52 protein-coding genes are annotated in these 48,385 nt (G+C 38.6%); 39 read left to right on the top strand and 13 right to left on the bottom strand.

Translation table 11 applies throughout. From position 1 onward, the window contains the following. Positions 1–10: 10 nt before the first annotated feature. Together AS180_RS10910 and AS180_RS10905 are read right to left on the bottom strand one after the other, a co-directional pair. Complete coding sequence (locus AS180_RS10910; RefSeq protein WP_062686809.1) at positions 11–457, bottom strand: hypothetical protein; 447 nt, start codon at positions 455–457, stop codon at positions 11–13. Positions 458–459: 2 nt separating this feature from the next. Continuing rightward, positions 460–660: a YlaI family protein gene (locus AS180_RS10905; protein ID WP_025909112.1), complete on the bottom strand. Its 201-nt coding sequence runs from the start codon at positions 658–660 to the stop codon at positions 460–462. A gap of 184 nt (positions 661–844) precedes the next feature. Here AS180_RS10905 and AS180_RS10900 point away from each other — a divergent pair, with 184 nt between their 5' ends. Further along, on the top strand, positions 845–1,300 hold the full coding sequence (locus AS180_RS10900) for a PNPOx family protein (RefSeq protein ID WP_025909111.1): 456 nt from the start codon (positions 845–847) through the stop codon (positions 1,298–1,300). Between the two features lie 23 nt (positions 1,301–1,323). Here the strand turns inward: AS180_RS10900 and AS180_RS10895 are convergent, their stop codons facing one another. Next, complete coding sequence (locus AS180_RS10895; RefSeq protein WP_025909110.1) at positions 1,324–1,923, bottom strand: YhcN/YlaJ family sporulation lipoprotein; 600 nt, start codon at positions 1,921–1,923, stop codon at positions 1,324–1,326. Positions 1,924–2,140: 217 nt separating this feature from the next. Here AS180_RS10895 and AS180_RS10890 point away from each other — a divergent pair, with 217 nt between their 5' ends. Beyond that, on the top strand, positions 2,141–3,469 hold the full coding sequence (locus AS180_RS10890; RefSeq protein WP_062686808.1) for a PhoH family protein: 1,329 nt from the start codon (positions 2,141–2,143) through the stop codon (positions 3,467–3,469). 47 nt (positions 3,470–3,516) lie between these two features. Here AS180_RS10890 and AS180_RS10885 read toward each other — a convergent pair whose 3' ends face one another. Continuing rightward, positions 3,517–4,014, bottom strand: a complete 498-nt coding sequence (locus tag AS180_RS10885) for a hypothetical protein (RefSeq protein WP_062686807.1) — start codon at positions 4,012–4,014, stop codon at positions 3,517–3,519. Between the two features lie 274 nt (positions 4,015–4,288). On the opposite strand from AS180_RS10885, the gene AS180_RS10880 reads away from it, so the two are divergent. The 3 genes from AS180_RS10880 (at position 4,289) to pyc (ending at position 9,479) form a co-directional block, all read left to right on the top strand. Further along, on the top strand, positions 4,289–4,555 hold the full coding sequence (locus tag AS180_RS10880; RefSeq protein WP_373688708.1) for an Fpa/YlaN family protein: 267 nt from the start codon (positions 4,289–4,291) through the stop codon (positions 4,553–4,555). Between the two features lie 148 nt (positions 4,556–4,703). Continuing rightward, the gene (locus AS180_RS10875; RefSeq protein ID WP_025909106.1) at positions 4,704–5,894 is read left to right on the top strand and encodes an FtsW/RodA/SpoVE family cell cycle protein; all 1,191 of its coding nucleotides are present in this window, start codon (positions 4,704–4,706) and stop codon (positions 5,892–5,894) included. Between the two features lie 135 nt (positions 5,895–6,029). Then, positions 6,030–9,479 (top strand): pyruvate carboxylase, encoded by a 3,450-nt coding sequence (gene pyc, locus AS180_RS10870; protein WP_374699992.1) that lies wholly within the window; start codon positions 6,030–6,032, stop codon positions 9,477–9,479. A gap of 33 nt (positions 9,480–9,512) precedes the next feature. On the opposite strand, the gene AS180_RS10865 is transcribed toward pyc, so the two are convergent. Next, the gene (locus AS180_RS10865) at positions 9,513–10,418 is read right to left on the bottom strand and encodes a COX15/CtaA family protein (RefSeq protein WP_025907324.1); all 906 of its coding nucleotides are present in this window, start codon (positions 10,416–10,418) and stop codon (positions 9,513–9,515) included. A gap of 691 nt (positions 10,419–11,109) precedes the next feature. On the opposite strand from AS180_RS10865, the gene coxB reads away from it, so the two are divergent. The 5 genes from coxB (at position 11,110) to ctaG (ending at position 16,026) form a co-directional block, all read left to right on the top strand. Then, the gene (coxB, locus tag AS180_RS10860; RefSeq protein WP_025907326.1) at positions 11,110–12,165 is read left to right on the top strand and encodes a cytochrome c oxidase subunit II; all 1,056 of its coding nucleotides are present in this window, start codon (positions 11,110–11,112) and stop codon (positions 12,163–12,165) included. Positions 12,166–12,199: 34 nt separating this feature from the next. Beyond that, entirely contained in the window at positions 12,200–14,062 is a 1,863-nt protein-coding gene (gene ctaD / locus AS180_RS10855; RefSeq protein WP_035319793.1) for a cytochrome c oxidase subunit I, read from the top strand. A gap of 2 nt (positions 14,063–14,064) precedes the next feature. Next, a complete protein-coding gene (locus AS180_RS10850) occupies positions 14,065–14,685 on the top strand; it encodes a cytochrome (ubi)quinol oxidase subunit III (RefSeq protein ID WP_025907328.1) in 621 nt (206 codons plus the stop codon). Between the two features lie 4 nt (positions 14,686–14,689). Further along, the gene (ctaF, locus tag AS180_RS10845) at positions 14,690–15,025 is read left to right on the top strand and encodes a cytochrome c oxidase subunit IVB (protein WP_025907330.1); all 336 of its coding nucleotides are present in this window, start codon (positions 14,690–14,692) and stop codon (positions 15,023–15,025) included. Positions 15,026–15,099: 74 nt separating this feature from the next. Next, complete coding sequence (gene ctaG / locus AS180_RS10840) at positions 15,100–16,026, top strand: cytochrome c oxidase assembly factor CtaG (protein WP_082636378.1); 927 nt, start codon at positions 15,100–15,102, stop codon at positions 16,024–16,026. A 35-nt stretch (positions 16,027–16,061) separates the two neighbouring features. Here ctaG and AS180_RS10835 read toward each other — a convergent pair whose 3' ends face one another. Then, positions 16,062–16,424: a YugN family protein gene (locus AS180_RS10835; RefSeq protein ID WP_025907334.1), complete on the bottom strand. Its 363-nt coding sequence runs from the start codon at positions 16,422–16,424 to the stop codon at positions 16,062–16,064. 172 nt (positions 16,425–16,596) lie between these two features. Between AS180_RS10835 and AS180_RS10830 the strand changes: the two genes are divergently transcribed. From AS180_RS10830 to AS180_RS10815, 4 genes are all read left to right on the top strand, one after another. Beyond that, positions 16,597–17,016, top strand: a complete 420-nt coding sequence (locus AS180_RS10830) for a CBS domain-containing protein (protein WP_062686806.1) — start codon at positions 16,597–16,599, stop codon at positions 17,014–17,016. 140 nt (positions 17,017–17,156) lie between these two features. Further along, a complete protein-coding gene (locus AS180_RS10825; RefSeq protein ID WP_226372956.1) occupies positions 17,157–18,182 on the top strand; it encodes a CAP domain-containing protein in 1,026 nt (341 codons plus the stop codon). 68 nt (positions 18,183–18,250) lie between these two features. Next, positions 18,251–19,018 (top strand): sporulation protein YpjB, encoded by a 768-nt coding sequence (locus AS180_RS10820; protein WP_025907340.1) that lies wholly within the window; start codon positions 18,251–18,253, stop codon positions 19,016–19,018. A gap of 62 nt (positions 19,019–19,080) precedes the next feature. Beyond that, the gene (locus tag AS180_RS10815) at positions 19,081–19,758 is read left to right on the top strand and encodes a zinc metallopeptidase (RefSeq protein ID WP_025907342.1); all 678 of its coding nucleotides are present in this window, start codon (positions 19,081–19,083) and stop codon (positions 19,756–19,758) included. Positions 19,759–20,054: 296 nt separating this feature from the next. On the opposite strand, the gene AS180_RS10810 is transcribed toward AS180_RS10815, so the two are convergent. Beyond that, entirely contained in the window at positions 20,055–20,924 is an 870-nt protein-coding gene (locus AS180_RS10810) for a YitT family protein (RefSeq protein WP_035319798.1), read from the bottom strand. A 304-nt stretch (positions 20,925–21,228) separates the two neighbouring features. Between AS180_RS10810 and AS180_RS10805 the strand changes: the two genes are divergently transcribed. From AS180_RS10805 to AS180_RS10720, 19 genes are all read left to right on the top strand, one after another. Beyond that, positions 21,229–21,558, top strand: coding sequence for a nucleotide pyrophosphohydrolase (locus AS180_RS10805; RefSeq protein WP_025907345.1), 330 nt, complete (start codon positions 21,229–21,231; stop codon positions 21,556–21,558). Between the two features lie 13 nt (positions 21,559–21,571). Beyond that, positions 21,572–22,372, top strand: coding sequence for a 4-hydroxy-tetrahydrodipicolinate reductase (gene dapB, locus AS180_RS10800; RefSeq protein WP_025907346.1), 801 nt, complete (start codon positions 21,572–21,574; stop codon positions 22,370–22,372). A gap of 12 nt (positions 22,373–22,384) precedes the next feature. Next, complete coding sequence (gene mgsA / locus AS180_RS10795; RefSeq protein ID WP_025907347.1) at positions 22,385–22,783, top strand: methylglyoxal synthase; 399 nt, start codon at positions 22,385–22,387, stop codon at positions 22,781–22,783. 11 nt (positions 22,784–22,794) lie between these two features. After that, positions 22,795–23,508, top strand: a complete 714-nt coding sequence (gene bshB1 / locus AS180_RS10790) for a bacillithiol biosynthesis deacetylase BshB1 (protein WP_025907348.1) — start codon at positions 22,795–22,797, stop codon at positions 23,506–23,508. Beyond that, entirely contained in the window at positions 23,505–24,632 is a 1,128-nt protein-coding gene (bshA, locus tag AS180_RS10785) for an N-acetyl-alpha-D-glucosaminyl L-malate synthase BshA (protein ID WP_061785565.1), read from the top strand. The genes bshB1 and bshA overlap by 4 nt, the downstream gene beginning before the upstream one ends. 15 nt (positions 24,633–24,647) lie before the next feature. Then, entirely contained in the window at positions 24,648–25,853 is a 1,206-nt protein-coding gene (locus AS180_RS10780; protein WP_025907352.1) for a CCA tRNA nucleotidyltransferase, read from the top strand. Beyond that, a complete protein-coding gene (locus AS180_RS10775; protein WP_025907354.1) occupies positions 25,823–26,809 on the top strand; it encodes a biotin--[acetyl-CoA-carboxylase] ligase in 987 nt (328 codons plus the stop codon). The genes AS180_RS10780 and AS180_RS10775 overlap by 31 nt, the downstream gene beginning before the upstream one ends. A gap of 270 nt (positions 26,810–27,079) precedes the next feature. Further along, positions 27,080–27,913 (top strand): 3-methyl-2-oxobutanoate hydroxymethyltransferase, encoded by an 834-nt coding sequence (gene panB / locus AS180_RS10770; RefSeq protein WP_025907356.1) that lies wholly within the window; start codon positions 27,080–27,082, stop codon positions 27,911–27,913. A gap of 1 nt (position 27,914) precedes the next feature. Further along, positions 27,915–28,760, top strand: coding sequence for a pantoate--beta-alanine ligase (gene panC, locus AS180_RS10765; protein ID WP_025907357.1), 846 nt, complete (start codon positions 27,915–27,917; stop codon positions 28,758–28,760). Positions 28,761–28,781: 21 nt separating this feature from the next. Further along, positions 28,782–29,165, top strand: coding sequence for an aspartate 1-decarboxylase (panD, locus tag AS180_RS10760; protein ID WP_025907359.1), 384 nt, complete (start codon positions 28,782–28,784; stop codon positions 29,163–29,165). A gap of 117 nt (positions 29,166–29,282) precedes the next feature. Beyond that, on the top strand, positions 29,283–32,084 hold the full coding sequence (gene dinG / locus AS180_RS10755) for an ATP-dependent DNA helicase DinG (protein ID WP_226372955.1): 2,802 nt from the start codon (positions 29,283–29,285) through the stop codon (positions 32,082–32,084). Between the two features lie 89 nt (positions 32,085–32,173). Beyond that, on the top strand, positions 32,174–32,983 hold the full coding sequence (locus AS180_RS10750) for a ComEC/Rec2 family competence protein (protein ID WP_025907363.1): 810 nt from the start codon (positions 32,174–32,176) through the stop codon (positions 32,981–32,983). 187 nt (positions 32,984–33,170) lie between these two features. Continuing rightward, positions 33,171–33,341, top strand: a complete 171-nt coding sequence (locus tag AS180_RS21670) for a YpmA family protein (protein ID WP_064484047.1) — start codon at positions 33,171–33,173, stop codon at positions 33,339–33,341. An 11-nt stretch (positions 33,342–33,352) separates the two neighbouring features. Next, complete coding sequence (locus tag AS180_RS10745) at positions 33,353–33,844, top strand: cell wall elongation regulator TseB-like domain-containing protein (RefSeq protein ID WP_025907365.1); 492 nt, start codon at positions 33,353–33,355, stop codon at positions 33,842–33,844. 128 nt (positions 33,845–33,972) lie between these two features. Then, entirely contained in the window at positions 33,973–35,157 is a 1,185-nt protein-coding gene (locus AS180_RS10740; protein ID WP_025907367.1) for a pyridoxal phosphate-dependent aminotransferase, read from the top strand. Positions 35,158–35,308: 151 nt separating this feature from the next. Further along, on the top strand, positions 35,309–36,601 hold the full coding sequence (asnS, locus tag AS180_RS10735) for an asparagine--tRNA ligase (protein ID WP_062686805.1): 1,293 nt from the start codon (positions 35,309–35,311) through the stop codon (positions 36,599–36,601). A gap of 213 nt (positions 36,602–36,814) precedes the next feature. Further along, on the top strand, positions 36,815–37,519 hold the full coding sequence (locus AS180_RS10730; protein ID WP_025907372.1) for a DnaD domain-containing protein: 705 nt from the start codon (positions 36,815–36,817) through the stop codon (positions 37,517–37,519). Between the two features lie 157 nt (positions 37,520–37,676). Then, complete coding sequence (nth, locus tag AS180_RS10725) at positions 37,677–38,345, top strand: endonuclease III (RefSeq protein WP_025907374.1); 669 nt, start codon at positions 37,677–37,679, stop codon at positions 38,343–38,345. Further along, positions 38,329–38,847: a YpoC family protein gene (locus AS180_RS10720; protein ID WP_025907376.1), complete on the top strand. Its 519-nt coding sequence runs from the start codon at positions 38,329–38,331 to the stop codon at positions 38,845–38,847. Before nth ends, AS180_RS10720 begins: the two co-directional genes overlap by 17 nt. A gap of 24 nt (positions 38,848–38,871) precedes the next feature. Here the strand turns inward: AS180_RS10720 and AS180_RS10715 are convergent, their stop codons facing one another. Together AS180_RS10715 and recU are read right to left on the bottom strand one after the other, a co-directional pair. Further along, complete coding sequence (locus tag AS180_RS10715; RefSeq protein WP_081801790.1) at positions 38,872–41,583, bottom strand: transglycosylase domain-containing protein; 2,712 nt, start codon at positions 41,581–41,583, stop codon at positions 38,872–38,874. Between the two features lie 63 nt (positions 41,584–41,646). Then, positions 41,647–42,249 (bottom strand): Holliday junction resolvase RecU, encoded by a 603-nt coding sequence (gene recU, locus AS180_RS10710; RefSeq protein ID WP_025907378.1) that lies wholly within the window; start codon positions 42,247–42,249, stop codon positions 41,647–41,649. Positions 42,250–42,364: 115 nt separating this feature from the next. Here recU and AS180_RS10705 point away from each other — a divergent pair, with 115 nt between their 5' ends. Further along, the gene (locus tag AS180_RS10705) at positions 42,365–43,318 is read left to right on the top strand and encodes a DUF2515 family protein (protein WP_035319803.1); all 954 of its coding nucleotides are present in this window, start codon (positions 42,365–42,367) and stop codon (positions 43,316–43,318) included. A 59-nt stretch (positions 43,319–43,377) separates the two neighbouring features. Here the strand turns inward: AS180_RS10705 and AS180_RS22530 are convergent, their stop codons facing one another. Next, a complete protein-coding gene (locus tag AS180_RS22530; RefSeq protein ID WP_156413473.1) occupies positions 43,378–43,521 on the bottom strand; it encodes a hypothetical protein in 144 nt (47 codons plus the stop codon). A 460-nt stretch (positions 43,522–43,981) separates the two neighbouring features. On the opposite strand from AS180_RS22530, the gene AS180_RS10700 reads away from it, so the two are divergent. After that, positions 43,982–44,227, top strand: coding sequence for a hypothetical protein (locus AS180_RS10700; RefSeq protein ID WP_025907382.1), 246 nt, complete (start codon positions 43,982–43,984; stop codon positions 44,225–44,227). 40 nt (positions 44,228–44,267) lie between these two features. Then, a complete protein-coding gene (locus AS180_RS10695) occupies positions 44,268–44,618 on the top strand; it encodes a YppE family protein (protein WP_025907384.1) in 351 nt (116 codons plus the stop codon). Positions 44,619–44,686: 68 nt separating this feature from the next. On the opposite strand, the gene AS180_RS23215 is transcribed toward AS180_RS10695, so the two are convergent. Both AS180_RS23215 and AS180_RS10690 read right to left on the bottom strand, forming a co-directional pair. Then, complete coding sequence (locus AS180_RS23215; RefSeq protein ID WP_167556155.1) at positions 44,687–44,860, bottom strand: hypothetical protein; 174 nt, start codon at positions 44,858–44,860, stop codon at positions 44,687–44,689. Between the two features lie 121 nt (positions 44,861–44,981). Continuing rightward, a complete protein-coding gene (locus AS180_RS10690) occupies positions 44,982–45,173 on the bottom strand; it encodes a YppF family protein (RefSeq protein ID WP_025907386.1) in 192 nt (63 codons plus the stop codon). Positions 45,174–45,412: 239 nt separating this feature from the next. Here AS180_RS10690 and AS180_RS10685 point away from each other — a divergent pair, with 239 nt between their 5' ends. After that, positions 45,413–45,823 (top strand): YppG family protein, encoded by a 411-nt coding sequence (locus AS180_RS10685; RefSeq protein ID WP_025907388.1) that lies wholly within the window; start codon positions 45,413–45,415, stop codon positions 45,821–45,823. A 74-nt stretch (positions 45,824–45,897) separates the two neighbouring features. Here the strand turns inward: AS180_RS10685 and AS180_RS24040 are convergent, their stop codons facing one another. After that, entirely contained in the window at positions 45,898–46,854 is a 957-nt protein-coding gene (locus AS180_RS24040) for a CotG/ExsB N-terminal domain-containing protein (protein ID WP_374699991.1), read from the bottom strand. Positions 46,855–46,909: 55 nt separating this feature from the next. On the opposite strand from AS180_RS24040, the gene AS180_RS10675 reads away from it, so the two are divergent. Then, positions 46,910–47,986 (top strand): CotH kinase family protein, encoded by a 1,077-nt coding sequence (locus AS180_RS10675; RefSeq protein WP_025907391.1) that lies wholly within the window; start codon positions 46,910–46,912, stop codon positions 47,984–47,986. A 215-nt stretch (positions 47,987–48,201) separates the two neighbouring features. Further along, the coding region (locus AS180_RS10670; RefSeq protein ID WP_139109188.1) for a DUF4372 domain-containing protein at positions 48,202–48,385 on the top strand (184 nt) is incomplete at its 3' end.

Here is a 48,385-nt window from a genome sequence, read left to right as displayed (position 1 = left end):
TTAGAAGCAATCATTTTGTTATGTCCCAAACTCTTTTATAAATGAAGCTACCTATCCATAAAGACAGGGCAAAAAGAATATGTCCCGCCGTCCAATAGAAGAAAGCCCCCATGTCATCGATACGCGGGGTAGCTTTAATGGCTAAAGCTGTAAGAGGGAAATATAAAGGAATGGTAGGTAAAGTTAAGAGAAAGGCTATAACAAGCATGCTACCTGACGATAAGTGACGAAATCGATTTTGTATCCACATAAAAACAATCCCTATAATGACTGCAATGACTAGGTGAAACACAAACTCCACCCATTCAGGCCATTTGATGTCTCCTATAATGGGAATGAAATCGACGTTTAATAAGAGTGTATAAACCTTTTTAGACATCAGCTGCTCCAGCCATTTTAAGACCAAACCTAGCACAGTGCCACTTATTACTCCTACAACCATTCCTTTATAAATCATGCTTACCAGTCCTCCTCCGTCTGCTTGGATTGATATAGCTTAAAGTTTCCGGTAGCAATTCGTTCTTTTGTACGCTCTTCAATACGTTCTGAGCATTCATTGCACATATATGTATGTATAGGACGATTACGAAGTCTTTTTGCTACAAGCGTTTCATCCTCAATTGATTCAATTTTATCACATAGGACACATTTTACTCTCATCTATCTCACCTCGTTTTCTCTATACAACATTCTAGCCCAAAGTGCATTGTTTATAAAGTTGTAAAATGTATTTAGTCGTTATTTAAACAATGTAAAAGTTTTGAAAACAAGGAAAAGTAAGCAGGTAAACAGATTCTTTGTCTAGAAAACAAGTAAGTATACATAAACGGGAGGAGGGATATAAATGGCAAATGAAGTTGAATCCAGTTTAGTCGAAGCACTGTACGAAGAGCTACAAGCAGAACGTTTTGTAACAATTTCAACCGTTGATTATGAAACAAAAGGACCAAATGTGAGTGCCATTTCATGGATTTATGCTCCAACCAATCAAATCATCCGTTTTGCTGTCGCAAGCAAATCCCGAATGGTTAAAGACATTTCGCAGTGTAAAGATGTTGTTGTGAATTTGATTGCAAATGAATCTTGCTATGCGATTAAAGGCAGTGCAATTGTTGTCAAAGAGAGAATGGAAAACGTTCCAATTAAGCTGACGCTGATTGAAGTAAGCATAAAAGAAGTAAGAGACGTTATGTTCTATGGATCTAAAATCTCTACCAATCCGACTTATGAAAAAACATATGATCCAGTAGCTGCTTCTAAATTAGATAAACAGGTAATGAGCGCATTAAAACAAGCTTAGCGTGAACTAAGCTTGTCTATTCTTTATTCGTTCTTTTGAAGGTGACCATTTGATTGTTTTTCTTGCTTGTCTCGTAATTGTTGCTGCTCCTCATTGTTTAACTTTTCATCATTTGTTTTGGTAGGTTCTGGGTTGCGGCGAATCTCTTCCGCTACTTCTGGCATGACGCGGTTTACGATGGCAGCAAGCTCATCTAAAAAGCCTGTAACTGGTCGACCACGTCTGATTTCTCTCGCAATTTCTTTTAAGCGCGTTACGGTATCAGGATCAGCAATGACAACGGAATTTGCTCCGTATGGGTCTGCTTTTAGGCTTTCTGCTACCGTATACTTAATCGAACTTACTTCGGAGCGATCAATTTCGTTATTTACATCAATACCAACGATTGCATATTTTCCTAACACAATAGCAGTAGCATCATTTACGTTTGGAGCGCTTGTTGCTAAGCTTACAAGATGCTGAGAAATTTGCCTAGCAGAGAGTTTTGTTTCAGTTTCAGGCGTTGAGTTTTTCACCTGAACGATGCGGTCTGTTTTTTGTCCTTCTTCAATCTGGGATTGATTATTGTTACAACCTGCTATTGTAAAACAAGCTAAGCTAGCAATAAGTAATCCTTTTTTCATTGGGGAGATACCTCCTTTGGTAATGGCTCATTTTTTGTAGCAATTTGTGTTTAGTTTTCAATAGTTCTTCTATCTTTATGCATATGTTCATATATTTAAAGCAAATGGTCCGTTCATTTACTCGAACTTCACGCGTGCGGTTTACATAAGATAAAAGTGAATGGATTCCTTGTTACACTCCTTAACTGGAAACCAAATGGAGTAGGAGGCTGAATTGTTGGGGAAAATCTACGTTTTAGATACAAATGTGTTATTGCAAGATCCGCATTCAATCTTTTCATTTGATGATAATGAAGTTGTAATACCAGCTGTAGTATTAGAAGAAGTAGATTCGAAAAAGAGAAATATGGATGAGGTTGGAAGGAATGCGAGACAAGTATCAAAGCTCATTGATAACTTGCGTCAACACGGTAAATTACATGAGAAAATCCCTTTGGAAAATGGTGGACATTTACGGATCGAGCTCAATCACCGTTCGTTTCATCAATTACAAGAGATTTTTGTAGAGAAAACGAATGATAATCGTATTTTAGCGGTCGCAAAAAATTTGTCGCTCGAAGAGGAAAACAAGGAAGACGGCCGTGAAGTCATTCTTGTTAGTAAAGATGTATTGGTACGCGTGAAGGCTGATGCTATCGGTTTGAAAGCAGAGGATTTTTTAAGCGATCGTGTTGTCGAATTTAACAGTATATATACGGGATTTGTGGAAGTATATATCCCAAGAGAAGTGTTAAATCATTTTTATGAAAACGGTGAAATTCTCACTTCTCAGATCGCAAATCATCCATTTTTCCCAAATCAATTTCTCGTTATGAAAGATGCATTTGGAGGTTCAGGTTCTGCTATTGGAATCGTCGATCAGACCGCTACAAAAGTAAAAAAGCTTCTCTTTGAATATGACCATATTTGGGGAATTAAGCCGCGAAATGTTCAACAAATTATGGCGCTCGAACTGCTCTTACGAGACGATGTCCAGCTTGTCACGCTCATCGGAAAAGCTGGAACGGGTAAAACCTTATTAGCTTTAGCATCGGGTTTAATGCAAACGGAAGACTTGGGCTGCTTTAAGAAGTTGTTGGTTGCACGTCCAATTGTACCGGTAGGAAAAGACTTAGGGTTTTTACCGGGTGAAAAGCAAGAAAAGCTTCGACCATGGATGCAGCCAATTTATGATAATTTAGAATATTTATTTAACACAAAAAAACCTGGGGAACTGGATGCTATCCTAGCAGGCCTTAGTTCAATTGAGGTAGAAGCCCTTACCTATATTAGGGGAAGAAGTATACCAGAACAATTTATCATCATTGACGAAGCACAAAACTTAACAAAGCATGAGGTTAAAACCATTTTAACGCGCGTTGGTGAAAAGAGTAAAATTGTGTTAATGGGTGACCCTGCTCAAATAGATCATCCATATCTTGATGAATACAATAATGGGTTAACATATGTAGTTGAAAAATTTAAAGAACAGAAAATATCAGGTCATGTAAGGCTTGTTAAAGGAGAGCGTTCAGGTCTCGCACAGCTAGCTGCTGATATTTTATAAGTGGAAAAAAATGAGCGCGCAGCTTTTCCTCTCTGCGCGCTCGTTCATTATGTAATAATAATTTCTTTTAAGTACGTAAGCGGCTTGTCACGGTTAGAGCCATCGCATTCATAAACGTGTACAGGTCCATCTTTAGTTAAAGGTTTTCCGTTTTTACTAAAGCCAAAAATAAGCGTTTTAGCCTCTTCTAATGAGTAGCTAACGGATTCATTAGCTGTTACAAGCGTAACTGCGGTTGCCTCTTCTAGAGGCTCAGCGTTCTTTAAAAAAGGAGCAAAGGAGATACCGAACGTACCGTTCAATAGCTTTTGTTTTTCGTATTTCTTTTCTGTTTTTAAAGTTGGTGGGAATACGGCACCTTCTTGGATTTCTCGATCCCAATGTTTTGAAACAGTCTTCGTATATTGTTCATTTTCATCTACGTTTTCGACCTCAGTATCAAAAAAAGTAGTTAAGTCTACTTTTCGATCATCAAAAATCCAAACTCCAGGATCTAACGTGAGGGGGTAACGCACTTTCCCATGTAGCGAAATAATTGAATTCATAAAAACGCCTCCTTGGTAAAAGTATAAGCGCTTTCTTGTAATTTGTCATCCATACTCAGGATTTTGGTAGAAGTACTAAAATAGAATGTGCTATAATAAATCTATATTAATAAAGCGAGAGTTGCGATGAATAGTACACGTAATTTGTAAGAGAATTCGTAGGTCTGATGACATGCATGTTAGTTCTTGCTTTTTTACGAGTAAAACCTTACTATTAAAAGATAGATTAGGTAATCGCTCGGAAACGGAGGGATTGAGTTTGACGCCTGAGACAATGATAGATCATCGTGAAAAAGCTTATGCATTGTTAAAAGCTGATGCAGATAAGATTTTGCAATTAATTCAAGTTCAAATGGATAACTTAACAATGCCACAATGTCCTCTTTACGAAGAGGTTTTAGATACACAAATGTTTGGTTTATCAAGAGAAATTGATTTTGCAGTTCGTTTAAATTTAATTGATGAGCATGTCGGAAAAACATTGCTAGATCGACTTGAGCGTGAACTTTCTGCACTGCATGAAGCATTTACAAAAAAATAACACACACGGTGAAACTCAAACTATTAGATGGATAGTTTGAGTTTTTTGTTACAGCTCGTTTACATTCTTACGTGAGAAAAGCGAAAGTAGATAATGTATAGTAAAATGAGTAAAGGCATCACTTATTAACGTTTAAAGGAAGAGGTTTATGCTAAAAAAAATCTTTAAGCACTATGATTATTCTATCATTATTACCATTGCGTTGCTTTGTACAATTGGCCTTGTAATGGTATATAGCTCCAGCATGATTACGAGTATTACGCGGTATGGGCAGGATAGCGATTTTTTCTATGGCAAACAAAAAGGTTGGCTTATCATTGCTGGATTCGTATTTTTAGCAACCATTTTATTCCCGTACAAGCTATATCAAAAGCTGTTACCTATAGCTGTACTTGGTACATTTGGTCTTTTAGGGCTTGTGTTTTTAATGGGGCATACGGCAGGAGGCGCTCAAAGTTGGCTAAAGTTAGCTGGAGCAAGCTTGCAGCCCGCTGAGTTTGCAAAGTTAACGGTTATTTTATATTTAGCCCTTGTGTTAGGAAAACGTCAAGAATACATAAATGATATTAAGCGTGCTTTTATTGGGCCAATTGGGTTAACAATGGGTATCTTTATATTCGTAGCGATTCAACCAGACCTTGGGACAGGCCTCATTATTTTAATGATAGCAGTTGCAATCATGCTATGTTCGGGAATATCTCGAAAAACATTTTTTAAGCTTATTTTATTAGGGCTTGTCATGCTGACCATTATGGGAACGATTGGTGTATTAACAGGGCAAGTGACTGAAAATCGTATCGGACGTTTTACAGGAGCATCGGATCCTTTTAAATACGCACAAGGTGAAGGATATCAGCTTGTAAACTCTTACTTAGCTATCGGTTCTGGAGGGTTAAAAGGGCTTGGACTTGGTGAAAGCGTGCAGAAGTATGGCTATCTTCCAGAGTCACATACCGACTTTATTATGGCGGTTATTGCAGAAGAACTTGGATTCTTTGGCGTATTTCTCGTTTTAGGTTTACTAGGCTTTTTAATCTATCGCATTCTGACACTTGCCAAACGCTCAAAGGACCCTTTTGCTAGCCTTATTTGCATAGGTGTAGCGACCATGCTTGGAATTCAAGCGTTTATTAATCTGGGTGGCTTAACCGGTCTTATTCCGATTACCGGCGTAACGCTTCCGTTTATTAGTTACGGTGGATCATCACTGCTAAGTTTAATGATTGCCATGGGGATTGTTGTTAATATTTCGTTCTTTGTGAACTATCAAGAAAAAAGTAGCAAAAAAGCGAATAACGTTGTTTCTTATCCGAATAATGCTAATCCTGACTTATCTTAACATTCGGGTATATATATCATCTCAAAAAAGCAAAAATGAACGGTTAATTTATAACTTTCCGTTCATTTTTGCTTTTCTTTTATCCAATTTTGCTATATATTGAAGTTTATATAAAGATTGAAGGGAGAATTCGATGTGAGTCTGGTAACTAAAAAAATAAAAAAAGTACTAGTTGCAAATCGTGGAGAAATCGCAATTCGAGTATTTCGAGCTTGTACGGAGCTAAATATTCGAACGGTGGCAATTTATTCAAAAGAAGATGCAGGTTCCTATCATCGATACAAAGCAGATGAAGCGTATTTGGTTGGTGTGGGCAAAAAACCAATCGATGCATATTTAGACATCGAAGATATTATTAAAACGGCAAAGCTACATGATGTTGACGCAATACACCCTGGCTATGGTTTTTTGTCAGAAAATATCCAATTTGCGAAACGTTGTGAAGAAGAGGGCATTATTTTTATTGGGCCAAAGTCTAAGCATTTAGATATGTTTGGAGATAAAGTAAAAGCTCGTCATCAAGCAATTCAAGCTAATATCCCTGTCATTCCAGGAACGGATGGACCAATTGATTCATTAGATGAAGCAAAAGAATTTGCTGCACAGCACGGGTACCCCCTCATGATTAAAGCGGCGTTAGGTGGAGGCGGTCGTGGCATGCGCGTCGTTCGCAATGAAGCAAGCCTAGCGGAATCGTATGAACGTGCTAAGTCTGAAGCAAAAGCAGCCTTTGGAAGCGACGAGGTATATGTCGAAAAGCTTGTTGAAAACCCAAAGCATATTGAAGTTCAAATTTTAGGGGATCACAGTGGAAATGTTGTTCATTTGTATGAGCGTGATTGTTCAGTACAGCGTCGTCACCAAAAGGTAGTAGAAGTTGCACCAAGCTTGTCGCTAAGCGAAGAGCTGCGTGATCAAATTTGTGATGCTGCGGTACAGCTGATGGATAATGTAAACTACATAAATGCGGGTACTGTAGAGTTCTTAGTATCAGGTAAAGAGTTTTACTTTATTGAAGTAAACCCTCGCGTACAGGTGGAGCACACAATTACAGAAATGATTACAGGTGTTGATATCGTTCAATCTCAAATTCTAATTGCGGATGGCTATGACCTTCATAGTAATGTTGTTGCAATACCGAAGCAAGAAGAGATTATCACGCATGGTTATGCTATTCAATCTCGTGTAACAACAGAAGATCCACTAAACAACTTTATGCCAGATACGGGTAAGATTATGGCGTACCGTTCAGGCGGTGGCTTTGGCGTGCGTCTTGACACGGGCAACAGCTTCCAAGGAGCAGTCATCACGCCTTACTATGATTCTCTTCTTGTAAAAGTAACAACGTGGGCCTTAACGTTTGATCAAGCGGCGTCCAAAATGGTTCGTAACTTAAAAGAATTTCGAATTCGTGGTATTAAAACAAACATTCCGTTCCTTGAGAACGTGGTAAAGCATGAAAAGTTCTTAACGGGAGCGTATGATACGTCCTTTATCGATACTACGCCAGAGCTATTTGTATTTCCTAAGCGTAAAGACCGTGGTACTAAAATGCTAACATACATTGGAAACGTAACGGTTAATGGTTTCCCTGGGGTAGCTGAAAAGAAAAAACCAATTTTCACAAAACCTCGCGTTCCTCAGCTAGATTTATCAACGCCAGTGCCAAATGGAACGAAGCAAATTTTAGATGAACAGGGTGCTGAAGGGCTTGTTAACTGGGTAAAAGAGCGTAAAGAAGTTCTTTTAACAGACACAACATTCCGAGATGGGCATCAGTCTTTACTAGCAACGCGTGTACGTACGAACGATTTAAAACAAATTGCTAATCCAACAGCAAGACTATTACCGGATTTGTTTTCTCTTGAAATGTGGGGAGGAGCGACGTTTGATGTAGCGTATCGCTTTTTGAAAGAAGATCCTTGGGATCGTTTGTTAACGCTACGCCAAGAGGCGCCAAATGTCTTATTCCAAATGCTTCTTCGTGCATCAAACGCCGTAGGGTATAAAAACTATCCGGATAACGTAATTAAAGAATTTGTTGAGAAATCAGCATATGCTGGAATTGACGTGTTCCGAATTTTTGATAGCTTAAACTGGGTTGAGGGTATGACGTTAGCCATTGATTCCGTACGACAAACAGGTAAGATTGCCGAAGCATCAATGTGCTATACGGGAGATATTTTAGATCCATCTCGCCGCAAATATGACTTAACGTACTACAAAAACCTTGCGAAAGAATTAGAGCAATCCGGGGCACATATTTTAGGAATCAAGGATATGGCAGGATTATTAAAGCCTCAAGCTGCTTATGACTTAGTGTCTGCATTAAAAGAAACGGTGGATATTCCAATTCATCTTCATACGCATGATACAAGCGGAAACGGTATTCTAACATATGCCAAAGCAATTGAAGCAGGCGTTGATATTGTGGACGTAGCAGTAAGCGCAATGGCAGGCTTAACGTCGCAACCAAGCGCCAATTCATTATATTATGCTTTAGAAGGGACCGAGCGTAAGCCGAAGCTGGACATTCAAAACCTTGAACAGCTATCTTACTATTGGGAAGATGTACGCAAGTACTACCAAGACTTTGAAAGTGGCATGAATGCTCCGCATACGGAAGTTTATGTTCATGAAATGCCGGGTGGTCAATATAGCAACCTTCAACAGCAGGCGAAAGCAGTTGGTCTTGGAAACCGCTGGGATGAAGTAAAAGACATGTATTCACGTGTGAATGAGTTATTTGGTGACATTGTCAAAGTAACGCCTTCTTCCAAAGTGGTAGGGGACATGGCGCTGTTTATGGTTCAAAACAATTTAACGGAAGAAACGCTATTTGAACGTGGTGAATCATTAGACTTCCCTGATTCAGTTATTGAACTATTTGAGGGCTATTTAGGTCAACCACACGGTGGATTCCCTGAAAAGCTTCAACGAATTATTTTAAAAGGTAAAAAGCCAATTACGGTGCGTCCGGGTGAGCTGTTAGAAGATGTTGATTTTAATGCTCTTAAGGAAAAGCTATTCCACGAGTTAGGACGTCAAGTTACAAGCTTTGATGCCTTGGCATATGCTTTATATCCAAAAGTATTTATGGATTATCACAAAGCGGTTGAGCAATATGGTGACATTTCGGTACTTGATACGGCTACTTTCTTATATGGAATGCGTCTTGGAGAAGAAGCTGAAATTGAGATTGAAAAAGGGAAGACGTTAATCGTTCGCCTTGTATCAATTGGAGAAGCACAAGCTGACGGTAATCGTACAATTTACTTTGAACTAAATGGTCAGCCTCGTGAAGTAGTCATTAAAGACGAAAGCGTGAAGACGACGGTTGTATCAAAGATGAAGGCAGATCTAACAAATCCAAATCAAATTGGAGCGTCTATGCCTGGAACGGTCATTCGCGTTATCGTTGAAAAAGGCGATAAAGTATCAAAAGGTGATCATCTCATGATTACAGAAGCAATGAAAATGGAAACAACGGTGCAGGCACCATTTGATGGTGTTGTGAAAAATATTCATGTAGGAAGCGGAGATGCTATTCAACCTGGAGACTTACTTGTTGAATTCGAAAGCTAAAAAAAGTACGAGCAGAATGTCTGCTCGTACTTTTTATTTTGTTCTTTTACTGCGAGTAGCAAGAAGTGTCAAGTAACTTAAGACCCCAAATAATAGAGAAATAATTAGTGCGTGGGCTAAAGCTAGTCCTAAGTTTAGGCGAGTAACAACAACTAACATACCTGAAATGGCCTGCATTGTTACTAACACTAAAGCAATTAGCCAACTATAATAAATATTCTTCTGGTCACGGTAGTGCTTAAACGCGTGAATAAACGCAATTAAAATCCAAACGAAAATTAAGGTTGCAGCAGTTCGGTGTCCCATTTGAATCCATTGGTTAATATCACCTGGTAACCAGCCAGCTGCATTGGAACAGAACGGAATATCGGGACAAGCTAAGCTTGCTTCTTTATGGCGTACTAGCGCTCCTGTATAGACGACAACGTACGTATAAAGAATAGATCCATAAATATGTTTTTTCATCGTTGAACCAATGACGACGCTATCAGCATCAAACTTCTTATCTACCTCAAAAATGATGAGAGTTAATAGGAGAACAGATGCAAATGAAATAAGTGAAATTCCAAAATGTAGTGCAAGTACGGCATCTGATTGTCCCCACATAACCGCAGCAGCACCGATTAACGCTTGTAGCACTAAGAAGAAAAACGAGATAAAAGCAAGTGGTCTTACTTCACGAATATGTCCTAGTGCAATCCAAGCCCACACACAGAGTAAAAGTACTAAGATGCCTGAAGCACCTGATACAAGTCTGTGACTAAGTTCAATGACGAGTTCAAATGTTATGTTGCTGGGAATCAATTCACCGTTACATAGAGGCCAAGAGTCGCCACAGCCATCTCCTGATCCAGTTTTGGTTACAAGTGCTCCCCCAAGTAAAATCAGGAGCATTGCTAACGTTACAATAACAGAAAGCCCTTTTAATCCACGTTTCAATGTATTCACCTTCCTAAAGTATGATAATTAGTCCGCTAAACGTTTCCTTTAGACAGGAAGACGAATGGAAGTACATGACTTACTAGTTTAAGGTTTCGTTGAAAAAGTTCGAATAAACTCCCATAAGCATGTATTCATTTGTTATAATGGTAGAAAGTGTAAGGTTGTATTGCTAGAAAGATAAGTTATTAAACTCATTCGACAAGATACAACACCTTATTCTACTTATAATAGTATACAATAATCAAGTATAAGATAGGGTTTTGTACAAGGTGACAAAAAAAATCCATATTTATTTCAAAAAAATTTCACATAAACTTTCCAAAATATGCTTTAATAAACAGGAGAAATATAGTAATTTACATCTTTACATGTTCATGCATCAGGCTGTAAGATTTCAGAAATCTAAAACAAATGTGAAATATTTGTGAATAGATGATTTTTGTGATGTCAAAACTGTAAACGGATTCTTCATACCACTGCTTCAACAACATATGCTTACCTAAAGAGGCCGCTAAGAAGTCATCTATTTTGCGTAACGAGCTCCTAGACACCGTAGTCCTACATAAAAATTTAAATACAGGGGATTTCTTCTAATCTAGAATTTATCATAGAAGGAAGAAAGTTTATTCATAGCAGCTTCTGTTATGAATAAGAAAATCACGTCCATGAAAGAGAGGTTGAAAAAGCTATGAGAAAATGGCGATTAAACTTTCGTGTTTTATCGTTGTTTAGTCTGGTAGCCGTGCTATTAGCTGGCTGCGGAGAGCCTTTTTTATCAACGCTTCGTCCTGCAGGTGAAGTGGCAGAAAAGCAGTATTCACTTATGCTGCTTAGTACAGCAATTATGGTTCTTGTAATTATTGTTGTTGCAATCATCTTTGTGTATGTAGTTGTGCGTTTTAAACGCCGCAAAGGTGAGGAAGATGTGATTCCAAAACAAGTAGAAGGAAACCACAAGTTAGAAATTCTTTGGACTGTTATTCCTATTATTCTACTTGTCATCCTAGCAGTTCCCACAGTAGCTGATACGTTTAAATTAGCTGATGTGAAAGGAATGGAAAAGGAAGACGCAATTGTCGTCAATGTAAGAGCTAACTTGTATTGGTGGGAGTTTGAATACCCAAACCAAAAAATCATTACATCCCAAGATCTTGTTGTACCAACAGATACAAAAGTGTATTTTAACGTGAAAGCCTCAGATGTCAAACACTCCTTTTGGATTCCTTCAGTGGGCGGAAAAGTAGATACGAATACAGAGAATGAGAACAAGTTTTGGCTTGTGTTTGATTCAGAAAAGGCTGAAAGCGCTAACGGTCTTTTTTATGGGAAGTGTGCAGAGCTATGTGGTCCATCTCACGCCTATATGGATTTCAAAGTTAAAGCCCTTCCAAGTGAAGAGTTTGATACATGGGTTAGCGATATTAAAGATGTAAAACCAGACGTATCGACAGCTTCAGCAAAAGCGGGAGAGGAAATCTTTACAGAAAGCTGTATTGGCTGTCACGCTGTTGAAGCGCAGGATGGTCGACCAGAACAAGCGCGTCAGGCTCCAAATCTAGCTGGATTTGCAGATCGTGAGCGTATTGCAGGTGTTTTAGAACATAATGAAGAAAATTTAAAACAATGGCTCAAAAACCCTGAAGAAATTAAGCCAGGAAACAAAATGAGTAATACATATCCTGACTTAACAGATGAACAAGTCGATCAGCTAACCGAGTATTTATTGGAGCTGAAAGAAAAATAAACGGTAATTAGCTTTCAAAAGGGGAGGTCTAGCTATGAGTACGCTCACTCAAAAAAGGGGTATAGGGGCGACAATATGGGACTACTTAACAACCGTTGACCATAAAAAAATCGCCATTTTGTATTTAATTGCGGGAGGTTTTTTCTTCATAGTTGGAGGAATCGAAGCACTTTTTATTCGAATTCAACTGGCTATTCCTGAAAATAACTTTGTCGCGATGGGAACATATAATGAAATCTTAACAATGCACGGCACAACGATGATTTTCTTAGCAGCTATGCCGCTGTTGTTTGCGCTAATGAACGCAGTTGTGCCACTTCAAATTGGCGCTCGTGACGTAGCGTTTCCATTTTTAAACGCACTTGGCTTTTGGCTATTTGCTTTTGGTGGATTGTTTCTAAACTTAAGCTGGTTTATAGGAGGTGGAGCACCTGATGCAGGCTGGACATCATACGCTTCACTATCACTAGCATCGCCTACACACGGAATTGATTTTTACGCATTAGGTCTGCAAATTTCCGGTGCTGGAACGCTGATTGCGGGTATTAACTTTCTTGTTACAATTATTAACATGAGAGCACCTGGTATGACTTACATGAGAATGCCCCTCTTTACGTGGACTACGTTTGTGGCATCAGCACTTATTTTATTTGCATTTCCTGCTTTAACTGTTGGATTATTTTTAATGATTTTTGATCGCTTGTTTGGTGGGAATTTCTTTGATCCAACGATGGGTGGAAACACAATTATTTGGGAACACTTATTTTGGATTTTCGGACATCCAGAAGTATACATACTAATCTTACCGGCCTTTGGAGTTTTTTCAGAAATTTTACCGACGTTTGCAAGAAAAAGACTGTTCGGATACTCTTCTATGGTATTTGCAACAGTGCTGATTGGGTTTTTAGGATTCATGGTTTGGGCTCACCATATGTTTACAACAGGCCTTGGACCAATCGCAAATGCAATTTTCGCAGTAGCGACGATGGCAATTGCTGTACCGACAGGAATTAAGATTTTTAACTGGTTGTTTACACTTTGGGGAGGAAGCATTGAATTTACATCACCAATGCTGTACTCTGTAGCGTTTATTCCATCGTTTGTTATCGGTGGTGTAACAGGTGTTATGCTTGCTGCGGCACCAGCAGACTATCAGTTCCATGATACGTATTTCGTTGTTGCTCACTTTCACTACGTTATTGTAGGTGGAGTTGTGTACGCTCTATTTGCAGGAGCCACGTTTTGGTGGCCGAAAATGTTTGGGCGTATGCTTAATGAAACGCTTAGCAAGATTACGTTTTGGCTGTTTTTTATCGGTTTCCACTTAACGTTCTTTATTCAACATTTCTTAGGTTTAATGGGTATGCCTCGTCGTGTAGCAACTTTTTTACCAGGACAGGGCTTGGATCTTGGAAATGCAATCAGCTCAGCTGGAGCCATTTTTATGGCCTTGGCAACCATTGTACTGATTATCAACGTCATCAAAACAAGCATCAATGGACCAAAAGCAGAAGGCGATGCGTGGGGAGAAGGTCGTACGCTGGAGTGGGCGATTTCATCACCGCCTCCAGAATATAACTTTAAACAAACGCCGCTTGTGCGTGGATTAGACACATTCTGGTTAGAAAAACGTGCCGGAAACAAAGAGGGCATTACGCCTGCTGAGCCGCTTGGTGATATTCATATGCCAAACTCATCAATCATTCCGTTTATTATTTCTCTTGGTCTGTTTGTTTCAGCATTTGGCTTTTTGTTCCGCAATGACCATGGCTGGGGAGATCTAGTTGGAATTATAGGATTAGTGATTACCTTTATCTCTATGTTCTTCCGTTCGTGGATTGATGATCATGGCTATCATATTCATAAAGAAGATTTGCTTGATGAGGAGGCGAAATAAAGATGGAAGCAGAACAAAAATTAACGCCTGAAACTTTTCCAGATTCGCCTGAGAAATCAACCCTTGAAGGGAAAAATAAGTTCATAGGATTTTGGCTTTTTCTTGGGGGAGAAACCGTACTTTTTGCTTCGTTGTTTGCAACGTATTTAGCGTTGAGAAATTCAACGCATACAGGCCCAAAAGCAGAAGAATTATTTGATATTACGCTTGTATTTATTGCCACAATGATTTTATTAACAAGTTCATTAACAAGCGTATATGCAATGTATCATATGAAGAACTTTAACTATAAGAAGATGCAGCTTTGGATGTGGATTACTTGGCTGTTAGGGTTCGCTTTCTTACTATTAGAGATTTATGAGTTTAAGCATTATGTTCATGAAGGCCATACGTTTACGAGCAGTGCGTTTGGATCTGCATTTTATGCCTTGGTAGGAACGCACGGAGCGCACGTAACGTTTGGATTATTGTGGATTGGCTCATTGCTTATCCGTAACTCAAAGCGTGGCTTAAGTCTATACAATGCGCCAAAATTTTATGTAGCAAGCTTATACTGGCATTTCATTGATGTTGTATGGGTGTTTATTTTTACAGTTGTATACTTAATGGGAATGGTGGGATGAAGAGATGACAACAAATCATTCTGACACAGGTAACCCAAAGGTAGACTTACAGTATCGTAAGAAGAAAAACGCTGAAGACATGCGAATGCAGTTAATCTCGTTTGCGTTAATGATTTTCCTTACGCTCATAGCTTTTTTTGCCGTATGGAGCGATAGCTTTAGCGGATGGTTTACCGTACCAGTTATTATTTTGTTAGCAGTTGTGCAAGTTATCTTTCAGCTTTATTACTTTATGCATATGAATCATAAAGGACATGAAGTGCCAACGATGTTTCTATATTCAGGAGTGCTTGTAGCACTTATAACGGTTTGGGCATTTGTTACAATTATTTGGTGGTAAGTAAAGAAGAGCTAGCGCTTGCTAGCTCTTTTCAAGCATGTACTATTCGCAATTGAGTAAAGGAGGGACGGATTGTGATTGATAATTTAAGAATGTTTGGATTCGAAGCGTTATGGAGTCCGTATTTTTTCTTCGTTATTTGTGCGGTGACAGTTGTTTATTTATTGTTCACAGGTCCGTATCGATATAAAATTGAAGGAAGTAAAGAAGTTGATCGTAAAACAAAAGCGTTTTTTGTATTTGGAATGGCGCTGCTATACATATGCAAAGGCGGTCCGCTAGATTTACTAGGGCACTTGATGTTTAGTGCACATATGGCCCAAATGGCGCTGGTTTATTTAGCTATTCCACCTTTACTTATTCTGGGAACACCGCCGTGGATGGCGCGATTACTGATTCATCAAAAAGGCATTAAGCCAGTGTTTCACTTTTTAACAAAGCCGCTCATTGCTTTACTTGTCTTTAACGGATTATTCTCTCTTTATCATATACCGCTTGTGTTTGACACTGTGAAGACAGATATGACGCTTCACGCAATTATTAGCATTTTGCTGTTTATAGCTTCTTTTTGCATGTGGTGGCCACTTTTAAACAAGCTGGAGGAGTACCAGACGTTAAACGGTGTGAAAAAAATTGGCTACATTTTTGCTGATGGGATGTTGTTAACGCCTGCTTGCGCGTTAATTATATTTGCTGATACGTCGCTATATGCCACGTATACTGATTCGCAGGCGTGGGTGAATGCTTTAGCCCTTTGCGTATCCCCGGATGTTATTCAAGCGATGGGCGCATTAGCCCCAGAAATGTTTAACGTATTGCCTCCGGTAGAAGACCAGCAGCTTGGGGGAGTCATCATGAAAATTATTCAAGAGATTGTATATGGGATTATTCTTGGCTACACCTTTTTCCGGTGGGCGAAGAAAGAGCGTGAAAAAGATAAGAAGCAGGAAATGGAACTTGATGCAGGTTATGATGCTTCATCTCCGATTTCTTCTCAATAAAAAGAGTGCTTACAGGATTGTAAGCACTCTTTTTATTAGGAAGCCTGAACGCTTTGGAGTTCGGAATGAATTTGGCTTAAAATTCGCTTGCATTGATCAACCAGTGTAGAAGGGAAATTTTCTTCTTCTCCATATTCTACGCCGTGCGGATAATAGTGTTTGCCAAGCAGAGGCGTCATAAATTGAATCAACGCATGCCTGCCGCCAATGTCCCCTTCAGCAGCATATCCTTGTACGCGTAAATAAAAGGTATGGTGCTGAATTTCAAACTTGCGATCATATGTTACCCGCTCGTAATCCCACTGTCCAGCTCGCACTAGTCCAAATCGGCTCATAATCTCATCGGCATGCTCTAAATCAACTCTTACATCAGTAAAATCCATATCTTCTAGTTTCATTACAGTTCCCCCTTTAAACCAAATATTTCTCCCATTTTCATCATAGTATGATTGGATAAAACTTGCAATGTTTATCCGGATTTTCAGTTGAAAAGACCAAGAAATTGTAAATAACGTGAAAGATTTTTTGAAAAACGGGCAAAATAACGTTGAATGTAAAGGAGGAGATTCTATGAAATGTGTTCGTGATGTAATGACAACAGACGTTGAAACGTGTACCACGTTAGATAATGTATACGAAGTTGCATTAAAGATGAAAGAATTAAACGTTGGTAGTATTCCAATTGTTGATCAAGACCGATTAATTGGATTAATAACTGATCGAGACTTAGTTATTCGAGGTATTGCTGAAAAGAAGCCCAATTCCAGTAAAGTAACCGACGTAATGAGTGATAAACTAGTAACGGTATCGGGCGAATCAACGGTAGAAGAAGCTGTGGAAATTATGGCCAATCATCAAATCAGAAGGCTTCCAGTTGTAGAAGGAAACAAGCTTATTGGCGTTGTCTCTTTAGGAGATTTATCTACGTATCGCTTTACAGATGAACAAGCTGGTCAAGCTCTTTCTCGTATTTCCAATCAACTTCATTAATCCAGGAAAAGCTGTCGCCACCAAAGGGTGTGATAGCTTTTTTATTGGCTATTTTCACGTCATTACATGTATAATAACTATACGAACTCTTGAAGATGTAAGGAGAGGAACTGACGCTGAAAAAAGTTATATTTGTTCTCGTGTTAATCGTTGCATTTGTATACGCTGATGAATATATCCCTTTATTGGAGCAGTATGTAAATGAATCAGCACAGGAAGAGGTTTCAAATAATGAGACTATAAATGACCGTGCGGTTGAAACGGCTGCACCAGAAATAGAAGGGGAAAACGTTATTGATTTGATTGGTCTACATCCTGAACAAGTCATGGGAATGTATGGAGAACCAACCCGTGTTGATCTTTCTGCTTACGGATATGATTGGTGGGTGTATAAAACCGATGATCATTCCTACATGCAGGTAGGGATAGATGGTGACCGAGTGGTGAGCGTGTATTCTATTGGTCAAAACGTAAATACCGCACCATTTGTGATTGGTCAATCTCGATCTGAAGTAGCCAAAGCTGTTAAAATTGAGCGAGAAGTTGAATTGAGAGAAGGGCTCGATTATTATCGTTTTCAACTCAATGACGAAGATTTAAAAATGCGCCCATTAGTAAAGTATGATGGTGTATATATCCAGCTTTATTTTGATCAATTTTTAAATACATTATCAAGTATCCGCGTCATGGATAGTGAAACTTTAATGAAGCAAAAGCCGTATGAAGTAATGTATAGAGGGAGTTTCCCTGAAGTACCATCACTTTCTCAAGAAGAGTGGAAAGAGATTGAAGATGGAGCTTCTCAACAAATTATCGACTTGACGAACGTTATTAGAAAGCGCCATGGAAAAGAGGCATTATCGTGGGATGAAGATACGGCGAAAGTAGCTTATTTACACAGCAAAGAAATGAGCGATTTAGAATATTTTGCTCATGAGTCTCCAGTTCAAGGAGATCTAGGAAATCGTCTGCAAAAAGGAGACGTCTTGTATCGAACAGCTGGTGAAAACATTGCATCTAACTATACGGATGGTCCTGCTGCGGTTGAAGGCTGGTTAAATAGTGAAGGTCACCGTAAGGCGATTTTAAATAATGATTTTACGCATCTTGGTGTTGGCGTGTATGAAAAGTTTTATACGCAAAACTTTATTACCCCTTTGAAGTAGGGATTTAATAGGTCTACTCTTGTCCTATTCCTCATAAGTTTCTAATAGAAGCTAGAGGAGGGACAAGAATGAACAAGAAAATATCTGTCATCGCCATGCTTATTTTTTTACTATTAACAACATCAGTTAATGCGGCTACACAGCAATCTTGGGATAAGTTAAATGAACTTGCTGATGAAACATTAGACCTTGCTCAGCAGGAAAAATATGATGAAGCGCGTGATTTAATGAAACAATTTTCACATGAAGTTTCAAGCGTAAATATACATGATTTAGATTTGTCCACTAAAGAGTATCAAGTGCTGGTAGTAACAGCTCAAAATGTTGAAAGAGCACTGGACGATGAAAATAGTGACCCTGTAAATACAGCATTACAGTTTCGGTTACTAGTTGATGCTTTATCAAGTGAATACCAACCTCTTTGGACAGAAATGGAAAAAGAAGTTATTACCACGTTTCAAGATATGAAAATGAGTATATCAAAAGGTGAAGATGGGCAGTATCAAGAAGAGCTTCAAAGTTTACTACAAGCCTATGAATTGATTTCTCCAAGTGTTCAAGTCGATGTTGATGATAAGGATATTGAACGTGTTGAACAGCATATTGAAGATTTAAAGCAAGATGATGCAATGGTGATGTCTTCACAAGAATTAGTAGCAGCAGAAGAAGATTTTCAGTCTCTGTTTGAACATTTAAAAGAAGATAAGGTAGATCCATCACTTATATGGGTCATGATTACGACAGGAAGTATTATTGTATTTACTTTATCGTATGTTGGTTTTCGTAAGTATCGAGCAGAGCGTGTTCGCAAGGCTGAGCCGGAGCGAAATGATTGACGGACATATTCGAATTGTCTAAAATGAAAATGTACCAACCATACAAGTAAAGGAGTGTGCATATGGGGTTTTTGGTTTATTTTCTCATCATTATTTTAGTGCCGATTTGGGCACAGTTTAAAGTGAAAAGTGCTTATAAAAAATATTCAAAAGTAAGCAGTTCTTCTGGAATGACAGGTGCTGAAGTGGCACGACGTATCTTGGACGAAAACGGCTTGTACAACGTTCAAGTTGAGCCAGTTCGCGGCGTGTTGTCTGACCACTACGATCCACGTTCAAAAGTAGTACGATTATCTGAAGATAACTACTTCGGAACATCTGTAGCAGGCGCAGCGGTAGCAGCCCATGAAGTAGGGCACGCAATTCAAGACGATGAAAACTATTCGTTCTTACGCATGCGTCATGCCTTAGTACCAGTAGCTAACATCGGATCAAACTTTTCATGGATTTTAATCATGATTGGTATCTTTGCTCAGATGAGCGGCCTATTGTTGCTAGGGATTGTGTTTATGGCAGCAGCAGTTTTATTCCAGGTCGTAACGCTTCCAGTTGAGTTTAACGCCTCAAATCGCGCGATGAACCTTCTCGTATCAAGCGGTGTAATTCGCAACGACGAAGAGCGTGAGACGCGAAAAGTACTAAACGCAGCAGCTTTAACATACGTTGCAGCAGCAGCGGTTGCAGTACTAGAGCTTGTGCGTTTAATCTTAATTTACACAGGAATGAACAACGAAGATTAATTGAAATGAGGCTGGGACATAAGTAATTCAGCCAATATTAAACCTGAACGGTTGAGAGTTCTTCACTTTTAATCGTTCAGGTTTTTTGTTGATTGTGAAAACAGGATGGAATGGAGCGTAGGACACTCGACTCCTGCGAGAAAGAGAGGAAGCTCAGGTTCCTCCCCGCGGAAAGCGAGTGGCCGTAGCGCAATGGAATAAACTTGTTCTGACAACGTAAAGAGGTGAGAAAAGCGAGTGTTCGTCTTTTTGGAAATTTGTTTTGTTATGTCCCACCCTCATTTTGTATGTACGATTTAACGTTCTAACGGCTTTTTATTTTCATCCAATGTAAAACCCTCACCTAGTACATCGTGAACGTCACTCACCGCTACAAACGCGTATGGGTCAACAGAAGTGATGACCTGTTTTAATCGAAAGACTTCATTTTTACTTACAACACAGTACAATACGTTAGTTTCTTGTTTAGAATAGGATCCTTGGCCTTTTAAAATAGTCACTCCACGATCCATTTCCTGCATGATTTTTGCTGAGATCTCTTCGTTACGAGCAGAGATAATGGTTGCTCCTTTTGCGGCGTAAGCTCCGTCTTGAATAAAATCAATGACTCTAGCAGCGACAAATACGGCTACGAGCGTATACATTGCCTCTGTATAGGTTAGGTAATAGATAAGAGAGGTAATAATAACAAGAAAATCGAATAAAAACATTGTTTTTCCCATGTTCCACCCAATATATTTCTGAACGAGACGAGCGATAATATCAACTCCACCCGTTGTCCCTCCGTATCTAAAAATAATTCCAAGCCCCACTCCAATAAATACACCTGCAAATAGAGCTGCAAGCGTCATATCATTTTTTAAAGGCATATCGACTGGAAAGCGCTGAAAAATCCATAAGAAAACAGAAAGGCTGATAACGCCTAGTATGGTGTAGTAAAATGAGGTTCGTCCTAACAGCTTCCATCCGACAAAGAATAGTGGAATATTAAGCACTAAGTTTGAATAGGAAGGGTCGATGTTAAATAAAAAGTATAAAAGCAGTGTAATACCAGTAAAACCGCCTTCTGCTAAGTTGTTTTGCATGTTAAAATTCACAAGTCCAAATCCAAAAATAGCCGAACCTAACAAAATAAAAAAGATATTCTTGAACTTTAGTCCTTTCACAATAGAAAACCTCCTTCTATAAACATGAATACATTCTTTCCTATCATACTAAATGGATAAGAGAAATGTCATCGTCCAAATGAACCGTCCAAAGCGCTTTGTTTGTATCATACACGTTTAAATATTGAATCATGCACGGCTAAAGAGAATAGCTTTATTCATTTATAATGTTTGTTAATCAAACTTTTCTATTAAGAAATTTAGGGAAGAGATGTTATAATATGAAGTTGAATGTACAAAAAAATAAAAGGTAAATACTTATTATGCAATGAGAGAGGCATAGAAGGTAAAGAGGTGAATACATATGGCAGATAAATCAATGAAGGTTATGCAGGCTGAAGTTGATCAATATATTGGACAGTTTAAAGAAGGCTACTTTAGCCCCTTGGCGATGTTGGCTCGTATGACTGAAGAAGTTGGAGAGTTATCTCGTGAAATTAATCATTATTACGGAGAAAAGCCTAAAAAGACAACAGAAGCAGAGCGGACAGTTGAAGAAGAAATGGGCGATATTTTATTTGTATTAATTTGCTTTGCCAATTCGTTAAATATTGATTTAGAAGAAGCACATAATCGCGTTATGCAGAAATTTAATACGCGGGATAAAGATCGTTGGACAAAAATTGATGAATAAGGAGAGAATTAACATGAAAAAAACTCGAATTATACTTGCAGGCCCTCGTGGGAGAATGGGAAAAGAAGCTGTGACCCTAATTCAAGAAACAGAAGCGTTTGAATTAGTAGCTGCTGTTGATCGTATTCATGAAGGGAAGTTAATTAGCGACTTAGAAGGAATGCCAAATGTTCAAGCTCCTATCTTTACAGATATTGAAAAATGCTTCCAAACTGTTGAAGCTGATGTATTAGTTGATTTAACAACGCCTGAAATTGGAAGAGTACATACGAAAAAAGCGTTAGAATACGGCATCCGTCCAGTAGTCGGAACGACAGGTTTTTCCGAAGCAGATTTAGCGGAATTAAAAGAATTAGCAGAAGAAAAAGGAATTGGCTGTATCATTGCTCCAAACTTTGCGATTGGTGCTATTTTAATGATGAAGTTCTCTCAAATGGCAGCTAAATATTTTGACGATGTTGAAATTATTGAGCTCCACCATGATCAAAAATTAGACGCACCTTCTGGAACAGGGTTAAAAACAGCAGAGCTCATTAGTGAAGTTCGTGAAACGAAAAAGCAAGGTCACTCAGAGGAAAAAGAAATTTTAGCAGGTGCAAGAGGAGCTACATATGACGGCATTCATCTTCATAGCGTACGCTTGCCAGGATTAATTGCTCACCAGGAAGTATTATTTGGTGGCTTTGGACAAGGATTAAAGATTCGTCATGATTCGTATAATCGTGCGTCCTTCATGTCTGGCGTGAAGCTCGCGGTTGAAGCGGTAATAAATATTGATACGCTTGTATATGGTTTGGAAAATATTATTGAGTAAGGAGAGTCATATATGAAAATAGCATTAATTGCACATGATAAAAAGAAAAATGACATGGTTCAATTTACAACTGCTTACCAACATATTCTAAAGAACCATGAGCTTTTTGCAACGGGTACAACGGGAATGCGAATCTCTGAAGCGACAGGATTATCGATTCATCGTTTTCAATCGGGTCCATTAGGTGGAGACCAAGAAATTGGTGCTCTTGTTGCACAGAATAAAATGGATATGATTATCTTCTTTCGTGATCCGCTTACAGCTCAACCTCATGAGCCAGACGTATCAGCACTTATGCGCCTATGTGATGTGTATGCTATTCCACTCGCAACCAATATGGGAACAGCTGAGGTTTTAATCCATGGTTTAGAGCGAGGAGATTTACAGTGGCGTTCAATTTTAAAACAATAGGGTGAAATAAAATGATTGAAAAAATAGATGTTCTTGCTTTTGGAGCTCATGCTGATGATGTTGAAATCGGCATGGGCGGCACTATCGCCAAGATGACTGAGCAAGGTTTAAAAGTTGTTATCTGTGATTTGACAGAAGCAGAACTATCGTCAAACGGAACGGTAGAGCTACGCAAACAAGAGGCTGAAAAGGCGGGACAACTTCTTGGTATATACAAGCGAGTTCAATTACAGATGCCGGATAGAGGACTTTTGTTACAGCGATCCTACATTAGAGAAATTGTATCGGTAATACGCAAATATCAGCCAAAACTTGTGTTTGCTCCTTATTTTGATGATCGTCATCCGGATCATGGAAACTGCGCGCGCCTAGTGGAAGAAGCCGTATTTTCAGCTGGAATTCGCAACTATACGGCAGAGCAAAACGTGGGGTCTCATCGACCGGATGGACTGTATTTTTATATGATTAATGGTTTTCATAAACCCGATTTTGCTGTTGATGTAACGAATACATTTGAAAAGAAAAAGCAAAGCTTACAAGCTTATGAAAGTCAGTTCATCAAACAAGCAGGAAGCGTGGAGACGCCGTTGGTCAACGGGTATATAGAAACAGTTGAAAGCCGAGAGCGCATGTTTGGAAAAGAAGTAGGCGTTCAGTATGCAGAAGGCTTTCTTTCTAAGAAGCCGCTGCTTATTTATGATGATTTAGTAGGTGGCGGTAGATGAAATTAAAAATTGGTATCACGTGTTATCCTTCAGTTGGTGGTTCTGGTGTCATCGCAACTGAATTAGGAAAGCTCCTTGCAGAAAAGGGACACGAAATTCACTTCATTTCCTCAAGTATGCCTTTTCGTTTAAATAAGGTATATCCAAATATTTATTTTCATGAAGTAGAAGTGAACCAGTATTCTGTATTTAAGTATCCACCTTACGATTTGGCACTAGCAAGTAAGATGGCAGAAGTTGCACAGCGTGAGAAATTAGATTTAATTCATGCTCATTATGCCATTCCGCATGCGGTGTGTGCGTTTCTAGCTAAGCAAATGGTGTCACCAAATCTAAAAATAGTAACGACGCTTCACGGGACGGATATTACGGTTCTTGGAGAAGACTCGTCTTTAACAGAACTAATCAAATTTGCAATTGAAAAATCGGATTGTGTAACTGCGGTATCTGATGCGTTAATTGAGCAAACGAATCAGCTCATTAATCCAGATAAAGATATTTGTACAGTTTATAATTTTATCGATGAGCGAGAGTACCATCGTAAAGATGTTGGTAATTTAAAGCAGGACTACGGTATTTCAGACGATGAAAAGGTCATTATTCACGTTTCAAATTTTCGTCAAGTTAAAAGAGTACAAGATGTTGTGCGTACGTTTAAACGAATCCATGAGCGCATTCCTTCTAAGCTTTTGCTCGTTGGGGACGGTCCGGATATGAGAAATGTAAGTCAGCTTGTAAAAGAATTGAACCTTGAGGATGCTGTACTGTTTTTAGGGAAGCAAGATAATGTAGCGGAGCTCTACTCCATTAGTGATTTAAAGCTTCTGTTTTCTGAAAAAGAAAGTTTTGGTCTCGTACTACTAGAAGCCATGGCTTGTGGCGTACCTTGTATTGGCACAAGAATCGGTGGTATTCCAGAGGTTATTGAAGATGGTGTAACAGGTTATATTTGTGAATTAGGGGACGTTGAAACAGCTGCGAGTAAAGCAGTGCAATTGTTAAGTGATCAACAGCTTCATCAACAAATAAGCAGAGGAGCTTTACAGGCAGTGAATCAAAAATTTCATTCAACGGAGATTGTAAACCAATATGAACAGCTTTATTACAATCTTTTACAACGTTAAGGAATGGAGGATATTATGAAAGAGCCTTTCATCCATCCATTATTTATTATTCACACACTACAACAAGCCGGACACGAAGCTTATTTTGTTGGTGGTGCTGTTCGAGATATGATCTTGCAGCGAAAAGTAGGTGATGTAGATATCGCGACATCTGCTCGTCCTGACGATGTTATGAGTCTATTTCCAAAAACAATTCATGTGGGGATTGAGCATGGGACCGTTGTGGTGCTTCATGAAGGAGAGCAATATGAAGTGACTACCTTTCGTTCAGAAGGGGAATATGCAGATTTTAGACGCCCGACATCTGTTCAGTTTATCTCATCACTGGTGGAAGATCTAAAACGTCGTGATTTTACCATCAACGCTATGGCTATGAATGAAAAAGGTGAAATTATTGATCCGTTTAATGGCAGAGAGGATCTACGTAACCAACTTATTCGTACGGTAGGGAATCCAGAAGAACGTTTTCATGAAGACGCGCTGCGAATGATGAGAGCTGTTCGTTTTGTGAGTCAACTAGCGTTTTCTATTTCAGATAAAACGAAGAGAGCTATTTCAGAGCATGGAAATCTATTGAAGCACGTATCAGTTGAACGAATTACCATTGAGTTTGAGAAGCTTCTTTTGGGTAAACGCCCCTCTTTAGCTCTTGCGCTCATAGCAGACACTAAATTATATGAGCATTTGCCGGGATTAGATATTGGTGAAGAAGCTTTTCGACGCTTGTGTAAATACGACTGGATGATGCTTGAAGATATATCGGAATGCTGGACGCTTCTTCTTTATTTACTAGGCGTTGATTTAGATCCATTTTTACGTAAATGGAAGCTTGCTAATCGACAAATAAAATCCGTGAAGCTTCAGCTTGGTGGACTTGAGGACGTATTAAAAAATGGTTGGTCAAAAGAAACGATGTATAAACTTGGAGAAGAGTCTTCTTTAAGAGTAAATCGAATTTTGCAATTAGTGAGAAGTACTAATTATCTGCATACAACCTTGCTTGTTTCTCGTTATCGAGAGCTTCCTATTCACTCTATGAAAGAGCTTGCCATCACGGGGCAAGATGTTATGACGTGGCTAAATCGTAAGGGCGGTCCATGGCTTTCAGCCTTGTTACAAACCATAGAAATGAAAGTATTAAATGGTGAAATAAAAAATAGCAAAGCGTCGATAAAGGAGTGGATTCAGTCTTGCAAACAGATATTAGAAGAACGTTATTAGAGATGTTTACAAACGCAGAGGGTGAATATGTATCTGGCCAGCGCATTAGCGACTTGCTAGGCTGTTCAAGAACGGCGGTGTGGAAACATATTGAAGACTTACGAAAAGAAGGTTATGAACTCGAAGCTGTTCGAAAGAAAGGCTATCGTATTGTCACTAAGCCTAATAAAGTAAGTACAAACGAGCTGCTTCTTGGCCTGCATACGAAAAAAATTGGTCAAAACCTTCACTATGAGGAAACCGTGGAGTCAACACAAAAAATTGCGCATCGTCTTGCTCAAGAAGGAGCTGTAGAAGGAACGGTGATTGTAGCGGAAGAGCAAACAGCTGGTCGAGGTCGCCTTGCTCGCAAATGGTACTCTCCTAAATATACGGGAGTATGGATGAGCATTATTTTACGACCTGCCATTCCACCACAGCATGCACCACAGCTGACCCTATTAGCCGCCGTAGCGATTGTACAAGCGATACAAGAAGTAACGAATGTGCTACCTGATATCAAATGGCCAAATGATATTTTAGTGAACAATAAAAAGCTAGTAGGAATTTTAACTGAAATGCAAGCTGATGTTGAGCAAGTTCACTCTGTTATTATTGGGGTAGGAATCAATGTCAATCAAAAGCTAGAACATTTTGATTCCGACATTCAACACTTGGCTACTTCTTTATCAATTGAAGAGCAAAAAGAAGTGAATCGCGCAGCCCTTATGCAAGCGATTTTCTTAAAGATGGAATCTTTGTATGAAGATTACTTGGAAAATGGTTTTGGATTAGTAAAGCATTTATGGGAATCTTATTCTATTAGCATTGGAAAGCGGATTATTGCACGCACTTTAAAAGCAACGATTGAAGGGCATGCAAAGGGGATTACAAACGATGGCGTCCTGCTGTTAGAGGACGATAATGGAACGGTTCATCACATTCATTCCGCTGATATTGAACTCTCTTCGAAATAAAACTAGAAAATGTAAGAATATTTCTTTATAATACGAGTATCAGGGTAGTATCGACAGAACTTCACCTGATACTCTTTTTATAATTTATCGTTTACGAACTGCCTTGATCTAAAAAAGACTAGGACAGAGGGATGACAATATATAAGGACAAGCGTGTGCGTTTAAGCACGCTGTTTAGCTATAGACTACTTTTGTCAAAAACCTTCTTCCGCTTTAGTGTAAGAAGGTTTTTTGCGTTGTCATCTCCTCTAGTATAGGAGGAGATTTATGTTGAAAACGAAGCTGGATTTTTTAAAAATGAAACAGCAACAAGAACCAATTGTGATGCTTACTGCTTACGACTACCCGTCTGCGAAATATGCGGAAGCATCAGAAGTGGACATGATTTTAGTAGGAGACTCATTAGGAATGGTTGTGTTAGGATACGACTCAACGATTCCAGTGACGGTCGATGATATGATTCATCATACAAAAGCGGTGAAAAGAGGCGCGCCTAATACATTTATCGTAACAGATATGCCTTTTATGTCTTATCATATTTCAAGAGAAGAAACGATGAAACAAGCTGCTCGAATTATGCAAGAAAGTGGGGCGCATGCTCTAAAGGTAGAAGGCGCAGACGACGTTATTTTTACAATTTCAGAATTAACCCAAGCAGGAATTCCGGTTATCGCTCATCTTGGCTTAACACCTCAGTCTGTTGGAGTTCTTGGGGGATATAAGGTACAAGGTAAAGAAGCGAGCGGAGCGAAAAAGTTGATTGAAGATGCCGTGAAATGTGAGCAAGCTGGTGCAATTGCAGTGGTTTTAGAGTGTGTACCTAAACAGGTGGCTAAAGATATTTCTACCAGACTAAGCGTTCCAACTATTGGAATTGGAGCAGGAAAGGAAACAGATGGTCAAGTGCTCGTCTATCACGATGTATTGACGTATGGGGTTGAGCGCTTTCCGAAATTTGTTAAGCCGTTTGGTAACATTGGAGACGTTGCAAAAAAAGGTCTGTCCCAGTATGTACATGATGTTAAAGCTCGTGAATTTCCGGAAGAGAGTCATACATTTACCATGAATGATGAACAGCTAACGGCTTTATATGGGGGTAAGTAAGATGAAAGTAATCTCTACTGCCAAAGACATGCAGGAGCTTTCAATCAAGCTTCAGCATCAAGGCAAAACAATTGGATTTGTACCGACGATGGGGTTTCTACATGAAGGTCACCTCGCATTACTTAAGCAGGCACGTGCTGAGAATGATATTGTGGTTTTAAGTATCTTTGTTAATCCAACTCAGTTTGGACCAAACGAAGATTTTGATACGTATCCACGAGATTTTGAACGTGATGAACGCTTGGCAAAAGCAGAGGCAGCTGACTATTTGTTCTATCCAAGCGTAGCTGAAATGTATCCTGGTCAAGCTTCTGTTTCCATATCGGTTATTGATCGTGTGGATGTACTTTGTGGAGCAAAGCGTCCAGGACATTTTGACGGTGTTGCAACAGTGCTGACAAAACTATTCCATCTCGTGCAGCCAAACCGAGCATACTTTGGGAAAAAGGATGCTCAGCAAGTAGCCGTGGTGCATGGATTGATTACTGATTTTAAGTTCCCAATTGAGCTCGTGGCAGTTGATACGGTGCGTGAAGAAGATGGCTTAGCAAAAAGTTCAAGAAACGTAAACTTGCTAGATTCTGAACGTAAAGAAGCGCCAGCCTTATATCAAAGCTTGCAAAAAGCCAAGCAGTTAATTGAAAGTGGCGAACGTGACGTTGAAATGGTTAAAACGGAAATTGAAAGAACGATTAAAAAGAATACAAGCGGTACAATAGATTACGTAGCAATTTATTCTTACCCAGAGCTAAAGCCTTTAGACAAGCTAGATGGGCAGTTTATTATTGCAATTGCTATACAATTCTCTAAAGCTCGATTAATTGATAATATTATTATGGAAATTTGACCATAGAAAGAGGGTTTCACGATGTTCCGAACAATGATGAATGCAAAAATTCATAGAGCACATGTAACAGAAGCAAATTTAAATTATGTAGGAAGTATTACGATTGACGAAGAGTTAATTGAGGCTGTAGGTATCCAGCCAAATGAAAAGGTGCAAATCGTAAACAATAATAATGGTGCTCGCTTAGAGACGTATGTTATACCGGGAGAGAGAGGCAGCGGGGTTGTTTGTTTAAATGGTGCGGCAGCACGCCTTGTACAGCCTGGAGACGTTGTTATTATTATCTCTTATGTACTAGTAGCTGAAGAAAAAGTAGCTGATCACCATCCAACAGTAGCCATTATGGATGAACACAACAAAATTAAACAATTGCTTAAACAAGAGCCAGCTGGTACAATTTTATAATATTATCCCCCTTAATCGAGGGGGATTTTTTTGAGCGAATATAAGCTCTACATAAGTAGTTTCGTATAGAAGCATGTATTTTCTTTTATACTATAAGAACAGGCAGGTGAGGTCATGATGATGAATAAACGCTTTGTTGTTGTTGATTTAGAGACGACAGGACATTCTCCAAAACAAGGAGATCAAATTATTCAATTTGCAGCCGTGGTTGTTGAAAACGGTCGCATAGTTGAGCGTTTCTCAACGTTTTTGAACCCCAATATACCAATTCCTCCTTTTATTTCACAACTGACAAATATTCATCAAAAAATGGTCGAAGATGCCCCGACGTTTGAGGATATTTCCGAGAAAATTATTGAACTGTTAGAAGATGCTTATTTTGTAGCACATAACGTTGCTTTTGACCTTAATTTCTTACAGGAATCATTAGCTCAAAGCGGGTATGATAAGCTGTATCCATCCACGGTGGATACGGTCGAATTAGCGCGTATGCTTCTCCCTACAGTAGAGGGGTATAAGCTCAATCAGCTGGCTGAATATTTAAATTTAAATCATGATCAGCCTCATCAAGCTGACAGTGATGCTGAAGTGACGGCGAAGATCTTACTTCTATTAATGGAAAAATTAAATAGTCTTCCTCTTGCAACATTAAAGCAGCTATACACACTGTCTTTGCATTTGAAAAGTGAGATTGGTGAGTTGATTCAAGGTATAATGAATGAAAAGCAAGATGATTATCATGAAGGTTATGATTTTGTTCATGGCTTAGCGCTTAGAAAGCAAAGGCCTGTTGTGAAGCCATCGGAAGTTCTTGTTACATACGAGGAGTTTCAAGAACAAAGGGAAACTTTAGCATCAGTGTTTAGCTCATTTGAAAAGAGAACGGGTCAAGAAAAAATGATGAATGCAGTCCATGAGAGCTTAATGGATAACGAACACGCGCTTATTGAAGCGGGAACTGGTATTGGAAAAACGATTGCTTATCTAATTCCGTCTGCTTTTTATGCTCAACAGCATAAAAAGCCAGTAGTTGTTTCAACGCATACTGTAACGTTACAACAACAGCTAATGGAAAGAGATATACCAATGTTAAAAAAGCTTATGCCATTTGAGCTAAGCGCAGCAGTTTTAAAGGGGCGTGAACATTATCTTAGCATTCGGAAATTTAATCAGTTTTTAAAAGAGCGCAACCATAACTATGATGTTATTCTAACGAAAGCAAAGCTATTGATTTGGTTGACGGAGACGGACACAGGCGATGTTGATGAAATCAACTTACCGTCAGGTGGAAAACTATTTTGGGAACAGCTGAATGAAAGCAATCCTTCCCACTTAGACTTTAAGCATCCGTGGAACCAACATTCTTTTTATAATCGTGCACAGGAGCGTGCAGCACAAGCTCAGATTATCATTACAAATCACCGTCTTCTTTTGTTAGACGTTGTAAGTAAGCGGAACTTACTTCCAAGCTATGAACAGGTTGTAATTGATGAAGCGCATCATTTCGACACGATTGCAAGCGAAGAGCTTGGAGGGAGGTTAGATTACTTTTCCATTCATGCCTTGTTGAGCAGGATTGGCTTGTTAGACGATAAAGGTTTGTTAAACAAAGTACATAAGCTTTGTCAAAAACATGATATAAGGCTAAATACGAAAAAACTAGAAGAAATGCTAGAAAAGCTTCGCATTGAGTGTGATGACTTATTTCGTCTTGTCCATGCGTATGTAATGAAAAAAAATAAGCAAACGGATAGTGAAATTGGGCGAGTGAGCTATCGCTATAATGTTCAAGAAGAGAATACTCTTCATTGGCATACCATCCAGGAACAGGCATCTCGAGTGAGATTTTTAATGAACGATATTCTATCTCTTTTACATGCTGATTTTCAGGTGATGGATTCCTATCAGGAGCAGCTTACAAAAAGGGAACAGTCCCATATTCATGAGTTAACAAGCGCAATTGAACAATTTCATCATCTGTCGAGTGAGTTTGCGGACTTTTTCTTCCAGCCGCATCTTGAAGAGGTAACGTGGATTGAAATAGAGCCAAAAGGAGCGGCAAACGCTACTTTTTTATATCGTCAACCGCTCTCGGTAGCGGACACGTTAGCAGATACGTTTTTTGCGAAAAAGCAAAGCGTTATACTAACTTCTGCTACGCTAACGGTCAATCATTCTTTTTCATATATTATTGAACAGCTTGGTTTATATGATTTTCAACCACTTCAAATGACGATACCGTCTCCATTTGACTATCGAAGCCAGGCAAAAGTATATATCCCAAAAGATATGCCAGCTGTAAATGATGTAACGCTTGAAGAATATAGTGCGATTATGGCAGAAAGTATTTTAGATATCGCATCTATTACTAAAGGGCGCATGCTTGTACTATTTACCTCTTATGAAATGTTAAAAATGACGTATCAGTATATGAAAGAACTAAATGATTTAGAGGAATTTGTCATCCTTGGTCAAGGAGTCACAACCCGTAATCGAAATCGATTATTAAAAGACTTTGCGCAGTTTTCACAATCGATTTTATTAGGAACGAACAGCTTGTGGGAAGGCATTGATCTTCCTGGTGAATTAGTATCTAGTCTCATCATTGTTCGCTTACCTTTTGCGTCACCACGACATCCATTTCTAAAAGCAAAATTTGAGCAACTCCGAAAAGAAGGGAAAAATCCATTTATGGACTATTCACTACCTCAGGCTGTCATTCGTTTCAAGCAAGGATTCGGAAGACTAATTCGAACCAAGCAAGATAAAGGATCTATCTTTATTTTAGATAATCGTATGATTACAACGATGTATGGCTCTCATTTTCTTCATTCTTTGCCGGATGTAGATATCGTAAGTGAGTCATTTTCGGTAGCACTTCATGATTTTGAAGCATGGTGGACGTCAAAAAAGCTTTAGCATACTCAGTGCTAAAGCTTTTTTTGCATAGCTCTTCTTGTAGATGTACACGCTAAGAGTGGAAAACACAGGAAGTGAGGGTGTTTAATATGATTAAACGAAATATGTTAATATGGGCGGTATGCTTATGCTTTTTTAGCAACGGTTCTACCGTGCAAGGGGCTAGTCAAGTGGACTTTAGCCTTAAAGAAGATGAAGCAGCAATTTCTTTTTTTCCTTTATTCGATGGAGAAGCTACGCTTTTGCAAGACGGAACGGATCGAGTTATTCTCATTAATACAGGTAGTAAAAAATCGCGAAAAGAGTTGGCGTATTGGCTGGATTTTTATCATATTAAGCAAATTAACCAAGTGATTATTACAAAGCAAAGCGAGAAATACAACGGAAATGTAGACTGGGTTACAAAGAAATATCAGGTGGAAGAAGTAGTTTTGCCTAAAGGCTCAAATGATTTACAAAGTCAACATATTCGCATGTGGCAAGGTAGGGATGTGTATCAGCTATCAAAGCATATTCATGTATCTGTTCTTTATCATGAGGAAGTAAATTCACCCTCAATGGATTTGATAATAGCATTCGGCGAGCATCAAATGCTTTATATGAGTAACTCAGCATCTACTATTGAGAGGCATTTGCTTATGAAGCCATTAAAAAAAATAGACTTGATTAAACTCGCAAATTTTGGTGAAGGTGAGCCGCTGTCTGAGTCGTTTTTAAAGCAGTTAAACCCTCAGATTGGTGTTTTATTCTCAAAAGAAGACCGTACTATTCATCCTGAGCTTGTATCAAGATTAACGGATGGATGGGTTGAGTTATACGATACAAATAAAAGAGAATCGCTTTCTATTAAAATGTCACCTACCATCTATGACGTCATGAAATTTAAGAAGACTACCTAAATTTCTTTTGCAAAAGAAAGAGAGATAATTATAATGAAAATAGAGAGGCTTTAGAGGGAGCGGAACGAATTCTCTCAGTTTGATTTTATGTTTAGGTGGGGAATACAATAGCCCAAAAGCCAAGCCGTGTGTTATGATAAACAGATAATCATTTCATTTAGAGGTGTTTGGTAAGAGGAGGAACAGCATGGAAAGCAAAATTGAAGTTTTATCAACCGTTCGTATTGAGCATTCTTCTGATTTATATAAAATTGTGGACAGCTTAAATCGAACGTTAAAAAAGAAAGATTTGATGTTTGGCCTAGCGTTAGACCAAGAAGATCAAAGTAAAGCAATTTTTACGATTTATCGTACATAAGTAGGGATAAAATGAAAAAGTGGTTTATTGGAATTGTTGTTGTTGTATGTTTAGTAGCAGGGTGGCAAACCCATTCAATTTATAAAGCGGCTGTAAACGATGTACAAGCTGACGAAAAAAAAGCATCAGCCAAGGCAAAAGAAGATTTTAATCTGAAATCTGTGACGAGTACACAAGCATATTTTGGAGATCATACATTTTATGTAGTAGAAGGTACTAACAATAAAAACGAAGATGTTATCGCTTGGGTTCCAAAAAGTCAAAAGCAAAAAGCGGTGCTAAAAAAAGTAGCAGATGGAATTACAAAAGAACAAGCCATAGAGATTGTTCAGCGAGACCGAGATCCAAAAGAAATTAAATCAGTTCGACTAGGAATTGAAAATGAAAAGCCGCTATGGGAAGTTACGTATATTGATCAAGAAGAAAAACATTTAACTTACTACTATCTTGATTTTACAAGCGGGGAGTTTATGAAGCGCTATAGCTTAACAAAACCTGAATGAGTTTATTTATAACGTATGTTTACACATACGTGTTATAAAACGCTTTGCACCTTAGAGTGAAGCAAAATTGTTGCTATAATCAGCTTTACATAGCTGATTATAGCCGTAGTTCATAGGGGGAGATTTTAGTGAAATTAGCAAAACGTGTATCAGCTTTAACACCATCATCGACATTGGCTATTACAGCCAAAGCAAAAGAGCTCAAAGCCGCAGGACATGACGTCATTGGCTTAGGTGCAGGTGAACCAGATTTTAATACGCCGCAGCATATATTAGAAGCATCTGTAAAAGCAATGAATGAAGGCCAAACAAAGTATACGCCTGCAGGTGGACTTATGCCTTTAAAAGACGCAATTATTGAAAAGTTTAACCGTGATCAGAGCTTAACATACAAGCCATCTGAAGTTATTGTATGTTCAGGTGCAAAGCATGCTTTGTATACATTGTTTCAAGTAATTTTAGATGAGGGAGATGAAGTGATCATCCCAACTCCTTACTGGGTAAGTTATCCTGAACAAGTAAAGCTAGCAGAAGGTACACCGGTTTATGTTGAAGGTTCTGAAAATAATGAATTTAAAATTACGCCAGCACAGCTAGAGTCAGTGATTACTAATAAAACAAAAGCTGTGATTTTAAACTCACCAAGTAACCCAACAGGTATGATTTATACGCGTGAAGAGCTAGAAGCAATCGGTGAAGTTTGCTTAAAGCATAATGTATTAATTGTATCAGATGAAATCTATGAAAAGTTAGTATACGATGGTGCAGAGCATGTTTCGATTGCAGAATTATCACCAGCTCTCAAAGAGCAAACTATTATTATCAATGGGGTATCTAAATCTCACTCAATGACAGGATGGCGCATTGGTTACGCAGCTGGTAATGAGACCATTATAAAAGCAATGACGAATCTAGCGAGTCACAGCACGTCTAACCCAACGTCGATTGCTCAATATGCAACAATTGCAGCTTATAACGGAACGCAAGAGCCTGTGGAAATGATGCGCAAAGCTTTTGAAGAACGTTTAAACGTAATGCATAAACAACTTAATGACATTCCTGGTTTTTCTTGTTTAAAGCCTCAAGGTGCATTCTATTTGTTCCCTAATGCAATCGAAGCTGCTAGACTAACAGGATTTGAAACAGTTGATGCTTGGGTAGAAGCGATTTTAGAAGAGGAAAAAGTAGCGCTTGTTCCAGGTTCAGGATTCGGTTCTCCTGAAAATGTTCGTTTATCTTATGCTACTTCGCTTGAGCTATTGGAAAAAGCAGTGGCGCGAATTGCGTCATTTATGGCAAGACACATGAAATAAAGTGATGGAGAGCGGCTTCTATAGAAGCCGCTCTTTTATTGGTGATGTCATAAGTTTCCCATGATTGTTACTTGTTATTGTGAGTGTCGAAATGTATAATAGGGTGGCATACATAATTAAAGGATGTAAGTTTTTTGGAGGGATTTTAATCGTGAAAATTACGATTTCTGAAGCAAGTAAGCACGTTGGAAAAGAAGTGACAATCGGTGCTTGGTTAGTAAATAAACGTTCAAGTGGTAAAATTGCATTCCTACAGCTTCGAGACGGCTCTGGATTTATTCAAGGGGTTGTTGTGAAAGCAGAAGTAGGGGAAGATATTTTCAAAAAAGCAAAAGCCTTAACGCAAGAATCTTCTTTATACGTAACAGGAACTGTTCAAGAAGATGAACGTTCACCTTTTGGATATGAATTAACAGTAACGGATGTAGAAGTTATTCATGAAGCAGTTGACTATCCAATTACGCCAAAAGAGCACGGGACAGAGTTCTTAATGGACAACCGTCACTTATGGTTACGTTCAAAGCGTCAACACGCTGTAATGAAAGTGCGTAACGAAATTATTCGTGCAACATATGAATTCTTTAATCATAATGGATTTACAAAAGTAGATCCTCCAATCTTAACGGGAAGCGCGCCAGAAGGTACAACAGAACTTTTCCATACGAAGTACTTTGATGAAGATGCATTCCTTTCACAAAGTGGCCAACTTTATATGGAAGCAGCTGCAATGGCACTTGGAAAAGTATTTTCATTTGGTCCAACTTTCCGTGCAGAAAAATCAAAAACGCGTCGTCATTTAATTGAGTTCTGGATGATTGAACCTGAAATGGCGTTCTATCAATTTGAAGATAGCTTAAAAGTACAGGAAGAATACGTATCATACGTGGTTCAGTCAGTACTAGAGAACTGTAAGCTAGAGTTAAATGTACTAGGTCGAGATACGTCTAAATTAGAGCAAATTAAAGCTCCGTTCCCACGTATTACGTATGATGATGCACTAAAATTCTTACATGAAAAAGGATTTGATGATATTCAGTGGGGAGATGACTTCGGTTCACCACACGAAACGGCTATCGCAGAAAGCTATGATAAACCTGTGTTTATCACGCACTATCCAACGTCATTAAAACCATTCTACATGCAGCCGGATCCAACAAATGCAGATGTAGTGTTATGTGCAGATTTAATTGCGCCAGAAGGTTATGGTGAAATCATTGGTGGATCAGAGCGTATTCATGACCAAGAACTACTAGCTCAGCGCGTAGCAGAACATGAGCTAGATACAGAAACATATAAATGGTACTTAGAGCTTCGTAAGTATGGATCAGTTCCACATTCTGGATTCGGATTAGGGCTTGAGCGTACGGTAGCATGGATTAGTGGTGTTGAACACGTTCGTGAAACAATTCCATTCCCACGCTTATTAAACCGTTTGTATCCTTAATAGAAGCGAAGTGACTTCGGATGTAAAATTATTTCATTAGAAAAAGGTGGCATTACGCCATCTTTTTCTAATGAATGTTGTTTCACATTAAATAAACGTCCACCCTTTTTAGAAAACGGTGGATTTTTATTTGTTTTTTGATAAAAGTTTTCGTAAACAGTTTTTCGTTTTCATCTGTCCTTCGTGATATACTAACTTTAGAGGTGTTCCAAAATGAAAAAAGATGACATGATCGCATGGTTTGAGCAAGGCTCAGTTTCTATTCCAAAGCTATTGTTTAATCACTATAGCGATTTAGGCTTAGACGAAACAGAATTTATGATGCTGATGCATCTTAATGTATTTATTGATAGTGGTGAATCCTTTCCCACTCCACATGATCTCTCTGCAAAAATGAGCGTCTCCACGACGAAGTGTATGGAAGTACTTCGAAATCTTATTCAAAAAGGTGTTCTAACGATCGAACAGCTTGATGATTCCTCTTCGGTTATTTCTGAGCAATATTCTCTTAAACCGCTTTGGAGAAAGCTAATCAATTTATTAATGCAAGAAAATCAAAATGAAGTGCAGCAAGAGCAGGAGCAAGAAGAGATAAATTTATATTCTATTTTTGAAAAGGAGTTTGGTCGTCCGCTTTCGCCGTTTGAATGTGAAACGTTGGCTATGTGGGTAGACCAAGATCATCACGACCCACTCATTATTAAAACGGCTCTTCGTGAATCCGTTATGTCCGGAAAATTAAACTTTCGATACATCGACCGCATCTTGTTTGAGTGGAAGAAAAACGGCATTAAGACTATTGATCAAGCACGAGCGCATAGTCAAAAATTTAGACAACATCAACAACCAAAAAATCAGAAGCCTTCTCAATCTCAAAATTCCTCAGCCGTTCCATTTTTCAACTGGCTTGAACAGTAAAGTAACATGCTCTATTACTTAGAGTGGTTAACGGAAGAGGAAAGCTGATTCAACATCAGGCGTGCCTGATGTTGAATCAGCTTTTTTAGCATGATAATACATACCAAAATAAAAAGGGGTGAAAAGCTAAAACAAATTAAGTTTGTTTTAGTAAGCTATGTTAAATCTAACACAAATTCGTCACTGCTTAGACGTAATGGCTGAAATGTTTCCTGATGCACACTGTGAATTAAATCATAAAAATCCATTTGAGCTTGTGATTGCAGTTGCTCTATCCGCTCAGTGTACGGATGCACTTGTCAACAGAGTAACAAAAGAATTATTTCAAAAATATCAAACACCTGAGGATTATTTAGCTGTTTCATTAGAAGAGCTTCAGCAAGATATTCGTTCAATAGGTCTTTATCGTAATAAAGCAAAAAATATTCGAAAGCTGTGTGAGCTTTTAATTCATGAGTACAACGGTGAAGTACCGCAAGATCGAGATGAGCTTACTAAGCTTCCTGGAGTGGGCCGAAAGACAGCTAATGTCGTCGTTTCCGTGGCTTTTGGTATTCCCGCTATTGCGGTTGATACGCACGTGGAACGGGTTAGTAAAAGGCTTGGTATTTGTCGGTGGAAAGATTCAGTATTAGAAGTAGAAAAAACGCTGATGCGAAAGGTTCCAAAAGAAGAGTGGGGAGTTACTCATCACCGCTTAATTTTCTTTGGTCGCTATCACTGTAAAGCTCAGTCGCCGCAATGCCCAACCTGTCCATTATTAGAGCTGTGTCGAGAAGGAAAAAAGCGAATGAAAGCGAGAGGTCAGCATGTTAGCAAAAGTTAAAGTGCCGCCTGAATTTAAGCGTGATCCATTTTTTTTCGCACAAGATGTTATTTCGTTTCAGCCGCCTCTGCTAAGGCATAAAACGCATCATCAACCAATTTTTATCTATGATATAGTAGCGAAAGAAGAAGGGCTTTTAGAAGCACCGTGGAATTCACTAGAAGACTGTATCCCCTCGTTGTTTATAGAATGGAAAACCCAAGAGAAAATTCTCCATGAACAATTTTCTCTGCGTAAAGTGACAAACGCAAAAGAGATAGTCACTGAATGGAGTGGACGGTTTTTAAGCGCGCTGTTTTGGATTAATGGGGGACCTCTTCAAGGTCTTACAGCACTGGAAGCTAATATTCAAAAGCTAACATACAAGCCAGTTAACACGTCTGAGCGCGTATTATTTTTGTTGAAAAAGCCTGGAATGTATCACTCATTCGTTCAACTTAGTGAACTATATACAGAATTGCAAAAGCAGTATGCCATTAAGCGTATACGTTTAAAAAAATAAACCGCTCATCGTGAGCGGTTTATTTTATTCATTTTCAGTTTGTTGATCTGGAGTGGCAGGAGGCTGTTGGTTGTTTCCTTGTCCATTGCCGTTAGTGCCATTATTTCCGTTTCCATTATTGCCATTGTTTCCAGGCTGACTAGGTGGTTCACTAGAGTTCTCCGTTTCACCTTGATCAGGCTGTTGACCTTGATCAGGGTTCTGTGGACCTTCGCTATCAGGCTGATCGGTTTCTTCACCATCGTTTTCGTTTTCATCTTCAGGGCGCGTTCCTTCATCAGGATTTTGCTCTTCATCACCCGGTTCGGATTCCGAATCATCTTCTGGTTCCTCTTCAGCTGTTTGAGGTACCTTTACAGAAGCACTTGCGCTGCCGGCGTTATTTGTACTTAAGATGAAGCTATACGTCGCACCTGGAGTAGGTGATGGGATAGAGGTGCTGCCAGCACTTCCTTTATCCGCTAACGTTTGGCTCACGCCATCAGAAGAGGTCATATTGACGGTAAATTCCGTTTCGTCATCGCCACCTGACCAGTTAACGTTAATGGCGTTAGAACCTTCGCTGAAGGAAGCTGTAAGTTTTGCTTTTTCTTCTTTCTCTTCTTTCTCTTCTTTTTCTTTCTCTTTTTCTACAAAGACTTGAGAAACTTTTGTTGGCTCTGTGCCGCGTACGAAGTACTCATACGTGATTGAATCTTTTGGTGTTGCACCACTTGGTTTCTTCACATCTTTACTTGAGACTTTTTCAACGGCACGTTTTACCACGCTATCAGGTTGTTTAAAGCTGCCTTTTTCTTCACCTTGAGATACGTGTGTAATGACTTGCTTGAAAATATTCTTTGCCATGGCTTTTTCGTTTTCACTATAAATATAGCCGTCGGAATTTTTCTCATATCCTGTCCAAACTGATACCGTGTATTTTGGCGTGAAGCCTGAGAACCACACATCTTTTACGCCGCCTTCTGGAATATTAAAGCTTGCTTTTTCCTTGGCACTAAAGTTAGATGTTCCGGTTTTACCTGCGATGTCTAAGCCAGGTACACGTACAGCACGTGCTGTTCCGTACGGTGCTTCAACAACGGATTTCATCATGTCCGTTACCATAAACGCCGTGTAGTCTTGCATCGCACGCTTCGGTTTTGGCGATAGGTCTAACTCTGTACCATCTGAGAATTTTACTTTTGTTACCGTATAAGGTTTTGTAAACATTCCTTCGTTAGCAAATGCGCTATAAGCGCCGGCTAGTTCCATAGGCGTAACACCTTTAGTAAATCCACCGATAGAAAACGCTTCGGCAAACTTTTCGCCGCTAGATTCTCCAAGCTCAAGACCTAAGCCTTCACCGAACTCTTGTGCTTTATCAGCTCCTACAGCTTGGAAGGCTTTTAAAGCAGGGATATTTAACGAACGTCCTAGAGCTTCACGAGCTGATACCCAGCCTTTATAGTTTCGGCTATAGTTTCGAATTTGCGTACCGTTTGAGTATTGATGTGGTTCATCCTTAATTGGTTCTGCGGTAGACCATTTTAAATACTCAACGGCTGGTCCATAGTCAAGAACAGGTTTGATTGTTGAGCCTGGTTGACGCTCGATGTCGGTAGCAAAGTTTAGGCCTCCAGCTACGCGGTTACGACCTCCACCAATTGCTTCAACTGCACCTGTCTCATTGTTTAACACGACAAGACCAGCCTGGAACTTATCGTTAGGGAAGGTGACAATTTCGTTATTCATTAATTGGTCAACATAATCCTGTGCATCCACGTCAAGCGTTGTGTAGATTTCTAATCCAGAAGAAGAGACGTTAGCATCCGTTTTTTCTTGAACTTCTTCAATTACTTGGTCGATGAATACATCATACTTTGACGTTTTCTCATTTTGTTCAACCAAATTTGCCTGCACGTCAACTTGCTTTGCTTTATCTGCTTCTGCTTGTGTAATAAATCCGTTTTTAGCCATTAAATTTAATACTGTGTTACGGCGTTTTGTAGCATTCTCTGGGTTTTTATACGGATTATACGTTGATGGTGCTTTTGGTAAGCCAGCGAGCATAGCGGCTTGATCAATTGTTAAATCGTTTAGATCAGTCACGCCATAAAATGTTTCTGCTGCTTTGGCGATACCGTATACTTCTCCAGTCGAGAAGTAGATTTTGTTTAGGTACATTTCAAGAATTTGCTGTTTTGAATATTTACGTTCTAGCTGATAAGAAAGCCACATCTCTTGTACTTTACGCTTTACGGTTTTTTCAGGTGATAAAAATGAATTTTTCACAACCTGCTGCGTAATGGTACTTGCGCCTTCTGATCCAAAGCCCTCTTTGAAGTTGGCCACTACAGCGCCACCAATTCGATAAAAGTCAATTCCATGGTGTTTATAAAAGCGAACATCTTCGGTTGCAATGAACGCATTTTTAACAGTCTGAGGAATTTCATTATATTGTACGTATGTACGCTTTTCGCCTCCGACTTCTTTAAGGACCGTTTTTCCATCGTTTGCGTAAATCTTAGATGAAAACGAGTCTTTTAAAACAGAGTCGTCAACTTTAGGTGCATCGCTTATTAATGCGAAAAAGGTTCCAACACCAGCTATCAGTCCAATAATACCTAAAATGAAAACTGCAGCAACAATCTTGCGGAAAATGCCGCCTTTTTTCTTGTTTCCTTGTGATTTGTTCGTTTGTTTGTTGTCATTCATTGCTCGTCTTCGTTCTTCACGCGAGCGATAATTATCTGACATAAAAGCTCCTACCTTTCAAACAATTGTAAGAGAATGATTTCCGTAAACATATATATCATACTCTTAAAAATACAATTTATCTATAGTTTTTATGTAATCGATTCTAGGATGGTAACCAAGTTCGATTAAATGTCCTTTTTTTTCAATATCGGCTTTTGGGATGGATTTTCGTCCATCTTTTTTCATATCTTGCCAATAGGGAAAAAGGGACGGTGCTTCAAAAAGGTATATTTCTTCCAAAGAAGTAAACATTAATATAACGAATGAGATTCCATTTTGTTTCACGATCTGGTTCATATGTTGAATTTGATGTTCGTGAAAATTACGCAAGGGAAAAGACGTTTTATTTTTTGTTTCTTTTGCTTCAAAATCAATATACTTTCCTTTGTATACGCCGTTGTAATCGGTTGTAGAAGCTTGTTTAAAATAAGCTTCTTTAATAACTGCAGCACTTCGCTTAGGATAGTCAACGTTCACAATTTGAATCGGCGTAGGTTTTTTATGAACCACTGCTATTCCTTGTGCTAAATAATACTCATTGGTTTCATTTAAATCTTCTTCCAAAGTCATACCTCGATTACTGTATACGGACTCAACTTTCGCCCGGGAAGGACTGTTGGGAGGCTTAGCAGGGTTATATGCTTTTCCGTTAGGATAACGAATCATGCACATCACTCCTTTACTTAATTTCACACACGCACACTCTATTATACCAAATTTCAGTTGAGATAGAATGAAAACATACTTCGTGTTCATACCAAATGTAAAGGAAGAAAGCAGCATGTTGACAAGCTTTGAACAGCAAGTAGTGGAAACAATTAGGCTCAAAACAAAACAGTTGAACATTGATAATATATCAAGAACAGAAGCTTACGCAACTTTTTACAATAATCATCCTGAAGTAAAGTGGTCGTTTCTTGCTAGCATGGTTTCACGAAACGCAGGCTGGAATATGTGTGACTTGCAGGGAAAGTGGTTTCCTGAGCTACTATCTATAGAAACGCGAGATTTATTGTTTTTAACGTACGAGCGAGCGAATTGGCTGATCTTTCAAGACGCTTTTCCACAGCTGCTGCTATATGAAATATCAAAAAAACACGAGAAGTCTTATTTTCACCTTCTTGAATATTTTGATGTATCTCCGTTCATGTACGAAAAATGGACTGTCTTTTGGGAAAGGAAGAAAGAAATTGAGCTTATGCATGCTCTCATTATTAATGAACAGCATATTATTGAGCCAGCGGTGATAGCACATCCTTTCTACCAGAAGAAAGTGTTTCATCGCTTAGTATTTCACTTTCAGGACTCTTTGCATTTTAGTTCCGTTTTGTTCCCTACAATGGAAGGTGAAATTTATGGGTGCTCCGTACATAGCTTCACCAAGGTAGATGAGCGAATTAAGCTTGGTAAAAAGCTCGGTGAACTGTTGTTTTCACAAGCTTTGTATCCAAAGTTCCTTCAGTTTTCAATGTCGACTGTTCATACGGGATCACGCGTTGATTATGAACAGTATGTATTTCGGTCTAAAAGAAGAGACACACCCTATTTGCGAATGACCTTTCCAATTGTTCCACATCATGAGAAAAAAAGGGGACAGTGGAGAATTTCAAAGCGTAGAGAGAAGAAATTAATGAAGAGTCTTGATTTATCCGCACCTATGCCGATTACGGAGTGGTACCAAAATAAACAGAAGCAGCTGCATGTCTTGGTAGGAATAAAGAAGTTTTTTAGATGAGTTTGGGACATAACAAAATGATTGCTTCTAATAGACGAACACTAGCTGTTCTAATCTCTTTAGTTTGTCTGAACACGTTCGTTCCATTGCGCTACGGCCACTCGCTTTCCGCGGGGAGGAACCTGAGCTTCCTCGCTGCGCTGCGGGATCTCCGTTTTCCCTCTCTTTCCCGCAGGAGTCGAGTGTCCTACGCTCCATTCCACCCTGTTTCCAACATTGTTTTCACAATCAACAAAAAACCTGAACGATTAAAAGTGAGAAACTCTCAATCGTTCAGGTTTATCATTGGCTGAATTACTTATGTCCAGCCTCATCTAGGTGGACATATTACGTAGACGGACGGTTTGGTCCGTTTAATTTTTTAGGGTCACCAAATGTTTTTGTTTCAGGCTTGTTTTTTGGCTGTTTTTGTTCATGCTTATTTGCCACTTCTTACACCTCCAAATGAATGTTGTAACAAAGTTGACTGCACATACAATACGTGTTTCTTGCACAATCTAATCATAGTGTTTTCACTCATCCTCATTTCAATTCGTGCAAATTAAAACATTTTCTGCGTAAAACATCTTTCTTTGCCGAATGGAAACTAGTTTTGTCATGTGTGAAGGTAGATTAAAAATAAAAAGAGAATAGGTAGTTAAACGAAAAGTTGGAGGGATGGCTATGAAGCTGAAAATGGTAAATACGAACGAAGTGTTAAGTTTATTCGATAATGTATTAGAGCAAATAGATGTTGTAGAAGATACATTATCTTCACAAGTTAATCAAGCGTTTACTACTTGTGAAGAAGTATATAGCAATCACGTTCAGCGTATTGACGAGTCGTTACGAGAAATTGAAGCTGCAGCCTATGAAATCCCAACTCAATCAGAATGGCGGAGAAGAGAAGTACTACTACGTACAGTGTAACGATGATTTATGGTACAATGTCATCGTTGAGGTGACAAATATGAATTTAATGATAGAAGCAACAAAGGTACTACATCACTATAATGAGTTAGCTCTTACTCGTTTATCCACTATTAAAAGTAATTCAGAGTATGAGGTGAATTTCTTTGGGGAGGTCAAACCATATGTTGATCAGTTTTTTTATGAGTTAGATATGTGGACGGATCTTGTTACCAAGTGGCTCAAAGAAACAAAGCCTAAATATATTCACATCAATCAAGTAGATACCCTTCGTGAAAACTTGCAAAACGTAGTGCTCCAGTCTTTTTATCAAGAGACGCGAGACAAGCGCTTTAAGCAAATGTATCAATCAAATAAGTACGTATTAGAGTCCATTTTAATGAACGGTTAAGTTTGATTAAACAGTAAAAGCCTAAAGGTGTGTTTACACTTTTAGGCTTTTGCTGTGTTGTAATTGAATTAATCGTTATCTTTTTGCACGTGGATGCTGACAGCAGGATCGTCTTCCGTACCGACTGTATTGATTACATAATCCACTTTTTGAGTGTGTTTTGGTGTAACGGGCTGCCCCGCTTGCGAAACGGTTGGTTCATGCCCTTGCTTTTTATGGTTAAAGTGTTTTCCTCGACTCATCGAAACTCCTCCTTGAAATGAAATGGACGATCTTTTTTAATATGCGTCACAGTAGCGGTGAGTATAAGTAGTTAAATATAGAAAAGCCCTCAGTCAATTAGCTGAGGGCAATGTAGTACAATTAATTCTCGTGTGCAAATTCGGGTTTTGAAGCTCCGATTTGTTCTAACTCACGAACGGCGATTTTATAATCGGATAGTGTTAAACAACCTTTTAAATACTGCTGCTGCGCGAAGTCTAGCAGCTCATTACTTGAAGTTGGCTCATACTGTTTTTTAGCCATAAAAGCTTGTTGAAGCTCGTTCACATACATGTAAATTCACTCCTTATCCCCATTTTGTGTGCTTGTCTTGTTAGCATCACTTATAGTTATCGTAACATAGATTGAAATTATCTCGTTTTTTTGAAAAATTTAAACTTTCGACAGAAACTAACATTTTTCACAACGTTCTTCTAAATATAAAGTGAAAAATAAAAGGTGTAGTGCGTCACCTGAGATTGAGTACCCACATACCATATAATAAAATTTTTAAAGGGAGGTAGCGAGCCAGTATGTATAATCAACAGAATCCTTATCCATATTACATGCAGAATCAATGGGAAGAAGAACGGTTTGATTTAAGTCAGGTGTACCCATTTCCAGAATATCATCAGCAACCATGGCATCATACAGAGTTGCCGCAACAGCCTTATGCTCAAGTTCCACCCCAAATGCAATATGTAAACAACCAACAGCAATACCCTTTTTATCAAAATGGAATGCCTTTTCCAAATCCTTATCCAAAAGGTAATCAGCAAATGAAGCAACAGCCTAACCAGTTTCATTCTTTAATGTCTCAATTTAAATCTTCAGACGGAAATTATGACGTTAATAAAATGATGAATACAGCGGGACAGATGATGGGAGCAATGAATCAATTAACAAACTTAGTAAAAGGGTTTACAGGTATCTTTAAAATATAAAGAATTGTATAGCATGTAAATGGAATAAAAGGGCTCTACAAGAAGCTATAACGTCTTGTAGAGCATGTAATGTTTTATCTAAAGAAGCGGTTGAATGGGTGATTACAGAAGCAAGGAGAATGGTCACATTTTTTAACTGGCTTTTTGCCTGTAATTGGATGGCTTGTTAAGTTAGGTAAGTGTGAATGCCCAATTTTTTTCTTGTGACCATATTTTTTTGAAGAGTGTTTCTCTTTTTTATGGGAATGTTTAAACGTTTGAGAAGGTTGATGCTTATTGTAAGAGTGTTTTTCTTTACAGAAACATGTTTTTTTCTTTTCAGAGCGGTGTTTTTTATGAGAGTGTTTTGTGGAATGAGAATGTTTTTTATAAGAACGGTGCTTTTTATAAGAGTGCTTTGTAGAGTGAGAGTGTTTTTTGCAAGAGCGGTGCTTTTTATGAGAATGCTTTGTAGAGTGAGAATGTTTTTTGCAAGAGCGGTGCTTTTTATGAGAGTGCTTTGTGGAGTGAGAGTGTTTTTTGCAAGAACGGTGCTTTTTATAAGAGTGCTTTGTGGAGTGAGAGTGTTTTTTGCAAGAACGGTGCTTTTTATAAGAGTGCTTTGTAGAGTGAGAGTGTTTTTTGCAAGAGCGGTGCTTTTTATGAGAATGCTTTTCTTTACAGAAGCACGTTACTTTTTTGTGAGAACGATGCTTTTTGTGAGAACGTGAGCTTTTCGTACAGTACTTGTTTTCCGTTCTTTTCTCTGTTTTCTTTTCTGTCTTTTTCTCCGTCTTTTTGTGAGAAAGAGCTGTTTTTTTAGATGAACTTTTTGAGCTATGACCTTTTGGTTCTTGATACATAAATCTGCCTAGCTCTGATTTTTGTAAAGATTCAGCAGCTTTACGAATACGCTTAGATTGAATATACAATCTAAAAACCTCCTTATGAGAATCATTTTTTTGCCTTTCACCATAAGATACGCTTAATACGCCGTACTTGCTATGAGATAAACGTGGAATTTTAAGAAATAACCAAGGAGTTTCTAGCATCTCGGTGGGAGAGGAGCTCATATAATTTAAAATGTATCCAAAAGGAGGGAAAGAGATGGGAATTGCCACCTATTCTGTTTTTGCTAATGTTCGGGACTTTAAAGAACTAAAGGCCGACATCTGGTCTGAAGATTCCATACCCGCAGTGATGAAAGTTCATAAAAAGAGGTATGAAATAGGCTTAACTCTAAGGGGATCACACATCCGAGAAATGAGAAAGAAATCGTACTATATAGAGTTTTATTCACCAAATAAATTCGGGAAGACCAACGAAATTCATCTCAATGCAGAATATAAAGATCCATCGCTAGTTCGCAATAAACTATCGCTCGATTTCTTTTCAGACCTTGGCGTACTATCACCGAAATCACAGTTTGTTCATCTCACCATTAACGGGAAAAATGAAGGTGTTTATTTACAGTTAGAATCGGTAAACGAGTACTTCTTAACAAAGCGTAGCTTGCCAAAAGGCTCTATCTTTTACGCTGTAGACGGAGATGCCAACTTCTCGTTAATGAGTGATTTGGATGAGAAGCCAAAAGAATCGCTTCAATCAGGGTACGAAACAAAAGTAGCGTACGGAAAAGATGAAGAAGCGTTAGAATATTTTATTTATAACTTGAATACATGGACGAATCAAGAGTTTGAAGATAACATTGAAGAGCACTTGGAGGTAGATCGCTATTTAGCCTGGTTGGTGGGAGTAATTTGTCTTCAAAACTTTGATGGTTTTGTTCATAACTATGCTTTGTACCGGAACAGTGATACGAAGTGCTTTGAACTCCTTCCTTGGGACTATGATGCTACGTGGGGGCGCGATGTCAACGGAGATGAAATGGAAAGTAACTATGTGAGAATGGAAGGGTTTAATACGTTAACAGCACGACTTTTGGCCATATCAAAATTTAAGAAACAATATATTGAAAAAATGAATTCTGCGCTAAATCATCAGTTCACTGTTAACTATATGAAACCAAAGATTGAAGCACTCCACCAGCTGATTTTGCCTTATGTAGAGAAAGATCCGTATATACAGCACAAGTTAGCTACTTTTTATCAAGAACCTGCGTTTATTTGTGACTTTATTAAAGACAGAGCAGCCTATATAAGAAAATCAATGAAGTCTTTTTGAATAAATGAGACAATTGAAATTGTTTAGAAAATTCTATTGACATTCTTTGTTATTTTTATTAAAGTATACACAATCACTAGTGTTGCATTAATTTAAATTAACTATTAAAAAGACTCAAAATCTTCAATTTTATTATTTTAGGCAAACAAAAAGTCCTTTATAATGGAAATAGATGGTGGTAACCCGTCCAAATCCACTAATAAAGGACCAAACTTATGGACAAGATTACACGAAAAACTTCATTTGGACAATGGTTTTCACCAATTAATCTTCAATTATTAGAAGATAACGTGAAAACATTGAAATTAGATTACTATACGAAAAAATTAACGACAGAATCATTCCTTAAATTATTACTTTTTGCACAGCTAGTAGAAATTGAAAGTCTACATGCATTGG

It is taken from the genome of Priestia veravalensis (assembly GCF_001457055.1).
Classification (GTDB): domain Bacteria; phylum Bacillota; class Bacilli; order Bacillales; family Bacillaceae_H; genus Priestia; species Priestia flexa.
This window is presented reverse-complemented; position numbering and strand designations above follow the sequence as displayed.

Coding starts and splice junctions, on each gene's coding strand:
- AS180_RS10750 (WP_025907363.1), top strand. CDS start 32,174: ATGATTAAACGAAATATGTTAATATGGGCGGTATGCTTATGCTTTTTT.
- AS180_RS10805 (WP_025907345.1), top strand. CDS start 21,229: ATGGCAGATAAATCAATGAAGGTTATGCAGGCTGAAGTTGATCAATAT.
- AS180_RS10905 (WP_025909112.1), bottom strand. CDS start 660: ATGAGAGTAAAATGTGTCCTATGTGATAAAATTGAATCAATTGAGGAT.
- bshA (WP_061785565.1), top strand. CDS start 23,505: ATGAAATTAAAAATTGGTATCACGTGTTATCCTTCAGTTGGTGGTTCT.
- AS180_RS10730 (WP_025907372.1), top strand. CDS start 36,815: ATGAAAAAAGATGACATGATCGCATGGTTTGAGCAAGGCTCAGTTTCT.
- AS180_RS10780 (WP_025907352.1), top strand. CDS start 24,648: ATGAAAGAGCCTTTCATCCATCCATTATTTATTATTCACACACTACAA.
- coxB (WP_025907326.1), top strand. CDS start 11,110: ATGAGAAAATGGCGATTAAACTTTCGTGTTTTATCGTTGTTTAGTCTG.
- AS180_RS10705 (WP_035319803.1), top strand. CDS start 42,365: ATGTTGACAAGCTTTGAACAGCAAGTAGTGGAAACAATTAGGCTCAAA.
- AS180_RS10830 (WP_062686806.1), top strand. CDS start 16,597: ATGAAATGTGTTCGTGATGTAATGACAACAGACGTTGAAACGTGTACC.
- AS180_RS10910 (WP_062686809.1), bottom strand. CDS start 457: ATGATTTATAAAGGAATGGTTGTAGGAGTAATAAGTGGCACTGTGCTA.
- AS180_RS24040 (WP_374699991.1), bottom strand. CDS start 46,854: ATGCTAGAAACTCCTTGGTTATTTCTTAAAATTCCACGTTTATCTCAT.
- AS180_RS10700 (WP_025907382.1), top strand. CDS start 43,982: ATGAAGCTGAAAATGGTAAATACGAACGAAGTGTTAAGTTTATTCGAT.
- AS180_RS10850 (WP_025907328.1), top strand. CDS start 14,065: ATGGAAGCAGAACAAAAATTAACGCCTGAAACTTTTCCAGATTCGCCT.
- AS180_RS21670 (WP_064484047.1), top strand. CDS start 33,171: ATGGAAAGCAAAATTGAAGTTTTATCAACCGTTCGTATTGAGCATTCT.
- panD (WP_025907359.1), top strand. CDS start 28,782: ATGTTCCGAACAATGATGAATGCAAAAATTCATAGAGCACATGTAACA.
- ctaF (WP_025907330.1), top strand. CDS start 14,690: ATGACAACAAATCATTCTGACACAGGTAACCCAAAGGTAGACTTACAG.
- recU (WP_025907378.1), bottom strand. CDS start 42,249: ATGATTCGTTATCCTAACGGAAAAGCATATAACCCTGCTAAGCCTCCC.
- AS180_RS10835 (WP_025907334.1), bottom strand. CDS start 16,424: ATGAAACTAGAAGATATGGATTTTACTGATGTAAGAGTTGATTTAGAG.
- AS180_RS10690 (WP_025907386.1), bottom strand. CDS start 45,173: ATGTATGTGAACGAGCTTCAACAAGCTTTTATGGCTAAAAAACAGTAT.
- AS180_RS10815 (WP_025907342.1), top strand. CDS start 19,081: ATGGGGTTTTTGGTTTATTTTCTCATCATTATTTTAGTGCCGATTTGG.
- AS180_RS10885 (WP_062686807.1), bottom strand. CDS start 4,014: ATGAATTCAATTATTTCGCTACATGGGAAAGTGCGTTACCCCCTCACG.
- AS180_RS10875 (WP_025909106.1), top strand. CDS start 4,704: ATGCTAAAAAAAATCTTTAAGCACTATGATTATTCTATCATTATTACC.
- AS180_RS10720 (WP_025907376.1), top strand. CDS start 38,329: ATGTTAGCAAAAGTTAAAGTGCCGCCTGAATTTAAGCGTGATCCATTT.
- AS180_RS10715 (WP_081801790.1), bottom strand. CDS start 41,583: ATGTCAGATAATTATCGCTCGCGTGAAGAACGAAGACGAGCAATGAAT.
- dapB (WP_025907346.1), top strand. CDS start 21,572: ATGAAAAAAACTCGAATTATACTTGCAGGCCCTCGTGGGAGAATGGGA.
- AS180_RS10900 (WP_025909111.1), top strand. CDS start 845: ATGGCAAATGAAGTTGAATCCAGTTTAGTCGAAGCACTGTACGAAGAG.
- dinG (WP_226372955.1), top strand. CDS start 29,283: ATGATGAATAAACGCTTTGTTGTTGTTGATTTAGAGACGACAGGACAT.
- AS180_RS10695 (WP_025907384.1), top strand. CDS start 44,268: ATGAATTTAATGATAGAAGCAACAAAGGTACTACATCACTATAATGAG.
- AS180_RS10675 (WP_025907391.1), top strand. CDS start 46,910: ATGGGAATTGCCACCTATTCTGTTTTTGCTAATGTTCGGGACTTTAAA.
- ctaD (WP_035319793.1), top strand. CDS start 12,200: ATGAGTACGCTCACTCAAAAAAGGGGTATAGGGGCGACAATATGGGAC.
- nth (WP_025907374.1), top strand. CDS start 37,677: ATGTTAAATCTAACACAAATTCGTCACTGCTTAGACGTAATGGCTGAA.
- mgsA (WP_025907347.1), top strand. CDS start 22,385: ATGAAAATAGCATTAATTGCACATGATAAAAAGAAAAATGACATGGTT.
- bshB1 (WP_025907348.1), top strand. CDS start 22,795: ATGATTGAAAAAATAGATGTTCTTGCTTTTGGAGCTCATGCTGATGAT.
- panC (WP_025907357.1), top strand. CDS start 27,915: ATGAAAGTAATCTCTACTGCCAAAGACATGCAGGAGCTTTCAATCAAG.
- AS180_RS10880 (WP_373688708.1), top strand. CDS start 4,289: ATGATAGATCATCGTGAAAAAGCTTATGCATTGTTAAAAGCTGATGCA.
- AS180_RS10685 (WP_025907388.1), top strand. CDS start 45,413: ATGTATAATCAACAGAATCCTTATCCATATTACATGCAGAATCAATGG.
- AS180_RS10820 (WP_025907340.1), top strand. CDS start 18,251: ATGAACAAGAAAATATCTGTCATCGCCATGCTTATTTTTTTACTATTA.
- AS180_RS10745 (WP_025907365.1), top strand. CDS start 33,353: ATGAAAAAGTGGTTTATTGGAATTGTTGTTGTTGTATGTTTAGTAGCA.
- AS180_RS10895 (WP_025909110.1), bottom strand. CDS start 1,923: ATGAAAAAAGGATTACTTATTGCTAGCTTAGCTTGTTTTACAATAGCA.
- AS180_RS23215 (WP_167556155.1), bottom strand. CDS start 44,860: ATGAGTCGAGGAAAACACTTTAACCATAAAAAGCAAGGGCATGAACCA.